Genomic DNA, 50,130 nt, shown 5'->3' on the forward strand with positions numbered 1-50,130 from the left:
TTCTCAGGCAGGGAAACAACGAGAGACTCTGGTTGGGTCTTCTCGGGCGGCGTACTCGAACCGAATGCCCCGAGACCCGCTGCGGCACCAATGGCAATAATCAACGCGGTGATGACCGACAGAGCAATTGTAACGATGGGGTTCTTCAGCAGATCCGTGTTCATAATCTGCAGTCTAGTCTCTTTGTGGATCCGAATGAGCCCGGAACGAACACGATTTAGGCTATCGATGGCACACTGGTGCGCATGATTAGTTCAACTGTTTTGTGGGCCGTCCTCGCCGTTGTTGTCCTGCTGCTCATCATCGTGGGCATCATTGTCGTGGGCAACAAGCGGAAGAAGTCGAAGGCAGTGTCCTTTGAAAAGAAGGGTCCGGCCGCACCGAAGGAGCTCACCCAGCAGGAGAAATCCGGAAATTACCAGGCCCAGGGTGGCTTCAACTTTGCGCCCGCCAACGAACCCGCGGCGGAGAAACAGCCAGTCCTGCGGGAGGAGCAGAAGCCTATCGACGAACCCGTGGCTCCCATCGTTCCTGATCCGGTTGAACAGGTTGGACCAGAACCAGAAGTGGTTGAGGAAGCTGAGGAAGCAGCTGAGGCTGCTCGTACGACCGTTGATGCGGCGGACGAAGCGCTGGAGCAGACACCTCTCCCGGTGGAAGAGCCGGCTCCGGCCCCGGAACCGTTGGACAAAATTGTCCCGGCGACGGGCCGGCTTGGCCGTTTGCGTGGGCGCCTGTCGCGCTCCCAGAATGCGATTGGCCAGGGCCTGCTGGGCATTCTGACAGCCGGTGATCTGGATGAGGACGCCTGGGAGGAAATCGAAGACACTCTCATCATGGCGGACCTTGGTGCGCCCCTGACCATGAAGATCACGGAGACGCTGCGTGAAAAGATCGCGCAGCGGGGTGTCTCCAGTGAGGAAGAAGCACGCGCGATGCTGCGTGAGACCCTCATTGAGGCTGGTAAGCCGGAGTTGGACCGCTCGATTAAGGCAATGCCGAATGAGGGCAAGCCTGCAGTCATTCTCGTTGTGGGTGTGAACGGCACTGGCAAGACCACCACGACAGGCAAGCTGGCTCGCGTGCTCGTTTCGATGGGCCACAGTGTTGTGCTGGGGGCAGCGGATACATTCCGTGCGGCGGCTGCAGACCAGTTGGAAACGTGGGGTCGTCGCGTTGGTGCAACCACCGTGCGCGGCAACGAGGGCGCGGATCCGGCCGCGGTTGCTTTCGATGCTGTGAAGACGGGTGTGGAGCAGCAGGCGGATGTTGTGATCGTCGATACTGCTGGGCGTCTGCACACTGCCACTGGTCTGATGGATCAGTTGGGCAAGGTCAAGCGCGTGGTGGAGAAGAAGTCCCAGGTGAATGAGGTTTTGCTCGTGCTTGATGCCACGGTGGGGCAGAACGGTCTGACCCAGGCGCGCGTGTTCAAGGATGTCGTGGAGATCACTGGTGTCGTTTTGACCAAGTTGGATGGCACCGCGAAGGGTGGCATTGTCTTCCAAGTTCAGGAGGAACTTGGCGTGCCGGTGAAGCTCGTCGGCCTGGGTGAGGGCGCTGATGACCTCGCGCCGTTTGAGGTCGAAGGCTTCGTCGACGCACTGTTGGGGGCTTAGCTGGACTTTTCATAGAGTTGACCGGAACCCGGCACCGTAATCATGCGGTGCCGGGTTTTGTGATTTGAATTACAGAAATGGTCATATCGTTGACGCCAGTATCTATCGCTGAATAGATTTTCGTGTCGGTACCAATCGGTCAACCGATAGGTATTCAAAACGACTGGAATTGAGGTGACGGATATGACAACAGATCAGGTTGCATTGGCATCTGGGAATGCGGGGTGGATGCTTATCTCCGCCTCGCTTGTGTTGCTCATGACACCGGGCTTGGCGTTTTTCTACGGAGGAATGACGTCTCGCCGAAGTGTTCTGAACATGATGATGATGTCGTTCACAGCCATGGGGGTTGTGTCCATCTTGTACGTGCTGTGGGGCTGGTCGATGTCCTATGGCTCACAATCAATCGGTGGGATTTTCGCGAATCCTTTCGAGTTCTTCGGGCTTCGCAATTCGATCACTAACGGCGACGGTGCCTACATCGCTGGGGATAATGGCTACGCAAATGTGATTGATGTTGGCTTCCAGCTGACCTTCGCGGTGATCACAGTGGCGATCATCTCCGGTGCGATTGCCAGCCGTGTGAAGATTGGTGCGTGGATGGTGTTTGCCGGTGTGTGGGCCACGCTGGTGTACTTCCCGCTTGCGCACATGGTGTGGGGTGGCGGCATTCTCGGCGAAGGGACGCGCTCAGTCTCTGCGTGGATGTTCGGGAGTGAGAACGGTGAAGCGCACATTGCTCCGATTGATTTTGCGGGCGGCACGGTCGTTCACATCTCAGCAGCCACTGCCGCGCTCATCCTGGTACTGGTGATTGGGCAGCGTGAAGGGTTCCCTCAATCCAACTCGCGTCCTCACAACCTCCCCTTCGTCATGCTTGGTGCCGCGCTGCTGTGGTTTGGCTGGTGTGGTTTCAATGGTGGGTCGGCTCTTGCAGCTGACGGCCTGGCAGGGCTTGCATGGGTGAACACTGCTGCGGCTGCTGCGGGCGCAATGCTGGGATGGTTGGCAGTTGAAAAGATCAGGGATGGCTACGCAACATCGCTCGGTGCGTCATCGGGCTTGGTGGCAGGACTTGTTGCCATCACTCCGGCTGCAGGGGCGCTCACCCCAATGACCTCTATTTTCCTCGGTGCGGGCGGCGGCGTTCTCTCGTGCTTTGGTGTGAGTCTGAAATACCGCTTCAATTACGACGACTCCCTGGACGTCGTCGGTGTTCACCTCGTTGCCGCTGTGTGGGGGACAATTGGACTCGCATTCTTCGCCCAAGGGAACGGAATCTTCACCGGTGGTGGAGCAGACGGGTGGAAGCTTTTCGCAGTTCAGACAGTGGTGGCTATCGTCGCGATGATCTTCTCCGGTGTGCTGACGTACCTCATAGCAATCACGATGAAGTACACGATGGGATGGCGCGTGACGCGTGAGCAAGAATTCGCTGGCGTGGACTACTCAGTTCACCGCGAGACTGGCTATGACTTCGGTGGCCCGGGTCTTCGACCCGGTGGCGTGCCAGCAAGCAACAAGCCGATTGCTGAAGCAATGGATAATCAGTAGGTAGAAAAGCAGAGGGAAGGTGAAAGATATGAAGCTTGTGACAGCAGTGGTTCAACCGTTCACGCTCGGTGACATCCGCCATGCTCTCAGCGAGGCTGGGGTGAAAGGCATCACCGTCACTGAGGCTCAGGGGGCCGGCCGGCAAATGGCCAGCGTCGAGTATTACCGGGGCGCCCGCTACACCTCTAATTTTGTGCAGAAGGTCAAAGTGGAGGTGCTGGTCACCGACAGCCAGGAAGATGCAGCCGTCAACGCGATCTTGAATGCGGCGCATACCGGGGAAGTTGGTGACGGAAAGATCTGGGTAACGGAAGTAACCCGCGCCGTGCGTGTGCGTACGGGCGAGGAAGACGACGCGGCTATTTAATCTGGAGAGTGAAACCGATTGCCCGAAAACCCGGAAAAACCGGAAAGTTTGGAAAATAAGGCGGGGGAGGCTGCGGCGAGCTCCACCGTATGTGATTTTGGTGGTGGGTAGCAGTTAGGCTGTAACCCACCACTTAATCTTTTTAGCCACTGGGCTAGAGACATTTACTCAAAGACTTTCAAGGGAGCTTTTACGTGTTCGAGTCATTGTCCGATCGCCTTCAATCAGCACTCACCGGGCTGCGAGGCAAGGGCAAGCTCACGGAAGAGGACATTAACGCCACTGCCCGTGAGATCCGTATCGCCCTGCTCGAGGCCGATGTCTCGCTCACCGTTGTTCGCGCCTTTATTCAGCGTGTGAAAGAACGCGCGCTTGGCGCGGCTGTGTCTGAGGCACTGAATCCGGCGCAGCAAGTAATCAAGATCGTCGACGAGGAACTGACTAATATCCTCGGTGGCGAAACTCGTCGCCTGAACCTGGCTAAGAACCCGCCGACGGTGATCATGCTCGCTGGTCTGCAGGGCGCCGGTAAGACGACCCTTGCAGGTAAGTTGGCGCTCCACCTGTCCAAGCAGGGGCATGCCCCGATGCTCGTGGCATGTGACCTGCAGCGTCCGGGAGCTGTGCAGCAGCTCCAGATCGTTGGTGAGCGCGCCGGGGTGAAAACTTTCGCTCCGGACCCGGGCACGTCCTTGGATTCCAATGAACACGAGATGGGCACCTCCCATGGTGATCCGGTTGAGGTTGCCTTGGCGTCTATTGAGGAAGCGCGTCGCACCAACGCGGATGTAGTGATCATCGATACCGCTGGTCGTTTGGGTATTGATGAAACACTGATGACTCAGGCCCGCAACATCCGTGATGCGGTGAATCCGGATGAAGTCCTTTTTGTCATCGATGCGATGATCGGCCAGGACGCGGTGAACACCGCGCAGGCCTTCGCCGATGGTGTGGATTTCACCGGCGTTGTGTTGACCAAGCTCGATGGTGATGCCCGCGGTGGTGCAGCACTGTCCATCCGTGAGGTGACTGGCAAGCCGATTCTGTTTGCTTCTACCGGTGAGAAGCTCGAGGACTTTGATGTCTTCCACCCGGACCGTATGTCCAGCCGCATCCTCGGCATGGGTGACATGCTCTCTTTGATTGAGCAGGCTGAAACCATGATGGACCAGCAGAAGGCGGAAGAAGCCGCCCGCAAGCTGGGTACGGGTGAGCTGACCCTGGAGGACTTCCTGGATCAGCTGCTGATGATCCGCCGCATGGGGCCCATTGGCAATCTGTTGAAGATGATGCCGGGTGGTAAGCAGATGAACCAGATGGCGGACATGGTGGACGAGAAGCAGCTCGACCGCATCCAGGCCATCATTCGCGGTATGACTCCGGCGGAGAGGGAGGACCCGAAGATCCTCAATGCTTCTCGGCGTCGCCGTATCGCAGCCGGCTCCGGTGTCACCGTTGCTGATGTGAACCAGCTTGTTGAGCGTTTCTTCGAGGCGAAGAAAATGATGGGCAAGATGGCCAACCAGTTCGGCATGGGCGGAATGCCCGGTATGCCGGGCAGGGGCCGTTCCGCAACCAAGAAGAAGCCGAAGGGCCGTAAAGGTAAAAACGGTAAGCGCAAGCCGGTGAAGAGGCAAGGCGCACCCAAGATGCCGGGAATGCCTGGAGCACAGGGGATGCCGGGCATGCCGAGCATGGAACAGCTTCAGCAGATGCAGCAGCAGATGCCCCCAGGGATGGAAGGCCTGGATCTGAACAATCTGGACTTCGGCAGTGCGATGAAGCGCATGGGGAAGAAGAAGTTCTAGAGATTAACCCTCGATGATCTGAAGATCCTCGAGGGTTTCTTCATTCCGGTAAGGCAGATCCAGCGCGTCAAAGATTGGCTGGAAGTTTTGCCACATCACCGGGGCGGTGGATTCCGCGTAGGCGTTGGAGATGTGGTTCTGGTCGCGGTAGACGTAAATGTTGCCGATGATCGGCGGGCAGTAGGTCTCTTCGCAGAACCAGTCAGCCGTATCAACTGTCCACTGTTTATCCGCAGAAGAGAGATACTTCTCCGCCGGATTTGTGGGGGCGTAGACGGTGGAGCGCAGAGTGGAGCAGTCCTTCATCGTGTTGTTAGCAAGGAGACACTCATTCGGGTCCATGTGCTCACCTTCGCGGGAAAAGACCCACGGGTTATCGCGCAGCCCCACGAAAGGAATGTCATTCAAACGCAGCTTGTCCCACACGGTGGCGTAAGCATCAGGAACAATATCTGGGCCGATACCGCCGGAACCAGCACGGCCAGCAGGTCGGGTGGCATTGGAGATAGTGAGGTCTGGCTGCAGTGCGATGATTTCCGCAAAAGCATTGCGGGACCATTCAGCGCAGACCTCCGATACCGTATCCAAATCGTCCAAGACCAATGGGCATTCCTGGCGTACGTAGGTGATTACTTTGAAGCCACGCTCACGGCCAATCTTGTCCAACGGGACAATCCACGGTTCCGCGTGCGAGCCACCGAAAAGAACCACTGTGACATCGGACTCAGGGTCACCGAAAACACAGCCTTCGTGGGGGAGTAAGTCGCCCGGCTGGTCCATGAAAATCATGCAGCCACGATCAACGGTTGGGGGCCACATGTCCGAAATGAAATGCGGGTCCGGAGCGGCCAAAGCGCGAGGCACATCAGCGCCAAAATGCGCCATGGCACCCGGATAAAGTGCGGGGTCAAGCTTGCCACTGGCCTGAGCTACCTGCTTGTTGAACATAGGCAAGATCGCCAGCATGCCGGCGAGAAGTACAGCGATGGCGACGCCACCGACGGCGCGGGCGCGTCCAGAGAACGTCGATAAGCTAGCAATCGCATTACGCACCGGCCGATCTGTTGCCTTCGGCCGTTTCCCGTGCTGCCGCAACGGATCCTCAACGAATGTGTACGTCACGTGCGCCAAGAACAACGAGACCACGATGACACCGATGCCCAGCAGCACGGAAGGCTCCTTGTTGCCCGTATATACGGTGACCAAGATGAGCAAAGGCCAGTGCCACAAGTACAGGGAGTAAGCGACTTTGCCCAGCCACGTCATCGGAGACGAAGCGAGCAGCTTAGCCACAACATGCTGCGGGCCACTGAGTACAACGAGTGCCGCACCTAGAAGCGGAATCAAAGCGGCGGGGCCCGGGAAAGCAAGGGAAGTGGGAATGACGAAGCCGGTTGCAGCAATCATCGTGACACCCAAGCCAGCAGCAGGTGCCTGCAGCCTCGTGGGCACTGCAACCTTGGCAGGCAACATGGCCAGCAAAGCACCGAAACTCAGCTCCCACAAACGGGAAGGGAGAGCATAGTAATTTGCCGCCGTACCCACGAGGCCAAAACGTGATGCGTAAGCGAATGATGCAATGGTAATCAGCGCGAGGACCACCACAATCCAACGGCGCAGCCGCTGAATCCCCACATGAACGCGGGTAGCCAAAATAGCAACGAGGATGCCGGAGGTAATGGCAAAGAGATAGAACTGCCCCTGCACGCTCATGGACCACAGGTGCTGCAACGGTGATGTCTGTGAACCCGCGGCCGCATATGCGGCATCCTGGCTGCTCAGCTCGTAGTTCTGGTAGTAGAGCACGGAGGCTTTGAACTGGCGAGCAATATCCACGTTCATGACCTGGGGTGTGAGATACCGAATACCGGCATACACAGCCGTGAGCACCACCGCCAAGGCGGGAAGGAGCCTGCGCGCGGTACGCCAGAAAGGCCACCATGGGTTCAGCGAAGAATTCGGGCGCAAGGCATAGCGCAACTGCGCACCCATGAAGAAATAGCCCGACAGCAACAGGAACACGTCCACGCCACCAGAAACCCTGCCCACAAACACGTGGAACACAACAACGAGTGCGATAGAAAAACCACGCAAACCATCAAGGTCAAAGCGGTACGATGATGACGGCACCGGCTGCCTAGCCGTTGTTTGAGGTGTGCGAACTGAGGTTGTCATCGAGCTTGTGTCACAGAAAATAGGGGATACAGAGGAAGTGAAAGTACTTAACCTTCCGGTGACCTTACCTCTGATAGGGGGCAGAGCTATAACCGAACGCCGTGCAGCGTGCCGGTTTTGGTGTAGATAGCACTTCCCAGGTAAGGTATTTCCGGTTGCCTAGCAACACACCTGCGTTAGCGTCGGACCCGACGGGAATGATCCATTCCCCTTCGCCCGGCCCTAGTCACACGCAGACGAAAACCAAGGGCTGAACCGGCCCGCCGATCATGCGGCGGGTGTCTGAACTGCCCAGTGACCGATAGTAAAGGACTTTTACACCATGGCTGTCAAGATCAAGCTGCAGCGTCTGGGCAAGATCCGTAATGCCCAGTACCGCGTTGTCATCGCCGATGCCCGCACCCGCCGTGACGGTGCCGTCATTGAGAACATTGGTATCTACCACCCGAAGGAAGAGCCGTCGCTCATCAAGATTGATTCTGAGCGCGCTCAGTACTGGCTCGGCGTCGGCGCCCAACCGACCGAACCGGTGCTCGCACTGCTGAAGGTGACCGGTGACTGGCAGAAGCACAAGGGCCTCGACGGCGCTGAAGGCACCCTCAAGGTTGCTGAAGAGAAGCCGTCCAAGCTCGACCTGTTCAACCAGGCTCTGGAGGAGGCTTCCAACGGCCCGACCGCTGAGGCCATCACCGAGAAGCGCAAGAAGGCTAAGGAAGAGGCAGAGGCTAAGGCCGCTGCTGAAGCCGAGGCGGAGGCAAAGGCTGCTGCAGAGGCAGAAGCTGCTGAGGCTGCTGAGGAAGCTCCGGCTGAGGGGGCCGAAGAAGAGAAGACTGAGGAGTCCGAGGAGAACTAAACTCCCTCCTCCAGTATTGAAGCGACTGCCTGTGTGCCACTAGGTGCGCGGGCAGTTTTGCATTAATGGGTGCTGGTAGCCTTAGCTCCCATGAAGTTGCTCATCGGCAAAGTAGTCAAGTCCCACGGTGTTAAAGGGGAGGTCGCCGTGGAAGTGTTGACCGACGAGCCGGAGATCCGTTACGCAGTGGGGGAAGTGCTCCACGGCAAACAGGCGGGGAAAGAACAAGACCTGACTATTGCATCGGTGCGTCCGCATCAGAAGCGCCTGCTGGTCACTTTTGAGGAGATCCCGGATCGCACCGCCGCGGATTCATTGCGGGGGATGCAGTTCTTTGCCGAGCCCTTGGAGCGTGATGAGGATTCGGATGAGTTCTACGACCATGAACTCATCGGCCTGAAGGTCGTGCAGGATGGTGAGGAGATCGGGGAGGTCACCGGCGTGATGGATACCCCGAACCGGAAAATCTTGGAGATTGCCTACCAGGGCAGGGAAGTGCTGGTTCCCTTCGTCATGGACATCGTCCCGGAGGTGAATCTGGAGGAAGGCTTCCTGGAAATCACCCCGCCGGAAGGGTTGCTGGACCTATGACGGGCACGCCGGCGTTGAGGATTGACGCGATAACAATCTTCCCGGACTATCTCGAGCCCATGCGGCATGCGCTATTGGGCAAGGCGATTGAGCAAGAGATCCTGGCTGTTGGGGTGCACGATCTGCGGGATTGGGCCACGGGCGGCCACAAGGCGGTGGATGATTCGCCACTGGGTGGTGGGCCAGGCATGGTGATGAAGCCGGACGTGTGGGGGCCGGCACTCGATGACATACACGCGGGCCGCGCAGGGTTTGACCTGGACACCGCGGCAGCACACCGCAATGACAAGGCGCGCCACGATGATGTAGCAGAGGTTGTTGCGCGCCCATACACCCTCCCAGCTGATGTGCGCGAGGGCGAAGACCCGGAGGCGCCATTGCTGTTGGTGCCCACACCGGCTGGTAAGCCGTTCACGCAAGCTGATGCGCAAGCCTGGTCGCGGGAGAACCACATTGTGTTCGCGTGTGGCCGATATGAGGGTATTGATCAACGCGTTTTTGAGGACGCGGCGCAGCGGTATCGCGTGCGCGAGGTGTCCATCGGTGATTACGTGCTCATCGGTGGGGAAGTTGCGGTGCTCGTCATCGTGGAGGCCGTCACGCGCCTCATCCCAGGCGTGCTGGGCAATACGGAAAGCCATGAAGATGACAGCTTCTCCGACGGCCTGTTGGAAGGCCCCAGCTACACCAAGCCGCGCGTGTGGCGCGGGATCGAAGCCCCGCCGGTGTTGACGTCGGGTGATCACGCCAAGGCGGAGCAGTGGCGTCGCGAGCAGTCCCTCAAGCGCACCAGAGAAGTGCGCCCGGAGCTCATCGACGCGGCAACTCTCACCGAAGAAGACCGCTTCATGCTCGATGCCCGCGACGTAGTGACGGAACTGGACGTGCTGGGCTGGAAGCCCGGCGCAGAAAAGAACATGCGCAGGGCGCTGAAGAAGGCCGGTTACCGTGTGGCGCAGATAAGCACAAAAGAGCGCGGAACGGACGTGTGTTTCGGTCCGTCGATGCTGGAAACGGAGTATGAGCGGCGTGAGGGGCATCCGAGCCCTGATCCGCTGGTGAAGCTGCGCGTCTACGGGCGTACAGCACTCAGTCTCACCGAGGCCACGCAAGCAGTGGTTGCGGCGCTGCCGAAGGGCGCGGATTGGTACGGTTCCACCGTGGTGCAGCCTTAAGGAGTCCGCCGACTAGACTTCCCCGAATGACTATCGCAGAGATTATCGCGAAAGAAATTCACGTCCGCGCCACCCAAGTAGAGGCTGCGCTCACCCTTCTGGCAGAGGGCAACACTGTGCCCTTCATTGCTCGTTACCGCAAGGAAGTCACGGGTGGGCTCGATGATGCGCAGTTGCGCCACATTGAGGAGCGTAATACCTACCTCGTTGAACTCGCTGAGCGGAAAGAGGCCGTGCTGGCGAGCATCGAGGAGCAGGGCAAGCTCACCGATGAGCTCAAACATGAGATCCTCGCCGCCGACACGAAAGCCCGCGTGGAGGACCTCTATCTGCCGTACAAGAAGCGCCGCAAGACCAAGGCGGATATCGCGCGCGAAGCAGGCCTCGAAGAGCTGGAGCAATTGCTTATCGACGAGCCCCGCGCCAACCTCGAGACCACCGCTGAGAGGTTCATCTGCGAAGGATTCCCGGACACCAAGGCGGTGCTCGACGGTGCGCGGGCAATCCTGGTGGACCGTTTTGCCACTGATGCGGACCTGGTGGGTGCTGTGCGTGACCGTGTGTACGCCGAGGGCACGATGCGTTCTTCCGTGGCGGAAGGTAAGGAACAAGAGGGCGCGAAGTTCGCTGACTACTTTGAGTTCTCCGAGGATCTGACCAAGTTGCCGTCTCACCGGATTCTGGCGCTGTTTCGCGGGGAAGCAGAGGGCGTACTTACCCTCAATGTTGATCCGGGCGATGAGGCTGTCTACGAAGGCATGATCGCGGAGCGCTTTGACCTCCCCGTGCAGGATTCAGAGTGGTTGGCCAAGGCAGTGCGCTGGGGCTGGCGGACAAAGCTGCAGATCTCCGCGAACGTGGACGCACGTATGCGCCTGAAAGAGAAGGCCGATGAGGGTGCGCTGGAGGTCTTCAAAACCAACCTGCGTGATGTGCTCTTAGCAGCGCCCGCTGGCCAGCGGGCAACCCTGGCGCTTGATCCGGGTTACCGCAATGGCGTGAAGTGCGCCGTGGTGGATAGAACCGGCAAGGTACTGGCCACCACGATTGTGTACCCGCACCAGCCACAGAATCGCTGGGATGCGTCGCGGGCGGAGCTTGCTGCTTTGGTGGCTGAACATGGTGTGGAGCTCATCGCGGTGGGCAATGGTACGGCATCGCGCGAATCCGAAAAGCTCGCCGGTGAAGTGGCCGACCTCATTGCGCAGGCAGGTGGCAAGCGGCCGACGCCGGTGATGGTGAGTGAGTCCGGTGCATCCATCTACTCAGCGAGTGCCATCGCGGCAGAAGAATTCCCGGACATGGATGTTTCCTTGCGCTCCGCCGTGTCCATCGCGCGGCGCCTGCAGGACCCGTTGGCAGAGTTGGTCAAGGTGGATCCGAAGTCCATTGGCGTTGGCCAGTACCAGCATGACGTGAACCAGGTTGCGCTCGCCCAAACTCTGGACGCAGTGGTGGAAGATGCAGTGAACTCCGTTGGCGTGGACGTGAACACGGCGTCCGCGCCACTGCTGGAACGCGTGGCGGGGCTGTCTAATACGGTGGCTAAGAACATTGTGGCGTACCGCGATGAGCACGGCAGCTTCACTAATCGCAAGGAGCTGGGCAAAGTTCCGCGCTTGGGTCCGAAGGCCTTTGAGCAGGCAGCGGGCTTCCTACGCATTCAGGGTGGTGCGGACCCGCTGGATGCCTCGGCAGTGCACCCGGAGGCGTATCCGGTGGTGGAACGCATTGCCACCGCAACCGGAATGGACACCACCTCCCTCATCGGCAATACCGCGGTGTTGACCAAACTTGCCCCCGCAGATTTCGCCGACGACACCTTTGGTGTGCCTACGGTGACAGACATCATCGCCGAGCTGGACAAGCCGGGGCGTGACCCGCGCCCGGAATTCACCACCGCCACGTTCAAAGAAGGCGTTAATGAGGTCAAGGACTTGAAACCCGGCATGATCCTGGAGGGCACGGTGACCAACGTTGCTGCCTTCGGCGCATTCGTGGATGTCGGCGTGCACCAGGATGGACTTGTGCATGTGTCCGCGATGAGCAATAAGTTCGTTTCCGACCCGCATGATGTGGTGCGATCCGGCCAGGTGGTCAAGGTGAAAGTGATGGACGTCGATGTCGCCCGCAATCGCATCGGCTTGTCGCTGCGGCTTGAGGACGAACCGGGGAAACCCAACAAGTCCAACAAACCCGCAGGGAAGAAGCGTGGGGCGGGGAACAGGGGACGTCGACAAGCGAAAAATGCGCAGCAAGCACAGGGCTCGATGGCGGATGCTTTGAAGCGGGCTGGATTTGGGAAGTGACCCGGCATTATGCAAGAATAGTCGGGTCTTGTAGCCGACATGAACCGGTCGAGCACCCCAGGAGGGGAAGAGCCGCTAGGTTCCTCTGTCCAAATCTGAAAAGGAATTCGTATGTCTAACGGCATCATCGATAAGGTCGACGCAGGCCAGCTGCGCGACGACATCCCGGACTTCCGTCCTGGCGACACCCTGGGCGTTCACGTCAAGGTGATCGAGGGTAGCGTCACCCGTACCCAGCTTTTCGAGGGTTTTGTTGTCCGTCGTCAGGGCTCCGGTATTCGTGAGACCTTCACCGTCCGCAAGATCTCCTTCGGCATCGGTGTGGAGCGTACCTTCCCGGTTCACTCCCCGAACATTGACCGCATTGAGGTTCTGCGTCGTGGCCGTGTCCGCCGTGCGAAGCTGTACTACATGCGCGATCTGCGCGGCAAGGCTGCCCGCATCAAGGAGCGTCGCTAAATTTCAGCGCCCTAACGCCCTCTTTATCCACTGCGCACTCTCGCGTGGGAAGGGGGCGTTTCGCATGCTCAGTGTTAAAGTGTTTCTCCGTGACTGATACCCCCCAGCGTCCTACTCACACCGAAGAAGACCGCACGATGCCGTGGTATGTGGAGATCCCTATGGTGGTTCTTCTCACCCTCGGCCTGATCTTTTTGTTGCAAACATTCGTTGGCCGTGTGTACCTGATTCCGTCCGCATCCATGGAGCCCACGCTTCATGGTTGTGAGGGGTGCAATGGTGACCGCATCTTTGTGCAGAAGCTGTCCTACTATTTCTCTGACCCGGAGCCGGGGGATCTCGTGGTGTTTGAGGGAGCTCCATCGTGGAATACCTCCTACCAGTCCAACCGGTCGAACAACCCGTTTGTTGCTGGTTTGCAGCAGTTGGGGTCCTACGTCGGGCTCGTCCCACCGGATGAGAACAACTTGGTCAAGCGTGTGATTGCTACCGGCGGGCAGACAGTGTCCTGCCAAGAAGGCGACCCATCGGTGATGGTGGATGGCAAGCCCACAGACCAGTCTTTCATTCTTCAGCCGCCGGATAATCCGGTGCTGCCACAGAATGGTTCTGAGGCGTGTGGCGGCAAGTATTTTGGACCGTTGACAGTGCCGGAAGGCAATATTTTTGTGATGGGTGATAACCGCACCAATTCCATGGATTCGCGTTACCACATGGGTGATGAGTTCCAGGGCACCATTCCGGAGAAGAACATCCGCGGTAAAGTCTCCTTCATCATTTTGCCGTTGACTCGTATTGGTCCGGTGAAAAACGGTGATGTGGAGCTGCTGCAGCAGTAAATGCGCAGGCTGAAACAGCTCCGTACGTACGATGCGGCGCTGGATAAAGCAGGTCTCGGTCCCGTTGCGGGTATTGATGAGGCGGGCCGTGGTGCCTGCTTTGGCCCCATCACCATCGCCGCGTGCATCCTGCCTTCGCGCCCACTGCTCGGGTTGGAGGAGCTCACGGATTCCAAGAAGCTCACGCCGAAGAAGCGCGAGGTGCTTTTCAATGAGGTGGTGTCCTCCGCCACCGCATACTCCATCGTGCACATCAGTGCCGGGGAGATTGATCGCCGTGGAATCCAAAACGCGAACCTCGATGGTGCCCGTCGCGCCATCTCCGAGTTGTCTGTTGAGCCAGGTTTTGTGCTTGTCGACGCCTTCCGGGTCCCCGGCCTCACCACCCCCCAACTCCCCATCGTGGGTGGTGACTACACGGCGCGCTGCATTGCTGCGGCGAGCGTCCTGGCCAAAGTTAGCCGTGACCGCTTGATCATCCAGATGGCGGAGGAGTTTCCAGACTACGGCTTGAAGGGGCACAAGGGGTATGGGACGCAGGCTCATATGGATGCGGTGCGCCGCCACGGTGCGAGCCCTGAGCATCGCTACACTTATGCCAACGTTGCAGCAGCCCACCAAACGTATATGAGGAGCACGAGGCGATGAGCGCTGAGGAATTGGAGAATTACGAGGCAGAGGTTGAGCTTTCTCTGTACCGCGAGTACCGCGACGTGGTCAGCCAGTTTTCCTACGTGGTGGAGACAGACCGCCGCTTTTACTTGGCTAATGGCGTGGAGCTGATTCCGCACACCGAAGGTAAGGATGTGTACTACGAAGTGCGCATGTCAGACGCCTGGGTGTGGGACATGTATCGCGCTGTGCGCTTTGTCCGCTACGTGCGCGTGATCACGTACAAGGATGTCAACATTGAGGAGCTGGATAAGCCGGAGATGGTCATTCCGGAGTAGCCCCATCGCACCAGCACCCTGTGGATAAAGAAGTGTTATCCACAGGGTGTTTTGTTTATTTGTGGCCAATTTTCATTCTGAGGGATCCGTTTGGTCTTTTGCGTCGTCCAAAGGAGTAGGCCGCCTTGATGCGCGGTGCAAGTTAACACAAAAGATCGGAGAAGACGATGGTGAAAAGTACGCCTGACACTGGTTTGGATACGAACCCGTGGGTGCTGGGCACGCTCGGTGAATCAAGTACGGCTGCCTGGTATGAGGAGATGGGGTATGAGATTGTCCAGCTTGGGTACAGAACCAGGCGGGGTGAAATCGATGTGATTGCTCGTGCGGAGGACGGAACGATTGTTTTCATCGAGGTGAAAACGCGGCGTGGGCACAGCTTTGGGGCGGCGGAGGCGGTGACAGCACGCAAGCTTAACCGTATCCGCGCAGCCGCATCGGAGTGGTTGATGGGTCAGCCTTATTCGCTAGTGCGTTTCGACGTCGTGGAGGTGCTTTACAACGGCCACGACTTCTTCCACCGCATGTACCAGGGGGTTGAAGATGGCGCTTGCTAGTACGTACAGTGCGGCTGTTGAAGGCGTTAATGCTCACTTTGTCACGGTGGAGGCCAATGTAGGACCGGGGCTCCCCGGGATCCACATCGTTGGCTTGGGAGACAAAGCGGTGGGGGAGTCCCGTGACCGTATTCGCACCGCCGTAGCGAATTCGGTGCTGCCATGGCCGCGCACAAAAATCATGGTGTCCTTGTCGCCGGCGAATCTGCCTAAGTCGGGCTCCCATTTTGATCTTCCTGTTGCGTTGGCGGTCCTCGCCAGCATGGATCCCCGGGCCGAGCGGAGACTGAAGCGTTCGCTCATCGTGGGGGAGCTGGCCCTATCCGGTGGGCTGCGCCGAGTGGATGGCATTTTGCAGATCATCGCGCAAGCGCTGCATGGCCATCCGGATGGCGGTGAGATTGATCATGTGATCATCCCCGCTGGCAATGCGCAGGAAGCTGCACTCATTGGACACCCGGCGGTTAGGATTGCACACACGCTCAGTGAAGCGTGGCAGTGGGCGATCGGGGAGAGCGAACTGCCTGGCCTCGAAACCGTGACACATACGGTGGAGCCGGTCCGTGTGCCCGATTTCCGGGACGTGATCGGCCAGCTCCATGAACGCCGCGCTATGGAAATTGCGGCAGCGGGTGCGCACCACATGCTCATGATTGGTTCGCCGGGCTCCGGCAAATCGATGCTGGCGGAAAGGTTGCCGTCGATCTTGCCGGACCTGTCGCCCGAGCAGGTGGTGGAAGCAACCGCGATTCATTCAATCTCGGGGAACTCCTCGGGGGAGGTGATTATGAGGGCGCCGTTTGTGGCACCGCATCCGTCGTTAGGCAGAGCAGCCCTGATTGGCGGTGGCTCTGGTATTCCACGACCCGGCGCGGTGAGCCATGCGCATCATGGGGTGCTCTTTCTAGACGAGGTCAGCGAGATCGACGCCCGCACCCTCGACGCCCTGCGTGTCCCCCTGGAGAAGGGCGAGGTGCAGCTCACACGCGCGCGCCGGGTGGTAGTGTATCCGGCGAATTTCCAGCTCATCATGGCCGCGAATCCGTGCCGCTGTGGTGTAGACAATGCGGCGAAATGCGAGTGTTCCTCTGGCGAGCGTGCGAAGTACCTGCGAAACTTATCGGGGCCACTGCGGGACCGTATTGATATCTGCTTGAACACCACCTCCGTGGGTGGTGTTGTCACGGCGTCGGATCAGGAATCTTCCGCAGTGATTGCGCAGCGTGTGCTGGCCGCGCGGGACCGCTCCCAATGGCGGTGGGCTAAAGCGGGATTATCAGCCACGACGAATGGGCGCGTCCCCGGCGCGGTACTGCGGCGAGATTTCCCGGCTGCGGAGGACGGCATGGGCGTGATCAGTACCGCTTTGGCCGATGGCATGATCAGTCAGCGTGGCGTGGACCGGCTTCTTCGCCTGTCGTGGACACTAGCGGATCTTGCCGGGGTGGACACACCGCGTCTGGCAGAGGTGATGGATGCGCTGAGCCTGCGTGAAACGGAACAGCAGGGGGTTGCAGCATGAGTTCGCTTGAATCCTGGGCATATCTGAACCGCGTGGTGGAAGGTCCAAACCGGCACGTGTTGGCACTGCTTGACGCGGGGCGTGATGCTGATGAGATTGCACACGGCATCCGTACTCGTGCGACTTGGCTCGGAGGTTTGGGGCCGACTACGGAATCGCGCTACACGTGGGATCAACCAGAGGAGGATCTGGCTGCGGCGGAGCAGGAAGGATACGTGTTGCTCACTCCCGAATCGGAGCACTGGCCGCGCGATGAGATCGCAGCGTCCTTCGATGTGGCCCGCGCAAAAGCCATGCGTGAAGCAGTGGGGAACAGGTTGAGTCTGCCACCTGATGCCTATGCGCCACACGCGTTGTGGGTGCGGGGCAATACGAATCTGGCGCAGTTGTTTGCCAGTGCGGTGGGGATCGTGGGTACACGCGCTGCTTCCGCGTACGGGCGCCATGCAACGACTGATTTGTGTCAGGGACTCGTGCGCCACCAGCACACCATTGTCTCCGGCGGGGCGTTGGGAATTGACACGGTGGCGCACTCCACGGCTCTCGATGCCGGCGGCACAACCGTTGTTGTTGCGGCGTGTGGTGCCGGGCAGGTGTATCCGCGACGCAATGAGCAGCTGTTTGCGAGGATCGCGAATGAGGGAGGGGCGATCGTCACCGAGTATCCACCCGGAATGACCCCGGACCGCCACCGCTTCCTCACCAGGAACCGGCTTGTTGCCGCGCTGACTCAGGGCACCATCGTTGTGGAAGCAGCGTTCCGGTCCGGTGCGTTGAACACTCTGAAGTGGGTGGAAGTGTTCAACCGAGTGGGCATGGCGGTGCCGGGGCCCATCCTCGGGCCGGGGTCCTTGGGCACGAATCTGGCCATCCGTGATGAGCGCGCAGCGATGGTCCTGAGCGCCGATGATGCGCACGAGAAGCTCAGCCCCATCGGCACATCGGATGTGGACGGCCAGCTTGAGATGGACTACGCCGCAAACGCCATCCAGCAACTCTCCCGCAACGAGCTGCGGGTCTATGACTCCCTGCCGCTCGCTGACACCGGTGGGCTGGAAGCCGGGGACATTGCCCAAGCATGCGGCTTCACCATCGGTCTGACGGTTCACCTGCTCATGGACCTGAACAAAAAAGGCATGGTCATCCGTAAAGGCCAGCTCTGGGAAAGGGCTGATAGCGCGCACGTACCCGCCTAACCCAGGAGTGGCCATATACTGCCAGGAGGTCTAAAAACGGCAGGAGGGCACCATGACGCAACTCAACGCGGCGATCGATGACTTCGCTGACTACGCCCTCCTGGTCAAAGGTCGCTCCGAAGCCACAGTCAAGGGCTACCGCAGTGACTTACGGTCACTTGCGGAATTCGCCCCGCTTTTCGACGATTTCACTCTCCCCACCCTCCGCTCCTGGCTCGCCGCCGGCATGCGCGCCGGGCTGGCCCACTCTACCATGGCGCGACGTACTGCTGCGGCCCGCGCGTTTTCTACCTGGGCCTACGAACATGGCCACCTTGAATCCGATGTGGCTGCCCGCCTGGTCACTCCGAAAGTGAACCGTCACCTACCCGATGTGGTGAGCCCGAAGCGTGCCCAAGAGCTCGTTGAGGCACAGATCAACCCGGACGCCCATGGGCCTGAGGCAGCCCGTGACCGTGCGATGCTTGAGCTGCTCTATGCCACGGGCATGCGCGTCTCCGAACTCACCGGACTGGATGTGGACGATGTAGACCTCGGCCGTGGCTTAGCCAAAGTCACTGGTAAGGGCAATAAACAACGCGTTGTTCCTTTCGGGGACAATGCGTGCACCGCGCTTGATACGTGGCTGTCGCGCCGGGGCGAGTTGGCTGCGAAGAATAAAGAGGGGGCCGCCGGACATGCACTGTTCCTCGGCTCGCGTGGTAGGCGTATTGACGTGCGCCAGGTCCGCCGAGTCGTGGAACGTGCCGCGCAACGCACTGGCGACAGTGACTTAAGCCCACACGCGCTGCGCCACAGCGCCGCCACCCACATGCTTGAAGGTGGTGCGGACCTTCGAGTTGTGCAGGAACTCCTTGGACACTCCTCCTTGCAGACCACGCAGATTTACACCCACGTCAGCGCACAGCGCCTGAAAGCGGTGTACGACCAAGCCCATCCACGGGCTTAAGACGAATAGTCGGTGTGTCTAGCAACGTCAGCGGATTGATGTATGTATCCGGTCCCGTCTTGGCACCCCAGTGCAGCCCATCGTGACCCCCATTCGGTGGTGCCATCCGACCAATCGGTTGCCCTTCCTGGACAACATCCCCGACCGCCACGGTGGGGAACACCGGTTGGTACGTCGTGCGGATGCCGTCCTCATGATCAATGGAGATCACCGGGACCCCCACCACCACACCCACGAAGGCCACCACGCCGTCTTCGGCTGCCACAATGTCTTGCCCGGTGCGTGCCGTCAAATCCACACCGCGGTGGCCGCGCATCCAGTTCTTCTCCGGGATGTCAGCCCCGCGCGTGACCCGCGTGGCACTCGATGCGCCAGTCGTCGGATCCACGTATGCCCACGCAGGGCAGAAACCACCAAGGAGGGTTGCTACTGCTACTCCCACGGCAAAGAACAAACGCTGAAAAGGAATCATGGGTTCGATTGTGGGGAAGGGGGCGTCGATAAGCGAAAAGGGCCTGTGGAAAACGACAAGCTATCCACAGGGCCGCGCCATAAATTGGCGCATACGCTGGAGCAATGTAGACTTACACGGCAGCAACGAGTCCATTCGGGCGAGTTGACTACGCGCGGTGAAAATGCCTGGTCATAGCCTATCTTCGATAGGTGTAGTGGAACAGGTGCCACCACTTGCACCGGTCCTTTTCGTGAATCACTTGCGGGCAGTTCCATGTCCACGGAAAAATTATTGGTTCCACGGAAGGCGCGAGTGTGGCTCACCGCTAGGGTGTGGGGCAAACCCACACAACAAGACAGGAAACCGAGAATATTTACTCCAAAGGAGACATTCCCATGGCAGTTGTAACCATGCGTGAACTCCTCGACGCAGGTGTGCACTTCGGCCACCAGACGCGTCGTTGGAACCCGAAGATGCGTCGCTTTATCTTCACCGACCGCAACGGCATCTACATCATCGACCTGCAGCAAACGCTGACCTACATCGATGAGGCATTCGAATTCGTCAAGGAGACCGTCGCACACGGCGGCACCATCCTGTTCGTGGGCACCAAGAAGCAGGCCCAGGAGCCGGTCCAGGAAGAAGCACAGCGCGTGGGCATGCCGTATGTCAACCACCGCTGGCTCGGCGGCATGCTGACCAACTTCCAGACCGTGTCCAAGCGTCTCGCCCGCATGAAGGAACTGCAGGCCATGGACGCAGCCGAGGATGGCTACGCAGGCCGCGGCAAGAAGGAAATCCTCATGCTCACCCGCGAGCGCACCAAGCTGGAGCGCGTCCTGGGTGGCATCTCCGAGATGACCAAGACCCCATCCGCACTGTGGATCGTGGACACGAACAAGGAGCACATCGCTGTCGCTGAGGCGCAGAAGCTGCGCATCCCGGTCGTGGCAGTCCTGGACACCAACTGTGACCCGGACGTTGTTGACTACCCGATCCCGGGCAACGACGACGCAATCCGCTCCGTCAAGCTGCTCACCCACATCATCGGTGAGGCAGTCGTTGCTGGTAAGCAGCAGCGCGAAGAGCGCGCTCTGGCCAAGGCACGTGAAGCTGCAGGCGACGTACCGGCTGAGGCAACCGAGCAGGCTCCGGCCGCAGAGCAGGCTGAGGCAGCAGCGGAAGCGCCGGCAGCTGAAGCAGCTTCCGAAAACTAAGCTGAGGCTAAACCTCACAACAGGTAACCCCCGCGTCCGGTATAGCGTCCCGTCCGCCTCGCCTCGCACGAGAGCGTGACGGACACGTGGGCACGGGGGTTTCCTCACAACACAGTTGGTTCTAGCGAGCTGGGCATGCCGGTCCGGCATGCGTGCACTACGCTGTCAACTGACCTTTTACATACTTTGAACAACCACCACGAGGAGGGTCGCCCCACTATGGCGAACTACACCGCTGCAGACGTGAAGAAGCTGCGCGAAACCACCGGCTCCGGCATGCTCGATTGCAAGAGGGCCCTGGAAGAATCCGGCGGCGACTTTGACAAGGCCGTTGAGATCCTGCGCATCAAGGGTGCCAAGGACGTGGGCAAGCGCGCTGAGCGCAACGCTCTCGAGGGTCTGGTGGCTGTCTCTGGCAACACCATCGTTGAGATCAACTCTGAGACTGACTTCGTGGCTAAGAACGATGAGTTCAAGCAGATTGCCCAGCAGATTGCTGATGCGGCTGCCGCTGTGAAGGCTAACTCCGTTGAGGAGCTCGCTGGTGCTGACGTCAATGGTGAGACTGCTGCTGATGTCCTGCAGTCACTGTCCGCAAAGATCGGCGAGAAGCTCGAGCTGCGTCGTGCGGCTACCGTTGAGGGTGACAACATCGCTAAGTACCTGCACCAGAAGGCTGCAGACCTGCCACCGGCAGTGGGCGTGCTTGTGTCCTACACCGGTGACAACGCTGAGGCTGCACACCAGGTTGCTCTGCAGATCGCTGCTATGAAGGCTCGTTACCTGGACAAGGACTCTGTCCCGGCTGATGTCGTGGAGAAGGAGCGCGCAGTCCAGGAAGAGATCACCCGCAACGAGGGCAAGCCGGAAGCTGCCATCGAGAAGATCATCGAAGGTCGTCTTGGCGGCTTCTTCAAGGACGTTGCTCTGCTTGAGCAGCCGTCCCTGGCTGATTCCAAGAAGACTGTCCGTCAGTTCACTGAGGAGAACGGCATTGAGGTCAAGGACTTCGTCCGTTTCGAGGTTGGTCAGGCTTAAGCCCTAGCTCAAAGCTCTAACGCAGCATGTGCCCCAGGTTCGCCTGGGGCTTTTTGCTTATCGACGTTCCAACACCCACACCCCGTCCCGTCCCTCAAACCTCATTTGCGCATCTGGGTTCAGCTCTAACACTGCCTCGGCGTCGCCTGCACACAAGTCGACCTGGGATCGTTCCAAAGCCACCTTTGACACTTTGCCGTTGGGTTTTTGGACGAGTACCCAGTTGGTGGAGTCGTATGAGTCCTCATAATTGCGAAACACGTGATGGCCAAGCATGTCATTTGCCGTCTGGCCCGCGTACGGGCAAACAAGGAGGACTTGCGTGGCCTTGGGATAAACGTCGCTGACATGCAGCGTGACAGAAGCGTCACCCGCGTGTTCTGCCAACGCGTCCTGCAGCGCGTGCTGCTCCGGGTGTGTGCCACAGGCTGTTAGTAGCAAACAGGAAAGGGCGGCAGTAGTGAGTTTGGCGCGCATCTGGGTCCTTCTCCTCCGGCAGCGTAAGATTGTCGCCGAGTGTATCTGACCCCCTTTTCAAAGGAGTTGACAAACGTGACCGAAGCCACGGCACCCATGCGTACAGGCTACAAGCGAGTGATGCTGAAGCTTGGTGGTGAGATGTTCGGTGGGGGCAAGGTCGGCATTGACCCTGATGTGGTTGAAAGTGTGGCCAAGCAGATCGCTGAAGTTGCCCGTGGTGGTACCGAGATCGCCGTGGTGATCGGTGGCGGTAACTTCTTCCGCGGCGCGCAGTTGCAGCAGCGCGGCATGGACCGTGCACGCTCGGACTACATGGGCATGCTGGGCACCGTGATGAACTGCCTGGCGCTGCAGGACTTCCTGCAGCAGGAGGGCGTGGACTGCCGTGTGCAGACCGCGATCAACATGGCGCAGGTGGCGGAGCCGTACCTGCCGCTGCGTGCATCCCGCCACCTGGAGAAGGGCCGCGTGGTCATCTTCGGTGCCGGCATGGGTATGCCGTACTTCTCCACCGACACCACGGCCGCGCAGCGCGCCCTGGAAATCGGGTGTGATGTTCTGCTCATGGCCAAAGCAGTCGACGGCGTGTATTCCGACGACCCACGCACGAACCCGGACGCTGAGCTCTTCAGCGAGATTTCTCCGCGTGAGGCACTGGAGAAGAACCTCAAGGTCGCCGACGCCACTGCTTTCAGCCTCTGCATGGATAACAACATGCCGATCCTGGTGTTCAACCTGCTCAAGGAAGGCAATATTGCGCGGGCGGTTGCGGGGGAGCGCATCGGCACCCTCGTGAAGTAATGCTCATTCTCGCCGCGATGGCGGTTGGGGCGGTCATCCCTGCCCAGACCGCGGTGAACAGTCGCCTGCGCACGAGCGTGGGTGCGCCCTTACCCACGAGCTTTTACTCTTTCACCGTCGCGTTTCTGTGCGCGGTGACCCTGGCCGTGGCCATTTCTGGATTCCGCTGGGATTTTGCAGCCGCTGCTGCGGAACCCTGGTGGGTGTGGATCGGCGGTGTCATGGGCACCGTGTTCCTCACCGGCAACGTGCTGCTGTTCCCGCGGTTGGGCAGCGTGGAAACTGTGGTCATACCCATCCTGGGCCAAGTGATCATGGCGTTGGTCATCGACCAGTTTGGCATCTTCGGGGCGCCCCAAACGGAAGCCAGTGCGCTGCGTTTGCTTGGCGCGGTCGTGGTCCTGGCTGGCATCGTGTGCATTCACGTTCTCCGTCACAATAGCGACGGAGCAATAAGAAGCCACGCGGGTGGCGGCTCCCTGTGGGGTTGGCGTGCCTTCGGTGTCTTCATGGGCATGTGCTCCGCCACTCAAACCGCGGCCAATGGTTATTTGGGCACCGTCCTGGGTAGCTCGATCCAGGCGGGCGCCGTCAACTTGGCTGTCGGCGCAACACTGCTGTTTCTGCTCAGCTTGACTTTCCGTTCTTCCCGCCAGGCGCTCCTATCCACTATTGAACCCGGCCCGTGGTGGATGTGGCTCGGCGGAGTGTTCGGTGCGATCTTCGTGGTGGGAATGGCAACCCTGGCGCCAATTATCGGCACGGGCGCCACAGTCATCGGCCAGCTTGCCGGCACGATTATCTGTGGTCAGGTCATTGAGCGCTTCGGTTTCTTTGGCAGCCCAAAAACTCCGCTCCACGCCAACCGCGTGGTGGGCCTTGTCCTCGTGTTCATCGGCGCGGTCTTGGTGCGCGCGCTTTAGCGCCACTCGCGCACGACGGGTTCAATCAGCTGCGCCAGTTGGAGCAGCGTCGCATCATCCACGGTGAGCCCACCCAAATGAACCGGTCCCACTGCCACTGCAGGCCCACCCGAGAGGTTGAACAGGGAACACCACGGTGACCATTCGGTTTGCGCCATGAAGCTGTCCTCCGGCGCTAAACCAGGGAAGTAGTCCACCGCGGGCGGGTCCGCCGCAATCGTGGGTGTGAGCACCACGTCCACATCCCATTGCGCCGCCACATGCGTTGCCACACCCGCTGCCTGTTGCCGTGCCAACGTCACATCGCCCGGGGTCAAGGCGCGACCCTCACGCCGCAACCACGCCAAATATTCGCTGTCTGCCGGGTCCACGTCCGCAAAATTATGCGTGATCAACGTACGGAAGTAGCCAAAAGCGCGCTCCGCACCAGAGAAAGGTTCAAGCACTTGCTTATCGACGCCTCCCAGCTCCTCCAGAACCTCCCCCGCACGCTCCACCACAGCAACACGTTTCTCGTCTACTTGTGCGTTGGGGGCGAAGAGGGGAGAGGTGCAGATGCCGAGGCGGAGACGTCGATAAGCATTCTGGGGCAGACCATGAAGGGTGAGCTGATCGGCGACCGTGCGGGTGAGGAACCCATCCACGGTGCCCGCGCCGGAAGGCTTGAAACCCACAACTTCGCATGCGGCGGCAGGCACCCGCAACGATCCACCTGCATCACTGCCATGTGCCGCGCGATGCAGCCCCTCGGCCACAACCACCGCTGCACCCGAGGAGGAACCACCCGGTGTGGCTCCCGGATAAGCAGGGGACACGAGCTCCGGCACCCGCTCCGCGTACACCGTGGCACCCATCTCCGCCGTCACAGTCTTGCCGTTGATCGCCGCGCCCTGGCGCACCAGCGTGGCGAGGAATGGTGAGGTCGTGCGCGCTTTGTACTCGCGCGCGGGGTTCCCCATCGTGGTAGGCATCCCCGCGACATCCGAAAGATCCTTCGCGGGGATCACCCAACCAGCCAACCGCCCAGCAGTTTGGGGCAGGACGGAATTGTCGAGGTAGGTGAAAGCAGCATGCATCGTGAAGTTCAGTGTAGAAGCGGCTGCTAAGTTAGTACACGACAACGGCGCGCACAATGCGCGCGATGAAAGGATGAACACCCCATGATCGACGACGTATTGCTCGACGCCGAAGAGCGCATGACCAACTCCGTGGAACACACCCGCTCTGAGCTGGTGGCCATCCGCACCGGCCGCGCGAACCCTGCCATGTTCAACGGTGTTATGGCTGATTTCTACGGCGCACCCACCCCGATCAACCAGATGGCCACCATCTCCGTGCCGGAGCCTCGGATGCTGCTGATCAAGCCGTTCGACCCGTCCACGATGGGTGAGATTGAAAACGCGATCCGTAACTCCGACCTCGGCGTCAACCCGACCGATGACGGTCACGTCATCCGCGTGACCATCCCGCAGCTCACCGAAGAGCGCCGCCGCGACCTGGTCAAGCAGGCCAAGGCAAAGGGTGAGGACGGCAAGATTGCCATCCGCAACGTCCGCCGCTCCGGCATGGACGCACTGAAAAAGATCCAGAAGGACGGCGACGCGGGTGAGGACGAAGTGACCGCAGCTGAGAAGGAACTGGACAAGACCACCGCCAAGTACGTCGAGCAGATTGACGACTTGGTGGGCAAGAAGGAAGCAGAGCTCCTCGAGGTCTAAATTCCGTGACGGACACGACTGAAAACCAACACCAGCGCCGAGTTCACCTGCCTAAACCCAAGAACTCCGCGGGCCGAAACCTGCCCGTGGCGATTGCCACGAGTGTGGTGCTTATTACCTTGGTGCTCGTGGCCACCTACGTGGGGCCTGTCATGTGGTATCCCGTTGTCAGCGTGGCTGCCGCGCTGGCGATGTGGGAAACCTTCACCCGCCTGCGCGAACACGGCTTTGGTGTGTACCGCTTTGCCAGCATCGTGCTGGGCATATCCATGATTGTGTCTACGTGGCCGTTTGGATATACCGGGTTGCTGGCCACCTTCACCGTAAGCGTGTTGGCCCTCATGTTCGCGCGCCTGTTCTTCCACGGCCCGGATACCGCGCCACGGAACTATGTGCGCGACACAGCCGTGAACATTTTTGTCCTCGTGTGGATCGGCATGTTCGGTGCCTTTGCCGCCATGATCTCCCGCCTAGAAGCGCCAGGGGTCGCGGGTGGATTTTTCATCATCACGTTCATCGCATGCGTGGTGGCCAATGATGTGGGTGGGTACACCGCCGGTGTTCTCTTCGGTTCACATCCGATGGCACCGGCAGTAAGCCCGAAGAAATCCTGGGAAGGATTCGTCGGCTCTGTCATCCTCGGTGCGGTGACGGGTGTACTCACCGGCATGTACCTGCTGGGGACACAGTGGTGGGCAGGACTCATCTTCGGGCTCGGCATCGTCGTGTGCGCCACCCTGGGAGATTTGGTGGAAAGCCAGTTCAAACGTGAACTGGGCATCAAGGATATGTCTGCGCTCTTGCCAGGTCACGGCGGAATGATGGACCGGGTTGACGGCATCCTACCGGCGGCTGCGGCGACGTGGCTGCTGATGAACGTCGTCGTGCTGTAACAATTGACCATGACGTGGCAAACCAGGCAGAATGGGCCACGTCATGAGTGATTTTCCAAAGATCCAGTTGCTGTCCCCCAAGCGCGGCATGCCGCCGAAGCACTTCGCGGACCTGACCGTTGAAGAACGCATCACTGCATTGGGGGAGCTCGGCCTACCCAAGTTCCGCGCCGACCAGATCGCACGCCACTACTACGGCCGCTATGAAGCGGACCCGTCCACGATGACGGACCTACCTGCTGCTCAACGTGAGACAGTCAAGGAAGCACTGTTCCCACGCTTGCTCACCCCGGTGCGCACCGTGGAAACCGATAACGGTGATACCACCAAGACCTTGTGGCGCCTGCACGACGGGATCTTGTTGGAATCCGTACTTATGCGCTACCCGGGCCGCGCGACCCTGTGCATCTCCTCCCAGGCTGGCTGTGGCATGGCGTGCCCGTTCTGTGCGACCGGCCAGGGTGGGCTTGACCGTAACCTGTCCACCGCGGAGATCGTGGACCAGGTGCGTGAAGCCGCCGCCATGATGGAAGCTGAAGGCGGTCGCTTGACCAACGTAGTCTTTATGGGCATGGGGGAGCCACTGGCTAACTACAACCGCGTGGTGGCCGCGGTGCGTCAGATCATCTTGCCCGCGCCGGAGGGCTTTGGCATCTCACAGCGCAACGTGACGGTGTCCACTGTGGGGCTCGCGCCGGCTATCCGTAAGCTTGCGGACGAAGGCTTCAATGTCACCCTCGCGGTTTCCCTGCACACGCCTGATGATGAACTGCGCGACACCCTCGTCCCCATGAACAATCGCTTCTCCGTCGCCGACGTTCTGGATGCTGCCCGTTACTTCGCGGACCAAACCGGCCGGCGCGTATCCATCGAGTACGCGCTCATCCGCGACATCAATGACCATGATTTCCGTGCGGACATGCTGGGCAAAAAGCTTCACGACGCATTGGGCCCCCTCGTCCACGTCAACCTCATCCCACTGAACCCGACCCCGGGTTCGAAGTGGGACGCGTCCCCGCGTGAGCGCCAGGACGAGTTCGTCCGCCGCGTCATCGCCCAAGGTGTGCCGTGCACAGTGCGTGACACCAAGGGCCAAGAAATCGCTGCTGCGTGCGGCCAGCTGGCCGCCGATGAAAAGGCAGAGGCCTAACACCACATCGGGGCAGAAGAAAACCCCAGCTAACAGATCATAGAACTGCTAGCTGGGGTTAACTAAATGTCTTACTTGCCCAGTTGCTGGGTGCTGCGGGAAGCGCGGAATGCCTCCGGCTCAATGTTGTGGGCGCGCAGCTGGCTGTCGGTCAGATCAGCGTATGGTCCGGTCATGGTGCGCTGGAGTTCAGTCCAGTTCTTTTCCTCGTAACCGACCGGCTGGTTGAAAGCGGTGAGAGTGCGCACCTGGGACAGCTCCGGGCGGATGGCAAACAGCACAAGGCCGAGAGCAATAAGGACTGCCAGGGCGATCAACCAGATGGTCTCCACGTGGCCCCTATGGTTGCCGAAGTTGAAGCCAATGAGGAAAGCCACGGACACCCAACCAGCGATCTGGATGGTCTTCGGGGTCAGTTCAGACCAACCCCACTTGGCGGAAGGCACATCAGCCTCGGAAACACCGTTGTAGACCTGGGGTGCGTCATCCTTAGCGCTCACAGCAAACTCCTTGACACGGGTTAGGGAAAAGAGTCAATGCCACCATTTTGGCACACGTGGTGCTGTGTTTCCGATTCATCCCCCCGAAACACCCCGAACCTCACCCTTAGTATGACCCCACAGCGCTTCCCGCCCGCTCTGTGTGACAATGAAACTGTGCGCAAAGTTGTGATTTTGGGTTCCACGGGTTCCATCGGTACGCAGGCGTTAGATGTCATTCGGGACAACCCCGATGCCTTTGAGGTCGTGGGTATTTCCGCCGCCGGGTCGGATCCAGCCACGATCGTCGCCCAGGCGCGGGAGTGGGGGTTGGGGGCGGGGCAGGTTGGCGTCGCTAAGCAAGAAGCTGCTGATGAGGTAAGCCGTGAGCTCGGAGGCGAGGTTCTGCGCGGTGACGCGGCCGCGGAAACGCTGGTGCGCCACGTGAACGCTGATGTGGTGCTGAACGCTCTTGTCGGATCGCTGGGGCTCGCTTCGACGTTGGCCACGCTGGACAGTGGCGCGGTGCTCGCGCTGGCGAACAAGGAGTCTCTCGTTGCGGGCGGCGATATTGTCATGGCGCGCGGCGGCGAGATCGTCCCCGTTGATTCAGAGCATTCCGCGATGGCGCAATGCTTACGCGCGGGCCGGGCCGAGGATGTGGAACGCTTCGTCCTTACTGCCTCCGGTGGGCCTTTCCTTGGGCAAACACGTGAGCAGATGTGGGACGCCACCCCCGCACAAGCTGCCGCGCATCCGACGTGGTCGATGGGGCAGATGAACACGTTGAACTCCGCGACGATGGTGAATAAAGGCCTCGAGCTGATTGAGGCGACGCTGCTCTTTGGCATCTCCCCGGACATCATTGATGTGACCGTGCACCCGCAGTCGATCGTGCACTCGATGGTGACCTTTGTGGACGGTGCCACGATCGCGCAGGCTTCGCCGCCGTCGATGAAAATGCCGATCGCGCATGCCCTCGCCTGGCCGAACCGTGTCGCGGACGTACAGCCGCAGCTCGACTTCACACAGGCGATGGATTGGCGCTTTGAGCCACTCGACGAGGAAGCTTTTCCCGCCGTTCGCCTCGCGCGTGAGGTTGCGCGCGCTCGCGGAACTTTCCCGGCGGTGTACAACGCCGCCAATGAAGAAGCCGCATCGGCCTTCTTGGCGGGCAAGATCCGCTTCCCGCAGATCGTGGACACCATCGACTTCGTGCTGGATTCGGCGTCGGATTTTGCGGTGGTACCGTCATCCTTCAATGACATCGTGGCGGTGGAAACGCAGGCCCGTGCCCGCGCCGTGGAGCGGATTCAAGCGATCGCCGGCGCGTAGCGCCAAACGGAAAGGCTACTCGTGGGACCATTTCTCCTGGGCATTGTTGTCTTCGCGCTGTGCATTGCTGTGTCGATCGCGCTGCACGAGGCCGGACATATGCTCACCGCGAAAGCCTTTGGGATGCGGGTGCGCCGTTTCTTCGTCGGCTTCGGGCCAAAGCTCGTGTCCGTGAAGAAGGGGGAAACGGAGTACGGCATCGCCGCGCTGCCGTTCGGCGGATTCTGTGACATCGCGGGGATGACCGCGATGGATCCGCTCACGCCGGAGGAAGAGCCGCACGCGATGTATCGCAAGCCGTGGTGGCAGCGCGTCGCGGTGATGAGTGGTGGCATTGTGATGAACCTGTTTCTCGGGTTCATGGTGCTGTACCTGCTGGCGGTGTCGTCGGGAATTCCGAACCCGTACGCGGACCGTACGCCGACGGTGGGGGAGGTTGCGTGCACGTCTGACCAGGTTGATGCCACGACGGTGGCGGAGTGCACGGGCCCCGGCCCCGCGGGAGAAGCAGGTGTGCGCCCGGGTGACAAGATCCTGGCTATTGACGGCCAAGCGATGCGATCCTTCGTGGAGATCCGCGAGTATGTGCTCACTCGTCCAGGCCAAACAGTCACGCTTGATGTGGAACGCGCAGGAACGCGTTTGCTTATCGACGTCCCCGTTACCCCCGTCACTCGCCTCACCCCCGAAGGCACTGCCTTTGAGGCTGGCGCGATCGGCGTGAGCAATGCCCCGGTGGTGGATGCAGTGAAACGCTTCGGTCCGGTGGAGGCAGTTCCGGCGACGGCACGGGTGTCAGGGGAGATGCTCGTAGCGTCGGTGAAGGGCATCATCGCGTTTCCAGGGAAAGTGCCGGGGGTGGCGGCGTCAATATTCGGTGCGGAGCGGGACATGGAAGGCCCGATCAGTGTAGTGGGGGCGTCGCGAGCAGGCGGTGAGCTTGTGGAGCGGTCCATGTGGAGCGTGTTCTTTTCCCTGCTGGCCTCCCTGAACTTCTTCCTGGCCCTGTTCAACCTGATCCCGCTGCCACCGTTAGATGGCGGACACATAGCGGTGGTTCTGTACGAGACAATCCGTGACCGCCTGCGTGCCCTGCGCGGACTGCCGGCGGGTGGCCCGGTGAACTACCAGAAGTTGGCGCCGATCACGTACGCGATGGCTGCACTGCTGCTCGGGGTGGGCGTGTTGGTTATTGTCGCCGACGTGGTCAACCCCGTGCGCCTCTTTGGCTGAGAGAACCGGTGTTAGTCTTAGGTCTATGAATCTTCCCATCGGTTTGGGCATTCCGGAAGGCCCGCCTCCGACTCTTGCTCCGCGTCGTCAAACCCGTCAGTTGTTCGTGGGTGGGGTGGGGGTTGGATCCGATCACCCGATCAGTGTGCAGTCGATGACGACGACGAAGACGCACGATATTAACGCAACTTTGCAGCAGATCGCGCAGCTGACAGCGGCTGGTTGTGACATCGTGCGCGTGGCCTGCCCGAAGACGGTCGACGCGGATGCGTTGCCGGCGATTGCGCAAAAGTCGCCGATCCCGGTTATTGCGGATATTCACTTCCAACCGAAGTACATCTTCGCAGCCATTGACGCCGGGTGTGCCGCTGTGCGCGTGAACCCGGGCAACATCAAGGAGTTCGACGGCCGCGTGAAAGAGGTAGCCAAGGCTGCTGCCGATGCGGGGATTCCGATCCGCATCGGTGTTAATGGTGGCTCCTTGGATAAGCGCCTTCTGGAGAAATACGGTAAAGCAACCCCGGAGGCACTCGTGGAGTCCGCGGTATGGGAGGCCGGCCTGTTCGAGGAGCATGGTTTCGGTGATATCGCCATTTCCGTGAAGCACTCCGACCCGGTTCTCATGGTGGAGGCGTACCGCCAGCTCGCCGCGAAGACGGATTATCCGCTGCACCTCGGTGTGACGGAGGCGGGCCCGAAGTTCATGGGCACGATCAAGTCCTCTGTGGCCTTTGGCGCGCTCCTGGCTGAGGGGATCGGCGACACCATCCGCGTCTCCCTTTCCGCTGACCCGGTGGAGGAGATCAAGGTCGGCGACCAGATCCTCCAGGCGCTCAATCTGCGTCCGCGCAAGCTGGAGATCGTCTCCTGTCCGTCGTGTGGTCGCGCGCAGGTGGACGTGTACAAGCTCGCCGAGGAGGTCACCGCCGGCCTGGAGGGCATGGAGTATCCGTTGCGTGTTGCTGTGATGGGCTGCGTAGTTAATGGCCCCGGTGAAGCGCGCGATGCGGACCTCGGCGTCGCTTCCGGTAACGGCAAGGGCCAGATCTTTGTCAAGGGCGAGGTTGTGGAGACGGTACCGGAGTCGAAGATCGTCGAAACGCTCATTGCGCATGCTGAACGCATCGCGGAAGAAGAGGGCCTTGAGGAGATCGCGGGCGCGAAGGCTGAAGTCAAGGTTACAAAGTAGGACGATGAAATCTCGGGTCCTTGCGCTGCTTGCCGTACTGGTTGTTGCGCTTGGTGTGAGTGCGTGTACACCGAAGCCGAATCCGGCGAAGCCAGTAGCGCAGGATCTACTCGATGCTCTGCAAGATTTCGATTATGAGGCTCTAGCTCAGCTTGTCGACGTCCCCCAGCAAGCCACCGACTCGGCCTCCGCCACCGTCAGTGGCCTGCAAGCAGAAGCATTGAATGCGACGCTGAACTACATTGACCAAAAAGAAAACATCGCTACCGCCCACTACACCTTGGAGTGGGCCCTGCCACGCGACCGGCAGGTGGCCTATGACGCGTCGATGACGTTGACGCAGTCCAATGACGAGTGGACGGTGCGGTGGCAGCCGTCTGTATTGCACCCACGCCTGGGGGCGAACCAGCACCTTGAGTTGCGGACGGTCCCAGCGAAGCAGGCGAGTGTGGTGTCCTCCGATGGTGTGGCGTTGTTGAGTCCGGGGGTGGCGTATCGGCTGCTCGTAGATAAAGGCGCGGTGCGCAATGTTCCGGAAACCGCCATCTCGATCTCTAATGCTTTGACCAATGCTCACGCGGTGGACAAAGCGGTTCCCACGCGCGATGCGGGGGACCTGCAGAAGGAATTGGAGGCGGCTTCTGGGGTGTACTCCGTGGCGATGATCCCGGCCACCTCTCATGCGGTCGCTGATGCCGCGTTGAAGGGTATCCCCGGGGTGCGGCTGAATGAGGAAGCTGCGATGGTCAATGCGAATCCGGGTTTTGCGCCGGACATCATGGCACGCATCGGTGAAGTTGTGCGCGGGGATTTGGAGGGAGATGCGGGCTGGAAGATCGCCGTTGTGAATGAGAACGGCAATGAGCTCGAAGACGTGGAAAAGCACGACGCGAAGCCATCGCCGTCCATCGGGATCAGCCTGTCCCACAAGGTTCAGGTTGCCGCGGAGAAGGCTCTTGAGCCGATCGCGGGCCAGAAAGCAATGATCGTGGCAATCCGCCCCTCGACGGGCGAGATCCTCGCCGTTGCTCAAACACCTGAGGCGGATAAGGACGGCAACCTAGCCCTTACCGGCCAGTACCCGCCGGGCTCGACGTTCAAGATCATTTCCGCAGCCGCTGGATTGGAAAAGCAAGGGCTCAACCCAGGTTCCATCGTGCCGTGTCCAGGAACCATGAATATTTACGGGCGCATCGTGACTAACTACGCGGGCTCTGGCGCTGGGGATGTCCCGCTGCAGACCGCATTCGCACGGTCCTGCAACACCACCTTTGCGGACATTTCAACGAAGTTGGCGCCGGGGGAGCTCAAAGACGTCGGTAAGCAATTTGGCCTTGGGGTGGACTACGAGATCACGGGCTTGGAGACCTTGACTGGCTCGATCCCCGTCGGCGAAGAAGCGCTTGACCGCACCGAGGCCGGTTACGGGCAAGGCCATGACCTGGCGAGCCCGTTTGGCATGGCGCTCGTGTCCGCAACTGCTGCCCGTGGCGAGGTTCCTCTGCCGTATCTGATTCAAGGCAAGGAAACGAAAGCCAGCGAAACGGCACCCAAACTCGACCCGCAGGCCCTGGCGGGTCTGCAGGACATGATGAAGGCAGTTGTCAGCCCTGGCGGCACCGCTGGCGGCATGAGTGCTGGCGGCGACATCCGCGGCAAGACTGGTGAGGCCGAAATCAACAGCGGCTCCCACTCCTGGTTCACCGGCTACCGGGATGATGACATTGCGTTTGCCACCCTCATCGTCCTTGGTGGCGGATCTGAGGCAGCCGTGCACATCACTGACGCGATGCTGCGCAACATCGATGAGGCCGGAGTCTAGGCCGAAACACGCGGGACTACCATGGCACCCATGAACCCACGCGGAAAACTGAAACCTGGAAAACCCACACCGATCCGCACCGTGCCGGACTCTATTGAGCGCCCGGAATACGCCTGGAAAGACACCGTCGCGGAGAACATCGGCGAACCGTTTGTGCAGACACCGGAGATCATCGAGAAGATGCGCGAAGCGTCTCGCATCGCCGCGAACGCTCTTGAGGCAGCCGGCGCGGCTGTGGCGCCTGGCGTGACCACCGATGAGATTGACCGCATCGCCCACGAGTACATGCTGGACCACGGTGCGTACCCATCGACGCTTGGCTACCGCGGTTTTGAAAAGTCCTGCTGCACGTCTCTTAATGAGATCGTGTGCCACGGCATCCCGGATACCACCGTGATCCAGGAAGGCGATATCTGCAATATCGACGTCACCGCCTACAAAAACGGCGTCCACGGTGACACGAACGCCACCTTCCTGGCTGGCGACGTCGCCGAGGAGCACATGCTGCTCGTTGAGCGCACGCACGAGGCGATGATGCGTGGCATCCGGGCTGCCAAGCCGGGCCGGGAGGTTAACGTGATTGGCCGTGTTATCGAGTCCTACGCCAAACGCTTCGGTTACAACGTGGTCACGGATTTCACCGGCCATGGTGTGGGTCCCACCTTTCATAACGGCCTGGTGGTGCTTCACTACGACTCGGATGCATACACGGACGTGCTGGAGCCAGGCATGACGCTGACTATCGAGCCCATGATTAATCTTGGCGGACTCGACTACGAGATCTGGGACGACGGCTGGACCGTCCAGAACACCGATGGTGAGTACACGGCCCAGTTTGAGCACACCATTCTCATCACAGAGGACGGCAACGAGATCCTCACCCTCCCCGATTCCCAACGCTAACCGTATAACTGGTACAACGCGCCGAACTGGTGGTATTTATTCACCACCGGATACCCCCGTGGGGAGACCCACGTGGGCGCGCCACGGATGGTGTGAATACGGCCCCGGCGCTTATTGAACTGCTTCCCACTAGTCGGTAACTGGTTTCTCAGTCCAACTAATGGGGAGCAGTTCAGTGGACGGGGGTAAACAAAAAGAAGACCGCGTATCCCGCGGTCTTCTTGAAGTATCTAGCGTACAGCGTCCAGCGCTGCGAAACGCTGAGATTTAGAGCTGTGGCAGCAGGCCCTCGTGCAGAGCCCAGTTAGCTGCACCGATGACAGCACCGACGCCAGCGAGCAGTGCGAACCACTCGATGGAGTCGCGCCAGATGCGAGCCCACTGCGGCAGAGCGCCGGTCTGCTTGCCCCAGAAGTCGCTGATGTTAGCTTCCGTGGTGCGGTCAACGGCTGCACCGAAGCCGGTCAGGCCCTTGCCTTCGCCGAGCTTCCCGAAGCCCTGCTCGAGGACCTCGCCCAGGGTGGAGTCCTTCTTGCCGTTGTGCTCGCCACCCCAACCGGAGAAGAAGTGGGAGGAGCTGGTGCCGTTCGGGTTCTTCGGTGCTGCTTCTTCAGCGCCAGCGACGGTGACGCCGCCGAAAGCGACTGCGGTTGCGGTTGCTGCAGCGAGAGCTGCGTTGCGGAACTTACGCATGGTGTTTCCTTACTTTCTAGAAGTTGAAATGGGGATGGGAGTTCGAACGCAGTTACTTAGCGTGCGGGCCGTACTTGATGAAGTTGTCGATCGGGGCGATCAGCAGCGCGAGAATAGCGGTGATGCCAAGGACGACGGAGAAGACGTAAAGACGCTTGCCAGCAGTGCTAGCGTCCGCCCAGTTCTTGCTGGAGCCGAAGATCTGCTGAGCGTCGGTCTTGTCGCCCTTGCCGCCGTGTTCACCGATCCCGAAGATGTTCTGGCCGACCCATGAGGAGAGACCGGGCTTCGGGGTGTCGGCGCCGCCCTGCTGGGAGCTCTGCTGGGTCTGAGGGTTGGCGTCCTCGGCGACCGCGACGGAGGTGCTGCCGAAGGTCAGCGCGACTGCGGTTGCGCCTGCGAGGGCGATGTTGCGAAGGTTACGCATATTTACGATTCCTTTTCTAGTCCGATTTGGGGGAACGGGAACGCGGTGGATCCCGGTTCGCTTCCAGGGAACGTTGAGCAGGTTAGCGCATTTATGCTGGTAGGCGCAAAAGATAGTGGGCGTTAACTGTGAAAAACTTAGGAGTACTCTCAGGGTAGATCGTGTGCGGGGAAAGTTTTTTGCTTAGACCTCGGGGAAAGTGAAATCGAGGCCGAGGATGGCGTTCTCAGTTACCTCACCTAATGCGGGGTGAATCCAATATTGGAGTCGGGCGACTTCACGGAGATCAAGGTCGAAAGCCATTACCGTGATGAGTTGTTGGATGAGCGTTGCGGCTTGGGGTCCCATGTAGTGTGCGCCGAGGAGGCGGGCGGTGCGCCGGTCGGCGACGAGTTTCACGATGGAGGTGGCGTCTTCCATGGCCCAGCCGTAGGCGACGTCGCCGTAGTTCTGGGTTTTGCAGGTGACGTCGTAGCCTGCGTCGATAGCCTGTTGCTCGGTGAGGCCAACGGTGGCGATCTGCGGGGAGGTGAATACCGCGGATGGCACGTGATCATGGGGCATGGGCACCATACCGGATTCATCGCCGGCGGCCAGGCGCAGAATGTTGTGTCGCACGGCACGCAGTTCCGCATTGGCCACGTGCTTGAGCATGTAAGGGGAGGACACGTCGCCCAGTGCCCACACGCCGTCGGCGGTGGTGCGACCAAACTTGTCAACTTTCACGCGGCCATCCTCATGCAGTTCCACACCGCCAGCAGCAGCGCCGAGGCGGTCGCCGTTGGGCACACGGCCGGTGGCGACGAGGAGGGCGGAGGAGGTGACTTCAGAGCCGTCGTCAAGCATGAGCGTGACTGAATTCGCATCGTGGGACGCGGATGCGACGGTGCGGCCAAGGTATGTTTCGTAGCGGTTCGTAGCCAGCGCGTTGAAGCGTTCGGCGAGGTCACTGTCAAGATGGCGCATCAAAGGGGAACGGTTCACAATGCGCACGTGGGTGCCCAAGGACTGGAAGATGTGTGCGAACTCCATCGCGATGTACCCGCCACCCAAGATTGTCAGCGATTCGGGCTGCGCGGGCAGGCGCATGACGGACTCATTGGTCAGGTACGGTACACCAGAATCCGCGATGACATCCGGGATGAAAGCACGGGACCCGGCTGCCAGGACGATCGTGTCGGCGGTGATCTCCACAGGATCGCCGTCACGGGAGGTGCGGATGGTCTTCGGGCCGATGAATTCAGCGTGCCCGTCGTATACGTCAATGTTCGGGCATTCATCACCGCGGCGGTACTCCTCGCCACCGCGAGAGATCTTGTCGATGCGGTTGGTGAATACGCGGTCCACAATCGCCGGCCAATCCGCCCCCTCAAAGGTGGTGCGGATGTTCAAGCGCCCAGAATCCGCCGCTGATTGTGCGGTGTCCGCTGCGACGACGAACATTTTCGTGGGGATGCACCCGGAGTTGAGGCAGGTGCCGCCGAAGCGCGGGGCTTCGTCGATAAGCGCGATGCTCTTACCGTCGAACTCGGGCGTGGGAAAAGAATTGCCGGAACCAGAGCCCAGCACAATGTAGTCATAGTGTGTCATTTTTGAGCCTTTCGCTTATCGGCGACCCCCTCCAGCCACCCGTCCATCTCCCGGAACGCATTCTGGCGGGCGAGCGGGGCGGAGAGGAAAACATCATGGAGCGCACCATCAATGACCTTGGTGGTGCTGCCGGGGGTGCTGGAGACGTGCGGGGCCCAATGCTGAATCTGCTTCACATCCAACACCGTGTCTGCTGTGTCCGCCGCTGCGGAATACGGCTTGTTCAGATATGAATGCGAGGAACATAACGTGAGGGTAGGCACGCCGGAATCCACCGCGCCCTCATGGATCTCCTTTTGAGCGACCATGACCGCGCGGAACCACCCGAGGAACTTCTTGTGGCCACCCATGGCCTTCTTTTCCGTGTCATAGTCCCAGCGGCCGTGCGCACCTTTATAAATGGACTCCCCGTAGGTGGCCTCGCCGATCGAGGGGAGCGGGCACAGCGGGAAACGCCTCCCCACAATGTCCACAATGGGGGTAGTTACCGCCACCACCCAAGAGGGGAACTGCATGTCTAGCCACGGGCTGTTGAGGATCTGGCCGGCGACGAGCGCGTGCGTCTGCGGATCATTCCGGCGTAAATGATCCAGCCACAGCGGTGTGATCAGTCCCCCGGTGGAGTGTGCGAGCGGGATGACGCTGCCGTGTTTCTCCACGATGAGCTTGGTCGCCTCCGTCAACTCGTCAAAGTAGTGGCGCATATCCGTGGTGTAGTGCCACTGATGTCCCTCGTGGTGTGCACGCCCACATTTGCGCAGATCCAAGGCGTAAAAAGGATAGCCAAGTTCCTTATAGTGCTGTGCCACATGGTTCTGGAAGAAATAATCCGACATGCCATGTACCCACAACAGAGCTGGTTTGCCCGTCACCTCATCTGGGAGCGCCTGCACCAAAACCGCTGACACTTCGCCTGAACCATCCGGGTCGGGCCCAAGGGGCAACGTGGCGCGCCGGTAGTTGCTGCCCAGTTCGTCCGTGGTCCAACTTAAGGAATCGAGGTTCATGTCACACATCATAGGAGACTGGGTTTTGGTTTGATACGGACATTTGGTTTTGGCTCTATACCGCATTTCGGGTGGAATGATGGGGAGGGGTAGGATGCACGTAAACCAAACACGGCGACAAGATCGAAGAGGTCAAAAGGTGTCAACGAAGCAGTCCCAAACAGCGAACAACCACTCGAAAGGGGACGAAGTTGATGTCCTCCTAGTGGGTGCGGGGGTCATGAGTGCGACACTGGGGGCAATGATCCACCAGCTCGAGCCATCCTGGTCCCAACTCATCTACGAGCGTCTCGATGGCGCAGCACAGGAGTCTTCCTTCCCATGGAACAACGCGGGTACCGGTCACTCCGCCCTGTGTGAGCTCAACTACACGCCGGAGAAAAATGGTCGCATTGATGTAACCAAGGCCATCGCGATCAATGAGAAGTTCCAGGTCTCTCGGCAGTTCTGGGCTCACCAGCTCAACGAAGGAGTTTTGACCGACCCGACCGAGTTCATCAGCCCCGTCCCGCACGTGTCCTTCGCGCAGGGCCAGGACCAGATTGAGTACCTGAAGCACCGCTACGAGGCACTGTCTGAGAATTACATGTTCCCCAACATGCAGTTCACCGATGACCGCGAGAAGTTCGCAGAGAAGTTGCCACTGATGGCTGAGCAGCGTGACTTCGATGCAGAACCCGTGGCTATCTCCTGGGTTGACGCTGGTACGGACGTCAACTTCGGTGCTCTGACCAACCAGTTCATCGACCACGCAACTACCTCCGGCACCGAGGTTCGTTACGGCCACGAGGTCGTGGACATCAAGCGTGAGGGCAACTTCTGGAAGGTCACCGCCAAGAACCTGCACACCGGCGCCAAGGAAACCACCCGCGCCCGCTTCGTCTTTGTCGGTGCTGGCGGCTACGCCCTCGACCTGCTGCGTAAGGCCAAGGTGCCTGAGGTTCGCGGCTACGCCGGCTTCCCCATTTCGGGTGCATGGCTGCGTACCACCAACCCGGAACTGGTGGCGAAGCACCAGGCCAAGGTGTACGGCAAGGCAAAGGTGGGTGCTCCACCAATGTCCGTCCCGCACTTGGACCTGCGCGTCGTGGACGGCAAGCAGTCCCTGCTCTTCGGCCCCTTTGGTGGTTGGACACCGAAGTTCCTGAAGGAAGGCTCCTACCTGGATCTGTTCAAGTCCATCCGCGTTGACAACATTCCGTCCTACCTGGGTGTTGCCGCATGGAACTTCGGCCTGGTCAAGTACCTGGTTGAGGAAGTGTTCAAATCTTTCGACGGCCGCGTGGATCACCTACGCGAGTACATGCCGTCCGCCGATGGCAAGGACTGGGAGGCCATCATCGCTGGCCAGCGCGTTCAGATCATCAAACCAGCCACCCCGCCTCACTTCGGCTCCCTGGAATTCGGTACCGCGCTGGTCAACGACCAGTCCGGCACCATCGCGGGCATCCTCGGTGCCTCCCCAGGCGCCTCGATCGCCCCGGCTGCGATGCTCGAGCTGCTTGAGCGCTGCTTCGGTGAGCGCATGATCGAGTGGAGCCCGAAGCTCTACGAGATGATTCCTACCTACGGCAAGACCCTCATCCGTGAGCGCGACCTGTATGAGAAGCAGTGGGCAGAGACCCAGGAAGCACTGAAACTCAACCGCTAAGGTCCTCTTACGTACCGCAGTATGTGATGAAGGGTTCGCCTTCATCCCCCTCGGGCTCGGCCATCCAGGCCGGGCCCGCTTCTGAGTTATAAGGGTCCGTCACAGCTGTGAGCAGATCGAAGTAGGGCTCGAGATCGCCCTCGCGTTCAGCGCTGGAGATGGCCCGCTCGAGCATCCGGTTGCGAGGAATGAACACCGGCCCGCCGTGGTGCTTGTGGTTGTATGTGGTGATGTCCTCGGCCTGCGCCAGCGCCTGCGGGTCAGGGACGTGTTTCTCCCACACGCGGTGCCAGGTAGGTTCCATGTCCGCCAGGACTTCGCGCATGGCATCCTCGTTGCTCGCCGGAAGTAGCGCTTCTGCGAGACGCGTGAGGTTCCACGCCATGATGTCCGGCTGATTCCCAAAGGCGTAGCGGCCGTGGGCATCGATGGAGGAAAATAGCGCCGCTGGCCGGAACTTCTCGGTGAAGGCGCACGGGCCGTAGTCGAGGGTCTCACCCGACAGGGCCACATTGTCGGTGTTCATTACCCCGTGGACGAAGCCAATGCGCATCCACTGGGCAACCAGCTCGAGCTGACGTTCCATGACGGTGGCAAGGAGATCTTCCGGCGCGTCGAATCCAGCCGTCCTGATCACCGCACGGACAAGGTCAGGGGAGTGCGCCGCCGCGTACTGGACGGACCCGACCCGCAGGTGGTTGCGCGCCACTCTTACCACGATCCCGCCCGGCGCATACCCGTGGTGCCGTAGCATTTTCTCCCCAGTGGTGAGCACTGCTATGGACCGAGTCGAGGGCACACCCACCGCGTGCATGAACTCGCTCACCAGATACTCCCGCAGCATCGGACCGAGTGCCCCGCGCCCATCCGAGCCCGGGCGGGAAAACGGTGTCGGGCCGGAACCTTTCAGCTGAATCTCCACCCGGCTGTCCGGGGTGGGGAGGTCGCCGAGGAGGAGAGCACGGCCGTCGCCAAGCAATGGCACAAACTGCCCGAACTGGTGCCCGGCGTACGCGGTGGCGTGCCCGCCGTTGGCCCCCGTGAGCCACCGGAGACCGTCGTCGCTGCGCAACCACGTGGGGTCTAATCCGAGGTCCCGCGCCAGCGGTTCATTGAGCACCACGATCTGCGGGTCCGGGAAGTCCGCACCCAGTGCTTCGACCGCCATGGTGGGCAGTGCGTCGGCGAAAGAATGATTCAGAGCGAGCATATGGCCAGCGTAGACAGGCCGACGGTGAGGTACGGTAAAGCCGTACAACTGTGGAGGGGTCATGGCACTAAGCGCTAGTGAAGCACGGTGGACGTTGTTCCAGCTCATTGAGCATGTCAACAACGATCGCTCAGTCGTGGAAATAGCGTCTCGTTCCGGCAACGCGGTCCTCATGTCGGCGGATCATTACGCCGCTTGGGAGGAAACCGCTCATATCTTCCGTTCCCCCGCGAATGCGCGTCGCGTGCTCGATGCTTACGAAGCTGCGCGTGCGGGTGAGTTCGTAGAGCACGCGATCGAGGACTAATGACCCGTTCGAAGGGATCGAGAAACCGGAGCCCCTCAAATATGGTGCGGAAGGGGCCTGGTCGCGGCGGATCACGCAGGAACACCGGTTCATTTATTTGGTGGACGGTGATGATCTGATCATCCTGCAGGCCCGCTTCCACTACTGATGTGCCCCACCCTAGACTTGGGTGCCATGAACGGAACCGCCACGATGCGCACGCTCGATCGCCTCATCATCGACGAAGCGCCGATCCGTGTCACTGCCACCACCCTCATCTGCCACGACCCTACCCTGGACCTCACCCGCGCGGCGCTGGCGGAAGGTGGCCCTGTGGTGTTCCTGGACTCGGATTATGGGCGTAGCCAGGAAGCTACGTCGCTTGGTGCCGTGGTTGCCGGTGATGTGCGGCTGGACGAGTTTCTGGCTGGCGCGAGCGAATCCGCAGTGGCGATAGGGGAGATACCCAAGTCCCTGGCGCGGCTCGATTACCTGGCGCGTTCCATCGCTAGTGCTGGCTACGATGATATCCGCGTGGTGCTCGGCGGGAATAACAAGCATCTCTCGCGTGGCATGAATGCGACGCTCGCGGAATCTTTCACTGACGTTGGTGCCTCCCGCGGTCGCGGGAAATTCCGCTGCCTCGTCGCATCCGGCCCGCGCTCCGTGTCCTATGAACCGGTGCATGGGGATGGCCTGGTTGCCTTCGGTGGAGTCTTCTCTGGCGCGAAACCAGACCGCGGTGGGGAGCTGCTGCGTTCCTGCCTGCCGGCAGAACCGGGACGTTTACTCGATCTCGGCTGCGGCAATGGTTCTGTTACCCGTGGCCTCGACGCGCAGGCAACGGATTCGGACGCCGATGCCGTTCTTTCCGCCCGTGCCATCGGCCTGGATGCCACCTGGGATGACGCTGGCTCGCGCTTCCCGGACGCGTCGTTTGACACCATCGCGCTCAACCCGCCATTCCACGACGGCACAGCCGTTGACGCCACTTTGGTGCAGCACCTGCTTGATGCGTCCGTGCGATTGCTCGCGCCTGGTGGCGCGCTCTACCTGGTGCACAACTCCCACCTGCGGTACCGCGGTGAGGTAGAAGCTCGATTCGCGCGGGTCACCGAAGTGGCGCGAAACCAGAAGTTCACGGTACTGCGCGCGAGCTAACCGGTGCGGTCCAGAGTCTTCTCGGCTGTCTCGAGGTCAGAGGATATGTCCTCTAAGTACGCAGCGAGCTCCTCCGCATAGAAGAACTTCTTCGCCTGCCCACCACGATTTAGCTGGTTATGAAGGTTGTCGATGTTGCGGTGCATGTGGCTGGTGATGCGGCGGGATTCGTCGATAAGCAATGGGTCGGTGAGATCCATGCTCTGTAGGCTTTGCGCATCACGCTGTAGTTCATCGAGCACCGTGCTGTCTTCCGGCGTTGGGGAAAAGCATTCCACTCCGACTCCGAAGATCCCGGTTTTCTTATGCTTTGGGCCAGCCTCCGCAGCCAGGATCCGGTCGTAGAATTTCCGGTTCGGCTCAAAGAGGACGGCGCGGGCGTACCCCTCTTTCACGAGGGTCTCATTAATGAAGCTGCCTTCCTTGAACACGCCAGCCAGATCGCGCCCGTAGCGGTCCTGGTGTTCAACGTCGTATTCAAGCGTGACCTTTGTGCCAGCGGGGATGAGCTCCTCCAGGCGCTGCTTGGCTTCCTGAGCTAAGCATTCGTCCGGGGCGCCGTCGCGCCCGATCTCAGGTGTGTCGATGTTGAGTAGTCTCACCCGAATTGTGTCGGAGCCGGTGGAGACATCAATGGTGTCACCATCAATGACGCGGTCAACGGTTGCGTTGTCGCCCATGACATCCGCAACCGTCATTCCCGCACCCACGATGGCGGCTGCCCCCACAGCTACAAGCCATTTCTTCATCTAGTGCACCTAAAAGGTCAAAAACGGTGCCACCATCAGGACCACAAGCAGTGCCACGAGCGTGAAAATATACCGCTTCACTGGTGCATGAGCCCAGTTCAAATCGACCTTGGTTTGGTTGAAGGGTGAGACCCAGGTGACCATCGGGTCCTTGGGCTCGTTGTAGAAGCCCATGCCACCGCCGAAGCCGAAGTACTTCTGGCGGGCGCGCTCCTCATCATCGGTAGGCATGGCTTCCAGCTGGTTCGGCCAGCGGGAGATCTGAACAAAGGTGTACCCCAGTGCTGCGACGATGCTAGCGATCAGCACGATGATGGCGGCGGTGAGGTAGCCCCGGTAAGCAGGGAAAGTGAGAGTGAACTGCATGAGGCACATCGGCACGACGGTGGCGAGTGCTAACCAGGCGAGTGAACGCTCAGTGATCCTGAGTAGGGTGGCGGCCTTATCGGCAGCGGTGTTAGAGAAGGGGATGACGGGATCGTCGGTGGCGACAGGGACACGGATATGCGCGAAGGAGGGCCGGGGTGCTGAGATGGCCACGAGCACGAGGAGCAGCACGGAGTACCACACGCCGAAAGTGGCGGCGGGTATGGACTTCGGCTCAGTCCGGTCGACCTCGCCGCCGGGGCCCACGTGTACGGGAATGTTGTCCGGCGCCGCATCAATATTCAGCACGATCAACGCGAAGCTGAACAGTGCAAAAGCTACTGCGACACCATAAATAGGTCGAGAGGACATAGAACAACTTTAGCCACGGAGGGAACCAAACCGGCGCAAGGCTAAACGACGAGCGTCAGCTGGTTCCCGTCCACTTCCACCGTCATGCCGTTGCCCTCGGCGATGGCGGCAACGCCCTCGATGTCGGTGACCGAGTCCGCATCGAGGGCGGTTGCAAGCACGCGAGCGAGCTCGCCTTTGTAGTGCTTGTTGTAGTGGCTGACCACCTTGCGCGTGCCATCTTCCTGCACGGACTCGACGCGGACGGTCACCGCGCCGGGGACGGGGCCGAGTTGCTGGTAGGCGCCGGAGCGCATGTCTACGATCAAATCGTCGACTGAGAGCAGCACATCGGTGATGGCGGTGCCCCAGCGGGCTTTCATAGTGGGCACGGCCGTTTTCTGTGCTTCCACCCCAGCCACTTGCGGATGGGGTGGAAGTTTGGAGCCGCCGGAGAGCCGATAGCGGGGGATCGTGTCGGTAGCACGGACAACACCGAACAGCGCGGAGCCGATCGCTAGGTGGCGCAGGGCGGGGTCGGGGAGGGTGTCGGCAGACAATGCGTCGTAAAGCACTCCCGTATAGCGGTAGATTGCGGGCATGACGGGCGCTGAGCGCAGTTCGAGGTTCTCTGCGGCTTCCTCGCGTTTGGTGGGCGGGAGTTTGAGAGCGGACATCATCTCGTCGAGGTCGAGCGCGGCAAGGTCATCCATAATCTCGTTGCGGATCGGGTCGAGGGAGGGGAAGGAGACGTCGATGCCGTCCATTTCGCCACCGGGAGCTTTGGTTTCGGAGGGCGGAAGCACAATCAGCATGCCGTCCAAACTACATGTCTACGGGCAGGGTTAAGATGACGGGCATGATCACACGTTTGTCCACGCTGTTCCTACGCACCCTGCGCGAAGACCCCGCTGATGCTGAGGTGCCCAGCCATAAGCTTTTGGTGCGCGCCGGGTATATCCGCCGAGCGGCGCCGGGCGTGTACTCGTGGTTGCCGCTGGGTTTGCGGGCGGTGCGCAATATTGAGGAGATCGTGCGCGAGGAGATGAACGCGATCGGCGCGCAGGAGCTCCTGTTCCCGGCGCTTTTGCCGCGTGAGCCGTATGAGACGACGAACCGGTGGACCGAGTACGGTGACGATCTTTTCCGCCTGAAGGACCGCAAGGGCACGGACATGCTGCTGGGCCCGACGCATGAAGAGATGTTCACCCTCGCCGTGAAAGACCTGTACTCGTCGTACAAGGATTTCCCGGTGACGCTGTACCAGATTCAGACGAAGTACCGCGATGAGGCACGGCCGCGCGCGGGCATTCTGCGTGGGCGTGAGTTCGTGATGAAGGATTCCTACTCCTTCGACATGTCCGATGAGGGCCTGGATGACTCCTACGCGAAGCACCGTGGCGCGTACCAGCGGATCTTCGACCGTGTTGGCCTGAAGTACGAGATTTGCCAGGCCACGTCGGGTGCGATGGGTGGTTCCGCATCCGAGGAGTTCCTCGCCTACTCGGACAATGGTGAGGACACGTTCGTGGTGTCCACTGCGGGCAACTTCGCGGCGAACGTGGAGGCTGTGGTGACGGTACCGCCGGCAGAGCAGCCGATCGAGGGCCAGCCGGAAGCAGTCGTGCACGATACGCCGAAGTCGGAGACCATCGACACGCTAGTTGAGTGGGCGAATGGTGCAGGCGTGCTTGTTGACGGGCGTGCGGTCGAAGCCGCCGACACCCTCAAGTGCATGGTTGTGAAGATCAATGACCCACGCCAGGTAGACGAAGATGGCAAGCCGGTCGGCCCGCAGCTGACTGGTGTTCTCATCCCGGGTGACCGCGAGCTGGATGAAAAGCGCCTCGAGGCGTCCCTCGAACCGGCCACCTTTGAGCTGGCCAGCGAAGAGGACTTCAAGAACAATTCCTTCCTGGTCAAGGGCTACGTCGGCCCGAAGGCACTTAACGCCAATGGTGTGAAGGTCTACGCGGATCCGCGCGTTGTGGCTGGGTCGTCCTGGATCACCGGTGCAGATGCGCCACAGAAGCACGTGGTCGGCCTGGTTGCTGGCCGTGACTTCGAGGTGGATGAGTTCATCGAGGCAGCGGAGATCAAGGAGGGCGATCCGTCGCCGTCCGGCAATGGCACGGTGAAGCTGGCGCGCGGCATTGAGCTGGGTCACATCTTCCAGCTTGGTCGCAAGTACACCGAGGCGATGGATGTGCAGATTCTCGACGAGAACGGCAAGCGCGCTGTGCCCACGATGGGTTCCTACGGCATCGGCGTCACCCGCATGCTCGCGGTGATCGCGGAGCAAACCCACGATGAGAAGGGGCTGGTGTGGCCGAGGGAGATCGCGCCGTACCAGGTGCACCTCGCCGTAGCTAATAAGGATGCGGCCGCGCTCGAGGAAGGTGAGCGCCTCGTGGGAGAGTTTGAGAAGGCCGGTATCGATGTGCTTTTCGACGATCGCCCGAAAGTCTCCCCAGGCGTTAAGTTCAAGGATGCTGAGCTCCTAGGCATGCCCTTCATTGTGATCCTGGGGCGTTCTTTCGCCGACGGCATTATCGAGCTGCGTATCCGCGGTGGTGAAACGTTGGAGGTGCCGGCAAGCCAGATCGTGGAAAAGGTACTCGAGCTGGTTAACGGCTAGTTTTGGTTGGCCGCGCTTTGGGCGTGGCCGGCCAACAGGATGGCTAGTTCACGCCATTCGGGGGAATCGGCGTTGGCGGCTGCGGCGCGCCAATGCTCAACCAGGTTGTTCTCTAGGGCATGAACAAACGCTGTGGCCTCAGCCGGGTTTGTGGGGGCGCCTTCGGGGATCTCGTAGCCGGCTTCGCGGGTGGGGAGGTCGCCGGTGGGGAAGGCATGGTGGAGGGTGGCCACGCGGGCATCATGAAGCAAACGTAGATCGTTGATACGACTGTGGAGCTGCGTGTCTGCGTAGGCGCTGGCGATGTCCAGGCCGAATTCGACGGCGTACTCGGCGCTGAGCAGTTCCTTGGCGGCATTGAGGGGCTCAAGCCCCTCAATGGGGGACTTAAAGCCATCAATCGGGAGTTCCGCGGTGGAGGCAGCATCAATCGCTTGGGCAATGACGAGGTCGCGCGAGTCGGCGGGCACCTTCGTGGCGACCTGAGCGGTTTGCGCGACAAGTTCCTGTGCGTTGCCACTGGCTGGGAGATCGGTGTCGCCGTACGTGACATTGCACGAGGTGGGCACTTCGCCCCGGTCGTTTATCCCGCACAGTCGTCGCGCTTCCTCTTGGAGTTGGTCGGCGTGGGTGGCGCGGAGTTTGTTCCATTCAGTCTCACCACCTAGTTGATCGGCGGAAGCTTGCTTGGCTAGCTCCATGATTGTGTTGTTGGCGTGCGGGCCGAAGATATCGACAGGGGAGCAGGCAGTAAGTGGCAATGCGGCCACGATGCACAAGGTGGCGAGATAACGAGGGGACTTCACGTGGTTGACCCTACCGGTCGGACAGTACAGTGGCCTGCATGGCATTCCCGCAAGTTGAAGAACTCACTGCTCTCATTCGTCCCGTCACCGATGCTCGCGGCTTTGACATTGAAGCCGTGAAAACGGTCAAAGCTGGCAAGAAGTCGCAGGTTGTTATCGCTGTTTCTGGTGATGACGCGCCGACGCTGGACCAGTTGGAAGATGTGTCTAATGAGCTTTCCGAGCTTTTCGACGCTGCCGAGGAGCGCGGTGACGTCAACTTTGGCGCCGGCTATACCCTGGAAGTAACTACCCCGGGTGTCGATCTCCCGCTCACGGAGCTGCGCCATTGGCGCCGTAATCGTGGCCGATTGGTGAAGGTTGACGGGGACATCTTCCGTGTTGGTGCTCTTGATGGCGCAACCGGACAGGTGGTGCTCGTGGTGCCGGTGAAGAAGGGTGAGCCCGGTGTGCGTGTGGTTCCCATTTCGGATGTGTCGGGTGCAGTGGTAGAAATTGAGTTCAACACTCCGCCAGTTCAGGAGATCGAATTGGCGGAAACACCCTTCGGCGAAATTGCTGAGGAAAGCACCACTGGGAAGGACGACAAGTGAATATTGACATCGCAGCGCTCAAAAGTATTGAGAAGGAAGCCGGGATTCCGGTTGATGACCTGTTGGGAACGATTGCGGCCGCTCTGCTGCACGCCTACCGCGAGCACAAGAATGACGGCATCGCACCGACGCAGCCTGATGAGGGGTCGAAGGCGCGTGTGGATGTTGACACCGAAACTGGTGATGTAGCGGTGATTGTCAGCGAATTGGACGAAGAGGGCAACGTCACTTCCGAATTCGACGACACCCCGGTGAACTTCTCCCGCGTAGGCGCGTTGGCTGTGCGCAACGCCATCTTGAAACGCCTGCGTCAGGCAGAGGCCCAGCGCGCATTCGGTGAGTACTCCGAGCTAGAAGGCAAAGTTGTCTCCGGTGTTGTACAGCGTGATGCCAATGCGAACGCCCGTGGCATCGTTGTCGTGCAGCTGGGCACGGAGTCTGATCCACAGGACGGCATTCTGCTTCCTGCAGAGCAGATCCCGGGGGAGAAGCTCGAGCACGGTGATCGTGTCAAGGCCTACGTGGTGGGTGTTTCTGGCGGTGAGCGTGGCACGACAGTGAACCTGTCGCGCACGCACCCCGAACTCGTCCGCGGCTTGTTCGCCCTGGAGGTGCCGGAGGTAGCAGATGGGGCAGTGGAGCTCGTGTCCATTGCTCGTGAGGCTGGACACCGTTCCAAAGTGTCCGTCAAGGGTGTGGCTAAGGGTATCAACGCCAAGGGTGCCTGCATTGGTCCGCGCGGCGCGCGTGTGACCAACATCATGGGGGAACTTGCCGGTGAGAAGATCGATATCGTTGACTACTCCGATGACCCAGCTGTGTACGTGGGCAATGCGCTCGCGCCGTCCAAGGTTGTCCGCGTGGAGATTCTTGACCTCGAGGCACAAACCGCCCGAGTCACTGTGCCGGACTACCAACTGTCCTTGGCTATTGGCCGGGAAGGGCAGAATGCTCGTCTGGCTGCGCGCCTCACAGGGTGGAAAATCGATATTCACTCCGATTCTGGAGTGGGTAACGCAGAACAAGCGGAGTAACAGTTCGCGGCAAAGTGGCGTAAGGTGGTTCAGTGGCTTCAATCTGGCAGAACTGCTGGGGTGGGGTCGTCGATAAGCGAAAATGAGCAAGAAACATGAACCAGTCCGCATGTGCATAGCCACGCGCCGACTGCAACCAGCAACAAAGCTCTTGCGCGTCGTCGTCGATCCGGCTGATCCAACACGGATCATCCCCGACCCCAAGCGGATCATGCCAGGACGCGGAGCGTGGATCACCCCCACGCTTGTCGCGTGTGAGCAGGCGGAATCACGCCGCGCCTTCGGGCGGGCTCTCCGCGTGTCTGCGAAAGTAGACACTAGCCATGTGCGCAAGTACATCGCCGTCGTGGAAACCACCATGCCGGCGGGCAAAGCAGTAAGTGAAAAGGACTAAAGAACTGATGAGTCTTCAACCATGAAGCAGAAAATGCATCAGCGATGAACGTCATGACCATCGTCTAGAGGTCGCTCGCGTAGCTCCGCAAGCTGCCGTGCCACCTCTAGCCTGACCAAGAGGAGACACGTGCCCGGAAAGCTACGCGTTCACGAACTGGCAAAACAGCTCGGCGTAACAAGTAAAGAACTACTCGCAACCCTGAAAGAGGAAGGCGAGTTTGTTAAGACTGCTTCTTCCACCATCGAACCCCCGGTGGTGAAGAAAATGATTGCGCTCTACGAAGAGCGCGGTGGCGGTGCTGCCGACGCGAAGGATGCGAAGGCCGCAGAAGCACCGAAGAAGCCGGCGGCGAAAACCGCTGCAAAGCCAGCCGTTAAACCGGCGCCGAAGCCGGCTGCTGCGAAACCTGCTGCGCCAGGACCGAAGTCTGCAGCACCGAAACCCGCAGCACCGAAACCGGCTGCTACGGCGAAGCCCGCCGCCCCCAAGCCTGCTAAGCCGGGGCCGAAACCCGCAGCACCGAAACCGGCTGCTGCTAAAACGGGGGATGCGGCATCCGCTATGCCGCGCCCAATGCCGAAGCCGGGTGGTCGCCCGCGTGTGGCCAACAACC

The 50,130-nt window shown here is 60.3% G+C and carries 52 protein-coding genes (1 of these 52 only partly in view); 37 read left to right on the top strand and 15 right to left on the bottom strand.

The window, feature by feature from the left end:
* Window positions 1-164 carry the 5' portion of a hypothetical protein gene (locus tag F4V54_RS00540; protein ID WP_150385888.1) on the bottom strand. Its footprint begins 373 nt before the window's first position, so only the first 164 of its 537 coding nucleotides appear in the window; the start codon lies at window positions 162-164; the stop codon falls past the left edge of the window.
* Window positions 165-245: 81 nt separating this feature from the next.
* Here F4V54_RS00540 and ftsY point away from each other — a divergent pair, with 81 nt between their 5' ends.
* The 4 genes from ftsY to ffh all read left to right on the top strand — a co-directional run bounded on the left by ftsY (window position 246) and on the right by ffh (window position 5,348).
* A complete protein-coding gene (ftsY, locus tag F4V54_RS00545; protein ID WP_150385889.1) occupies window positions 246-1,619 on the top strand; it encodes a signal recognition particle-docking protein FtsY in 1,374 nt (457 codons plus the stop codon).
* A 183-nt stretch (window positions 1,620-1,802) separates the two neighbouring features.
* Window positions 1,803-3,173, top strand: coding sequence for an ammonium transporter (locus F4V54_RS00550; RefSeq protein WP_150385890.1), 1,371 nt, complete (start codon window positions 1,803-1,805; stop codon window positions 3,171-3,173).
* 28 nt (window positions 3,174-3,201) lie between these two features.
* Window positions 3,202-3,540 (top strand): P-II family nitrogen regulator, encoded by a 339-nt coding sequence (locus tag F4V54_RS00555; RefSeq protein WP_150385891.1) that lies wholly within the window; start codon window positions 3,202-3,204, stop codon window positions 3,538-3,540.
* A gap of 194 nt (window positions 3,541-3,734) precedes the next feature.
* Window positions 3,735-5,348 carry a signal recognition particle protein gene (gene ffh, locus F4V54_RS00560; RefSeq protein ID WP_034661710.1) on the top strand — a complete coding sequence of 538 codons (1,614 nt, stop codon included), beginning with the start codon at window positions 3,735-3,737 and terminating at the stop codon, window positions 5,346-5,348.
* Window positions 5,349-5,351: 3 nt separating this feature from the next.
* Here ffh and F4V54_RS00565 read toward each other — a convergent pair whose 3' ends face one another.
* Window positions 5,352-7,523, bottom strand: a complete 2,172-nt coding sequence (locus tag F4V54_RS00565) for an acyltransferase family protein (RefSeq protein ID WP_150385892.1) — start codon at window positions 7,521-7,523, stop codon at window positions 5,352-5,354.
* Between the two features lie 322 nt (window positions 7,524-7,845).
* On the opposite strand from F4V54_RS00565, the gene rpsP reads away from it, so the two are divergent.
* From rpsP to F4V54_RS00625, 12 genes are all read left to right on the top strand, one after another.
* Window positions 7,846-8,376, top strand: a complete 531-nt coding sequence (rpsP, locus tag F4V54_RS00570) for a 30S ribosomal protein S16 (protein ID WP_150385893.1) — start codon at window positions 7,846-7,848, stop codon at window positions 8,374-8,376.
* Window positions 8,377-8,466: 90 nt separating this feature from the next.
* Window positions 8,467-8,967 carry a ribosome maturation factor RimM gene (gene rimM, locus F4V54_RS00575; protein ID WP_034661602.1) on the top strand — a complete coding sequence of 167 codons (501 nt, stop codon included), beginning with the start codon at window positions 8,467-8,469 and terminating at the stop codon, window positions 8,965-8,967.
* Window positions 8,964-10,142, top strand: a complete 1,179-nt coding sequence (gene trmD, locus F4V54_RS00580) for a tRNA (guanosine(37)-N1)-methyltransferase TrmD (RefSeq protein WP_150385894.1) — start codon at window positions 8,964-8,966, stop codon at window positions 10,140-10,142. The genes rimM and trmD overlap by 4 nt, the downstream gene beginning before the upstream one ends.
* Before the next feature lie 26 nt (window positions 10,143-10,168).
* On the top strand, window positions 10,169-12,451 hold the full coding sequence (locus F4V54_RS00585; RefSeq protein WP_150385895.1) for a Tex family protein: 2,283 nt from the start codon (window positions 10,169-10,171) through the stop codon (window positions 12,449-12,451).
* A 111-nt stretch (window positions 12,452-12,562) separates the two neighbouring features.
* Complete coding sequence (rplS, locus tag F4V54_RS00590) at window positions 12,563-12,910, top strand: 50S ribosomal protein L19 (RefSeq protein ID WP_034661593.1); 348 nt, start codon at window positions 12,563-12,565, stop codon at window positions 12,908-12,910.
* Window positions 12,911-13,047: 137 nt separating this feature from the next.
* Window positions 13,048-13,749, top strand: a complete 702-nt coding sequence (lepB, locus tag F4V54_RS00595) for a signal peptidase I (protein WP_084576381.1) — start codon at window positions 13,048-13,050, stop codon at window positions 13,747-13,749.
* A complete protein-coding gene (locus F4V54_RS00600; protein WP_150385896.1) occupies window positions 13,750-14,397 on the top strand; it encodes a ribonuclease HII in 648 nt (215 codons plus the stop codon).
* Window positions 14,394-14,699 carry a DUF2469 domain-containing protein gene (locus tag F4V54_RS00605; protein WP_034661585.1) on the top strand — a complete coding sequence of 102 codons (306 nt, stop codon included), beginning with the start codon at window positions 14,394-14,396 and terminating at the stop codon, window positions 14,697-14,699. Before F4V54_RS00600 ends, F4V54_RS00605 begins: the two co-directional genes overlap by 4 nt.
* A gap of 170 nt (window positions 14,700-14,869) precedes the next feature.
* A complete protein-coding gene (locus F4V54_RS00610; protein WP_232218057.1) occupies window positions 14,870-15,256 on the top strand; it encodes a YraN family protein in 387 nt (128 codons plus the stop codon).
* Window positions 15,243-16,778, top strand: a complete 1,536-nt coding sequence (locus tag F4V54_RS00615) for a YifB family Mg chelatase-like AAA ATPase (protein WP_034661583.1) — start codon at window positions 15,243-15,245, stop codon at window positions 16,776-16,778. Before F4V54_RS00610 ends, F4V54_RS00615 begins: the two co-directional genes overlap by 14 nt.
* Entirely contained in the window at window positions 16,775-17,974 is a 1,200-nt protein-coding gene (dprA, locus tag F4V54_RS00620) for a DNA-processing protein DprA (protein WP_150385897.1), read from the top strand. The genes F4V54_RS00615 and dprA overlap by 4 nt, the downstream gene beginning before the upstream one ends.
* 52 nt (window positions 17,975-18,026) lie before the next feature.
* Window positions 18,027-18,923 (top strand): tyrosine recombinase XerC, encoded by an 897-nt coding sequence (locus tag F4V54_RS00625; RefSeq protein ID WP_150385898.1) that lies wholly within the window; start codon window positions 18,027-18,029, stop codon window positions 18,921-18,923.
* Here F4V54_RS00625 and F4V54_RS00630 read toward each other — a convergent pair.
* Entirely contained in the window at window positions 18,871-19,395 is a 525-nt protein-coding gene (locus F4V54_RS00630; protein ID WP_150385899.1) for a M23 family metallopeptidase, read from the bottom strand. The genes F4V54_RS00625 and F4V54_RS00630 overlap by 53 nt on opposite strands.
* Before the next feature lie 377 nt (window positions 19,396-19,772).
* On the opposite strand from F4V54_RS00630, the gene rpsB reads away from it, so the two are divergent.
* Both rpsB and tsf read left to right on the top strand, forming a co-directional pair.
* A complete protein-coding gene (rpsB, locus tag F4V54_RS00635; RefSeq protein ID WP_102724202.1) occupies window positions 19,773-20,594 on the top strand; it encodes a 30S ribosomal protein S2 in 822 nt (273 codons plus the stop codon).
* Between the two features lie 219 nt (window positions 20,595-20,813).
* The gene (tsf, locus tag F4V54_RS00640; RefSeq protein WP_150385900.1) at window positions 20,814-21,632 is read left to right on the top strand and encodes a translation elongation factor Ts; all 819 of its coding nucleotides are present in this window, start codon (window positions 20,814-20,816) and stop codon (window positions 21,630-21,632) included.
* Between the two features lie 57 nt (window positions 21,633-21,689).
* Here tsf and F4V54_RS00645 read toward each other — a convergent pair whose 3' ends face one another.
* On the bottom strand, window positions 21,690-22,109 hold the full coding sequence (locus F4V54_RS00645) for a hypothetical protein (RefSeq protein WP_150385901.1): 420 nt from the start codon (window positions 22,107-22,109) through the stop codon (window positions 21,690-21,692).
* Window positions 22,110-22,205: 96 nt separating this feature from the next.
* Here F4V54_RS00645 and pyrH point away from each other — a divergent pair, with 96 nt between their 5' ends.
* Together pyrH and F4V54_RS00655 are read left to right on the top strand one after the other, a co-directional pair.
* The gene (pyrH, locus tag F4V54_RS00650; protein WP_376998130.1) at window positions 22,206-22,913 is read left to right on the top strand and encodes a UMP kinase; all 708 of its coding nucleotides are present in this window, start codon (window positions 22,206-22,208) and stop codon (window positions 22,911-22,913) included.
* Window positions 22,913-23,836, top strand: coding sequence for a DMT family transporter (locus tag F4V54_RS00655; RefSeq protein WP_150385903.1), 924 nt, complete (start codon window positions 22,913-22,915; stop codon window positions 23,834-23,836). The genes pyrH and F4V54_RS00655 overlap by 1 nt, the downstream gene beginning before the upstream one ends.
* On the opposite strand, the gene F4V54_RS00660 is transcribed toward F4V54_RS00655, so the two are convergent.
* A complete protein-coding gene (locus tag F4V54_RS00660) occupies window positions 23,833-24,912 on the bottom strand; it encodes an amidase family protein (RefSeq protein ID WP_150385904.1) in 1,080 nt (359 codons plus the stop codon). The two genes, F4V54_RS00655 and F4V54_RS00660, sit on opposite strands and share 4 nt — an antisense overlap.
* 84 nt (window positions 24,913-24,996) lie before the next feature.
* Between F4V54_RS00660 and frr the strand changes: the two genes are divergently transcribed.
* The 3 genes from frr to rlmN are packed head-to-tail and all read left to right on the top strand — an operon-like array spanning window position 24,997 to window position 27,597.
* The gene (gene frr / locus F4V54_RS00665; RefSeq protein WP_150385905.1) at window positions 24,997-25,554 is read left to right on the top strand and encodes a ribosome recycling factor; all 558 of its coding nucleotides are present in this window, start codon (window positions 24,997-24,999) and stop codon (window positions 25,552-25,554) included.
* A 5-nt stretch (window positions 25,555-25,559) separates the two neighbouring features.
* Window positions 25,560-26,447, top strand: coding sequence for a phosphatidate cytidylyltransferase (locus tag F4V54_RS00670; protein WP_052092452.1), 888 nt, complete (start codon window positions 25,560-25,562; stop codon window positions 26,445-26,447).
* 43 nt (window positions 26,448-26,490) lie between these two features.
* On the top strand, window positions 26,491-27,597 hold the full coding sequence (rlmN, locus tag F4V54_RS00675) for a dual-specificity RNA methyltransferase RlmN (protein WP_034661555.1): 1,107 nt from the start codon (window positions 26,491-26,493) through the stop codon (window positions 27,595-27,597).
* 71 nt (window positions 27,598-27,668) lie between these two features.
* On the opposite strand, the gene F4V54_RS00680 is transcribed toward rlmN, so the two are convergent.
* Window positions 27,669-28,097 carry a DUF2631 domain-containing protein gene (locus F4V54_RS00680; protein ID WP_034661553.1) on the bottom strand — a complete coding sequence of 143 codons (429 nt, stop codon included), beginning with the start codon at window positions 28,095-28,097 and terminating at the stop codon, window positions 27,669-27,671.
* A 111-nt stretch (window positions 28,098-28,208) separates the two neighbouring features.
* On the opposite strand from F4V54_RS00680, the gene dxr reads away from it, so the two are divergent.
* Genes dxr through map form a run of 5 tightly spaced genes read left to right on the top strand, consistent with a single transcriptional unit; the run spans window position 28,209 to window position 34,558 of the window.
* The gene (gene dxr / locus F4V54_RS00685; protein ID WP_150385906.1) at window positions 28,209-29,411 is read left to right on the top strand and encodes a 1-deoxy-D-xylulose-5-phosphate reductoisomerase; all 1,203 of its coding nucleotides are present in this window, start codon (window positions 28,209-28,211) and stop codon (window positions 29,409-29,411) included.
* Between the two features lie 21 nt (window positions 29,412-29,432).
* Window positions 29,433-30,644, top strand: a complete 1,212-nt coding sequence (locus F4V54_RS00690; protein WP_150385907.1) for a M50 family metallopeptidase — start codon at window positions 29,433-29,435, stop codon at window positions 30,642-30,644.
* A gap of 25 nt (window positions 30,645-30,669) precedes the next feature.
* Complete coding sequence (gene ispG, locus F4V54_RS00695; protein ID WP_102724194.1) at window positions 30,670-31,833, top strand: flavodoxin-dependent (E)-4-hydroxy-3-methylbut-2-enyl-diphosphate synthase; 1,164 nt, start codon at window positions 30,670-30,672, stop codon at window positions 31,831-31,833.
* 4 nt (window positions 31,834-31,837) lie between these two features.
* Window positions 31,838-33,655: a penicillin-binding transpeptidase domain-containing protein gene (locus F4V54_RS00700; protein ID WP_102724193.1), complete on the top strand. Its 1,818-nt coding sequence runs from the start codon at window positions 31,838-31,840 to the stop codon at window positions 33,653-33,655.
* Window positions 33,656-33,685: 30 nt separating this feature from the next.
* On the top strand, window positions 33,686-34,558 hold the full coding sequence (gene map / locus F4V54_RS00705) for a type I methionyl aminopeptidase (RefSeq protein WP_034661688.1): 873 nt from the start codon (window positions 33,686-33,688) through the stop codon (window positions 34,556-34,558).
* 267 nt (window positions 34,559-34,825) lie between these two features.
* Here the strand turns inward: map and F4V54_RS00710 are convergent, their stop codons facing one another.
* The 4 genes from F4V54_RS00710 to F4V54_RS00725 all read right to left on the bottom strand — a co-directional run bounded on the left by F4V54_RS00710 (window position 34,826) and on the right by F4V54_RS00725 (window position 38,275).
* The gene (locus F4V54_RS00710) at window positions 34,826-35,251 is read right to left on the bottom strand and encodes a hypothetical protein (protein ID WP_034661542.1); all 426 of its coding nucleotides are present in this window, start codon (window positions 35,249-35,251) and stop codon (window positions 34,826-34,828) included.
* A gap of 52 nt (window positions 35,252-35,303) precedes the next feature.
* Window positions 35,304-35,678, bottom strand: a complete 375-nt coding sequence (locus tag F4V54_RS00715) for a hypothetical protein (protein ID WP_150385908.1) — start codon at window positions 35,676-35,678, stop codon at window positions 35,304-35,306.
* Window positions 35,679-35,861: 183 nt separating this feature from the next.
* Window positions 35,862-37,268 carry a mycothione reductase gene (gene mtr / locus F4V54_RS00720; RefSeq protein WP_102724191.1) on the bottom strand — a complete coding sequence of 469 codons (1,407 nt, stop codon included), beginning with the start codon at window positions 37,266-37,268 and terminating at the stop codon, window positions 35,862-35,864.
* On the bottom strand, window positions 37,265-38,275 hold the full coding sequence (locus F4V54_RS00725; RefSeq protein ID WP_150385909.1) for an alpha/beta hydrolase: 1,011 nt from the start codon (window positions 38,273-38,275) through the stop codon (window positions 37,265-37,267). The genes mtr and F4V54_RS00725 overlap by 4 nt, the downstream gene beginning before the upstream one ends.
* Before the next feature lie 220 nt (window positions 38,276-38,495).
* Between F4V54_RS00725 and mqo the strand changes: the two genes are divergently transcribed.
* A complete protein-coding gene (gene mqo, locus F4V54_RS00730) occupies window positions 38,496-39,926 on the top strand; it encodes a malate dehydrogenase (quinone) (RefSeq protein ID WP_232218056.1) in 1,431 nt (476 codons plus the stop codon).
* 7 nt (window positions 39,927-39,933) lie between these two features.
* On the opposite strand, the gene F4V54_RS00735 is transcribed toward mqo, so the two are convergent.
* Window positions 39,934-41,136 (bottom strand): protein adenylyltransferase SelO family protein, encoded by a 1,203-nt coding sequence (locus tag F4V54_RS00735; RefSeq protein WP_150385910.1) that lies wholly within the window; start codon window positions 41,134-41,136, stop codon window positions 39,934-39,936.
* A 61-nt stretch (window positions 41,137-41,197) separates the two neighbouring features.
* Between F4V54_RS00735 and F4V54_RS00740 the strand changes: the two genes are divergently transcribed.
* Genes F4V54_RS00740 through F4V54_RS00750 form a run of 3 tightly spaced genes read left to right on the top strand, consistent with a single transcriptional unit; the run spans window position 41,198 to window position 42,583 of the window.
* Window positions 41,198-41,443, top strand: a complete 246-nt coding sequence (locus F4V54_RS00740; protein WP_150385911.1) for a type II toxin-antitoxin system Phd/YefM family antitoxin — start codon at window positions 41,198-41,200, stop codon at window positions 41,441-41,443.
* 16 nt (window positions 41,444-41,459) lie between these two features.
* A complete protein-coding gene (locus tag F4V54_RS00745; RefSeq protein ID WP_150385927.1) occupies window positions 41,460-41,591 on the top strand; it encodes a Txe/YoeB family addiction module toxin in 132 nt (43 codons plus the stop codon).
* 26 nt (window positions 41,592-41,617) lie between these two features.
* Window positions 41,618-42,583 (top strand): class I SAM-dependent methyltransferase, encoded by a 966-nt coding sequence (locus F4V54_RS00750; RefSeq protein WP_232218055.1) that lies wholly within the window; start codon window positions 41,618-41,620, stop codon window positions 42,581-42,583.
* Here the strand turns inward: F4V54_RS00750 and F4V54_RS00755 are convergent.
* Genes F4V54_RS00755 through yaaA form a run of 3 tightly spaced genes read right to left on the bottom strand, consistent with a single transcriptional unit; the run spans window position 42,580 to window position 44,864 of the window.
* Entirely contained in the window at window positions 42,580-43,332 is a 753-nt protein-coding gene (locus tag F4V54_RS00755; RefSeq protein ID WP_150385912.1) for a thermonuclease family protein, read from the bottom strand. The two genes, F4V54_RS00750 and F4V54_RS00755, sit on opposite strands and share 4 nt — an antisense overlap.
* 9 nt (window positions 43,333-43,341) lie before the next feature.
* Window positions 43,342-44,070, bottom strand: coding sequence for a DUF1648 domain-containing protein (locus F4V54_RS00760; protein WP_150385913.1), 729 nt, complete (start codon window positions 44,068-44,070; stop codon window positions 43,342-43,344).
* 41 nt (window positions 44,071-44,111) lie between these two features.
* Window positions 44,112-44,864, bottom strand: a complete 753-nt coding sequence (gene yaaA, locus F4V54_RS00765) for a peroxide stress protein YaaA (RefSeq protein WP_150385914.1) — start codon at window positions 44,862-44,864, stop codon at window positions 44,112-44,114.
* Window positions 44,865-44,908: 44 nt separating this feature from the next.
* On the opposite strand from yaaA, the gene F4V54_RS00770 reads away from it, so the two are divergent.
* Window positions 44,909-46,687, top strand: a complete 1,779-nt coding sequence (locus F4V54_RS00770) for a proline--tRNA ligase (protein ID WP_150385915.1) — start codon at window positions 44,909-44,911, stop codon at window positions 46,685-46,687.
* Here the strand turns inward: F4V54_RS00770 and F4V54_RS00775 are convergent.
* Window positions 46,684-47,493, bottom strand: a complete 810-nt coding sequence (locus F4V54_RS00775) for a DUF4439 domain-containing protein (RefSeq protein ID WP_170253079.1) — start codon at window positions 47,491-47,493, stop codon at window positions 46,684-46,686. The two genes, F4V54_RS00770 and F4V54_RS00775, sit on opposite strands and share 4 nt — an antisense overlap.
* Window positions 47,494-47,531: 38 nt before the next feature.
* On the opposite strand from F4V54_RS00775, the gene rimP reads away from it, so the two are divergent.
* From rimP to F4V54_RS00795, 4 genes are all read left to right on the top strand, one after another.
* Window positions 47,532-48,086, top strand: coding sequence for a ribosome maturation factor RimP (rimP, locus tag F4V54_RS00780; protein ID WP_150385917.1), 555 nt, complete (start codon window positions 47,532-47,534; stop codon window positions 48,084-48,086).
* Complete coding sequence (gene nusA, locus F4V54_RS00785; RefSeq protein WP_102724185.1) at window positions 48,083-49,120, top strand: transcription termination factor NusA; 1,038 nt, start codon at window positions 48,083-48,085, stop codon at window positions 49,118-49,120. Before rimP ends, nusA begins: the two co-directional genes overlap by 4 nt.
* Window positions 49,121-49,202: 82 nt before the next feature.
* Window positions 49,203-49,514 (top strand): YlxR family protein, encoded by a 312-nt coding sequence (locus F4V54_RS00790; RefSeq protein ID WP_034661515.1) that lies wholly within the window; start codon window positions 49,203-49,205, stop codon window positions 49,512-49,514.
* A gap of 129 nt (window positions 49,515-49,643) precedes the next feature.
* Window positions 49,644-50,130, top strand: a 487-nt coding sequence (locus tag F4V54_RS00795) for a translation initiation factor IF-2 N-terminal domain-containing protein (protein WP_211359438.1), incomplete at its 3' end; no start/stop codon positions are given.

Source organism: Corynebacterium tuscaniense, from assembly GCF_008693065.1.
In the GTDB taxonomy this organism is placed as follows: Bacteria; Actinomycetota; Actinomycetes; order Mycobacteriales; family Mycobacteriaceae; genus Corynebacterium; species Corynebacterium tuscaniense.

Bases quoted from the DNA above. Each gene is read 5' to 3' on its own strand.
- ftsY (WP_150385889.1), top strand. From the start codon at position 246: ATGATTAGTTCAACTGTTTTGTGGGCCGTCCTCGCCGTTGTTGTCCTG.
- F4V54_RS00550 (WP_150385890.1), top strand. From the start codon at position 1,803: ATGACAACAGATCAGGTTGCATTGGCATCTGGGAATGCGGGGTGGATG.
- F4V54_RS00555 (WP_150385891.1), top strand. From the start codon at position 3,202: ATGAAGCTTGTGACAGCAGTGGTTCAACCGTTCACGCTCGGTGACATC.
- F4V54_RS00565 (WP_150385892.1), bottom strand. From the start codon at position 7,523: ATGACAACCTCAGTTCGCACACCTCAAACAACGGCTAGGCAGCCGGTG.
- rpsP (WP_150385893.1), top strand. From the start codon at position 7,846: ATGGCTGTCAAGATCAAGCTGCAGCGTCTGGGCAAGATCCGTAATGCC.
- rimM (WP_034661602.1), top strand. From the start codon at position 8,467: ATGAAGTTGCTCATCGGCAAAGTAGTCAAGTCCCACGGTGTTAAAGGG.
- trmD (WP_150385894.1), top strand. From the start codon at position 8,964: ATGACGGGCACGCCGGCGTTGAGGATTGACGCGATAACAATCTTCCCG.
- F4V54_RS00585 (WP_150385895.1), top strand. From the start codon at position 10,169: ATGACTATCGCAGAGATTATCGCGAAAGAAATTCACGTCCGCGCCACC.
- rplS (WP_034661593.1), top strand. From the start codon at position 12,563: ATGTCTAACGGCATCATCGATAAGGTCGACGCAGGCCAGCTGCGCGAC.
- lepB (WP_084576381.1), top strand. From the start codon at position 13,048: ATGCCGTGGTATGTGGAGATCCCTATGGTGGTTCTTCTCACCCTCGGC.
- F4V54_RS00600 (WP_150385896.1), top strand. From the start codon at position 13,750: ATGCGCAGGCTGAAACAGCTCCGTACGTACGATGCGGCGCTGGATAAA.
- F4V54_RS00605 (WP_034661585.1), top strand. From the start codon at position 14,394: ATGAGCGCTGAGGAATTGGAGAATTACGAGGCAGAGGTTGAGCTTTCT.
- F4V54_RS00615 (WP_034661583.1), top strand. From the start codon at position 15,243: ATGGCGCTTGCTAGTACGTACAGTGCGGCTGTTGAAGGCGTTAATGCT.
- dprA (WP_150385897.1), top strand. From the start codon at position 16,775: ATGAGTTCGCTTGAATCCTGGGCATATCTGAACCGCGTGGTGGAAGGT.
- F4V54_RS00625 (WP_150385898.1), top strand. From the start codon at position 18,027: ATGACGCAACTCAACGCGGCGATCGATGACTTCGCTGACTACGCCCTC.
- F4V54_RS00630 (WP_150385899.1), bottom strand. From the start codon at position 19,395: ATGATTCCTTTTCAGCGTTTGTTCTTTGCCGTGGGAGTAGCAGTAGCA.
- rpsB (WP_102724202.1), top strand. From the start codon at position 19,773: ATGGCAGTTGTAACCATGCGTGAACTCCTCGACGCAGGTGTGCACTTC.
- tsf (WP_150385900.1), top strand. From the start codon at position 20,814: ATGGCGAACTACACCGCTGCAGACGTGAAGAAGCTGCGCGAAACCACC.
- F4V54_RS00645 (WP_150385901.1), bottom strand. From the start codon at position 22,109: ATGCGCGCCAAACTCACTACTGCCGCCCTTTCCTGTTTGCTACTAACA.
- pyrH (WP_376998130.1), top strand. From the start codon at position 22,206: ATGCGTACAGGCTACAAGCGAGTGATGCTGAAGCTTGGTGGTGAGATG.
- F4V54_RS00655 (WP_150385903.1), top strand. From the start codon at position 22,913: ATGCTCATTCTCGCCGCGATGGCGGTTGGGGCGGTCATCCCTGCCCAG.
- F4V54_RS00660 (WP_150385904.1), bottom strand. From the start codon at position 24,912: ATGCATGCTGCTTTCACCTACCTCGACAATTCCGTCCTGCCCCAAACT.
- frr (WP_150385905.1), top strand. From the start codon at position 24,997: ATGATCGACGACGTATTGCTCGACGCCGAAGAGCGCATGACCAACTCC.
- rlmN (WP_034661555.1), top strand. From the start codon at position 26,491: ATGAGTGATTTTCCAAAGATCCAGTTGCTGTCCCCCAAGCGCGGCATG.
- dxr (WP_150385906.1), top strand. From the start codon at position 28,209: ATGACCCCACAGCGCTTCCCGCCCGCTCTGTGTGACAATGAAACTGTG.
- ispG (WP_102724194.1), top strand. From the start codon at position 30,670: ATGAATCTTCCCATCGGTTTGGGCATTCCGGAAGGCCCGCCTCCGACT.
- F4V54_RS00700 (WP_102724193.1), top strand. From the start codon at position 31,838: ATGAAATCTCGGGTCCTTGCGCTGCTTGCCGTACTGGTTGTTGCGCTT.
- map (WP_034661688.1), top strand. From the start codon at position 33,686: ATGAACCCACGCGGAAAACTGAAACCTGGAAAACCCACACCGATCCGC.
- F4V54_RS00710 (WP_034661542.1), bottom strand. From the start codon at position 35,251: ATGCGTAAGTTCCGCAACGCAGCTCTCGCTGCAGCAACCGCAACCGCA.
- F4V54_RS00715 (WP_150385908.1), bottom strand. From the start codon at position 35,678: ATGCGTAACCTTCGCAACATCGCCCTCGCAGGCGCAACCGCAGTCGCG.
- mtr (WP_102724191.1), bottom strand. From the start codon at position 37,268: ATGACACACTATGACTACATTGTGCTGGGCTCTGGTTCCGGCAATTCT.
- F4V54_RS00725 (WP_150385909.1), bottom strand. From the start codon at position 38,275: ATGAACCTCGATTCCTTAAGTTGGACCACGGACGAACTGGGCAGCAAC.
- mqo (WP_232218056.1), top strand. From the start codon at position 38,496: ATGAGTGCGACACTGGGGGCAATGATCCACCAGCTCGAGCCATCCTGG.
- F4V54_RS00735 (WP_150385910.1), bottom strand. From the start codon at position 41,136: ATGCTCGCTCTGAATCATTCTTTCGCCGACGCACTGCCCACCATGGCG.
- F4V54_RS00740 (WP_150385911.1), top strand. From the start codon at position 41,198: ATGGCACTAAGCGCTAGTGAAGCACGGTGGACGTTGTTCCAGCTCATT.
- F4V54_RS00750 (WP_232218055.1), top strand. From the start codon at position 41,618: ATGAACGGAACCGCCACGATGCGCACGCTCGATCGCCTCATCATCGAC.
- F4V54_RS00755 (WP_150385912.1), bottom strand. From the start codon at position 43,332: ATGAAGAAATGGCTTGTAGCTGTGGGGGCAGCCGCCATCGTGGGTGCG.
- F4V54_RS00760 (WP_150385913.1), bottom strand. From the start codon at position 44,070: ATGTCCTCTCGACCTATTTATGGTGTCGCAGTAGCTTTTGCACTGTTC.
- yaaA (WP_150385914.1), bottom strand. From the start codon at position 44,864: ATGCTGATTGTGCTTCCGCCCTCCGAAACCAAAGCTCCCGGTGGCGAA.
- F4V54_RS00770 (WP_150385915.1), top strand. From the start codon at position 44,909: ATGATCACACGTTTGTCCACGCTGTTCCTACGCACCCTGCGCGAAGAC.
- rimP (WP_150385917.1), top strand. From the start codon at position 47,532: ATGGCATTCCCGCAAGTTGAAGAACTCACTGCTCTCATTCGTCCCGTC.
- F4V54_RS00790 (WP_034661515.1), top strand. From the start codon at position 49,203: ATGAGCAAGAAACATGAACCAGTCCGCATGTGCATAGCCACGCGCCGA.